The following is a 57,671-nucleotide window of genomic DNA, read 5'->3' on the forward strand; positions in this document are numbered from 1 at the left end:
CTTAGCGTCGCCGATATCGGCTACCTTGCGTTGCTTCTCATACAAGAAGCGTAACACTTCCGAACGGTAGCGGTTATAGATCGGATCATCGGCCAGCGCCAGTCGGTTCCTGGGCCTCTCCAGCTCGATGGTGAGAACTTCGCCGACGGTCGCGGCCGGCCCGTTGGTCATCATCACGATGCGATCGGATAGCAGCACGGCCTCGTCAACATCGTGGGTGATCATAATCACCGTATTGCCCAGTTGCGCTTGGATCTCCATCAAGGAATCTTGTAGATGGGCTCGAGTCAGAGCGTCCAAGGCGCCAAAGGGCTCATCCATCAGCAGGACCTGCGGTTGCATCGACAGGGCGCGAGCGATGCCGACCCGTTGCTTCATGCCGCCAGACAGTTCGCTGGGACGCTTGTGTATGGCATGGCTCATGTGCACCAAGGCCAGATTGTGTTCAATCCACTCTCGCTTCTCCGGCTTGGACATGGTCCGGGTAAAGACCTGATTGACTGCCAGTTCGACATTTTCATAGGCCGTTAGCCAGGGCAGTAGGCTGTGATTTTGGAACACCACAGCGCGTTCCGGGCCTGGCTCATTGACCTCTCGGCCGTCGAGTAGGGCGCCGCCCTCACTGGCCTGATAGAGCCCGGCGACGATATTGAGCACGGTCGACTTACCGCAGCCGGAATGGCCGATCAGGGAAATAAATTCGCCCTGGTTGATTTTTAAATTCACGTTGTCCAGGGCGCGAAAGCTGCCCGTCGGCGTGGCAAACTCAATACCGACGGCCGATAATTCCAAATGGGGTTTAGACATAACGACATTCCTCTGTGCGTGCCCAGCTGCGAGCGACGCTTGATCTAAAAAACTGAAACCCTGTTTGCGTCTTACTCGGTCACAAAAACTTGTTTACAAAACAGGGCCGCAAGACAGGAGATTAAAACGGGTTACCCGGTTAGCGCACCTGGGTGTTCTTATCCCAATTCACTCGCTGCTGAATGAATAGCATGATCCGATCGAGGCAATAGCCGACGAAGCCGATGGTGAGCACGGCGACAATAATGCGCGCCAAGGAGTTGGAGCTGCCATTCTGAAATTCATCCCAGACAAACTTACCCAAACCTGGGTTTTGCGCCAGCATCTCGGCCGCTATCAAGACCATCCAGGCTGTGCCCATCGACAGCCGTAAGCCGGTAAACACCATCGGAATCGAGGCCGGTAGGACGATCTTACGAATATGTGTCAGGGTAGAGAGGCGTAGGACCTTGCTGACATTCATCAGGTCCTGATCGATATTGGCCACGCCGACCGTGGTATTGAGCAAGGTTGGCCAGAGCGAACATAGGCTGACGGTAATTAATGAGGTAATAAAGGATTTTTGAAAATAGGGATCGTCCGAGACATAGACGGCGCTGACCACCATGGTCACCAAGGGTAACCAGGCTAAGGGAGAAACCGGTTTTAAAATCTGTACGATCGGATTCAGGGTTTGGTTAAGCCGTTCCGACAGGCCCATAAAGATACCCAACGGAATGGCGATCGCGCTGGCCAGCAAAAAGCCGGCAATCACCGTAATCAAGCTGGTGCCAATTTGATCGACGAAGGTGGGTTTGCCGGTATAGGGCCGAATTTTTGCGTCGTAATTCGGATCGGTGGCCAAACGGTCGGCATTGCGTTCAGTTTGGCGTTGGTAAAAGCCGACTTCCTTGGCGCGTTCCTGTTGGTGTTCTGCTAGCAGGGTCTGAGCCTGGTCGAGTACTTGCCCGGGGCCCGGAAAGGCACCCAAGGACGTATCGATACGCGGTGCCGCAGCGCTCCAGAGTAACAGAAACAGGCTAATCCCCATGGCGGGGAGGATCAGGGCCAATGCTGAGGATAGGTTCAGACTGGGCAGCGGTATTTTAGACCGCCCGACAGGATTGGGCTGGGCTTGACTGGTCATGCTTATCGACCTCATGGAAGAGTAACACTGCCCGGCCGAGGGCCGGGCAATAAACAGTAGAGCTTGGTTGGGCAACGTGCGAACACCGACCCTCAGAGCTCAGCCCTATAAAATCTCGTCTTTAAGGCCAATACTGAATTTGTTGAGATAGTCATTGGGCAGTAGACCGTTATAGCTGATGCCATCGATAAAGCCGTCTTGAACGGGTTTGAAACCGGTCTCCGTCGCAAAGGCAGGGAACGCATCGGCAGCGATCACGCCTTCATCAATCAAGGCTTGAGCGGCTAGGCGATACAGGTCTGGGCGGTAAACCTGGGCGGCAATCTCTTTATACCAGTCATCGCTCTTGGGTTCGGAAATCTGTCCCCAGCGGCGCATTTGGGTCAAATACCAGATCGCGTCGGAATAGTAGGGATAGGTGGCGTTGTAACGGAAGAACACATTGAAGTCCGGTACATCACGTTTGTCGCCTTTCTCGTACTCGAATGTTCCGGTCATGGAGTTGGCAATGACGTCATAGTCGGCGCCGACATAGTCGGGCTTGGCGAGTATGCGCACGGCTTCTGGACGATTCGCATTGTTATTGGCATCGAGCCATTCGGCGGCCCGTATCAGGGCCTTAACCAGGCGAGTGGTGGTGTTGGGATTCTCTTCGGCAAAGGCCTTGGTAATGCCGAAAACCTTCTCTGGGTTGTTTTTCCAGATCTCGTAATCGGTGATCACCGGAACCCCGATGCCTTTGAACACGGCCTGTTGGTTCCAGGGCTCGCCCACGCAGTAACCATCGATCGTGCCGGCCTCCATGGTCGCGGGCATTTGCGGCGGCGGGGTGACGCTGAGTAACACCTCAGCCTTGATTTGCCCGCTGGTATCGCCCTTGTGGGGGGCATAGTAGCCCGGGTGAATGCCGCCGGAGGCCAACCAATATCTCAGTTCATAGTTGTGGGTCGAGACCGGAAAGACCATGCCCATCTTGAAGGCCTTTCCCTCGTCAGCATAGGACGCGATGATCGGCTTAAGTGTATCGGCCTTAATCGGGTGAACCGGCTTGCCGTCCTGGTGGGGTATGTTTTTCTTCATCTGCGCCCAAACGCTGTTGGAAACAGTGATGCCATTGCCATTCAGATCCATCGAGAAGGGCGTGATGATGTCGGCCTTGGTGCCATAGCCAATGGTGGCGGCTAATGGTTGGCCGGCCAACATGTGCGCGCCATCCAGTTCACCGGTGATTACTCGATCGAGCAGAACTTTCCAGTTTGCCTGCGCTTCGAGGGTAACGTATAGGCCTTCATCCTCAAAAAAACCCTTTTCATAGGCAACCGCCAACGGTGCCATATCGGTCAATTTAATAAAGCCAAACTTGAGCTCTTCTTGTTCCGGCCACCCGACGTCGGCACTGGCCATGGCCGGCCAATGGCTGGCGATAACGAGCCCCAAGATGGTACCGAGTGACTTGGCTTGCTTGCTGAATACTAAGGACATGTCCGTCTCCATTGCTTTTGTTGGCGCAAAAAAAAACGCATACCCGTTGAGGGTATGCGCCATTGCAAATAGTCTGCAAAAATAGGTACTGCGGTATTACGTATCGGGTTCAGTTGGACCCTCATTGGTCGTTTGGTCCTCTGGACCCCGGAATATTTTGGGTCTGCATTGTCTGACTGCATCTTCTCTAAGCGATTGTTGTGCCAACTGTACAAAAAGCCCTATTTTTGGGGCTGTAGGTTAGGTCTTTGATTTTAATGCAACTCGTGGGAAAGGGTCGATGCACTGCAACGGGGCGGAATCGGTCGCCACAGGGGCATGGGGCCTTAAAATGAATCACTGCATGACATTGAGTGCTTAAACCCTGCGCACCACAGACAACCAAGCCAAAGTCACGATCTTGGGTTAGCGACCCGTCGCAAGGGCGCTGGCCATAAGATCGAGCTCAGGCTGGCTCTGTTGCAGCTGGGTCATCAATGCTTCGATTGAATCCGTGTTGATATGCAGGCGTTCATAGACGCTAGCGTCAAACAAATGATGGCGCGGCGGCAGTAAACCGTACTCTTGTAACAGGTGCTGAGCCAGGTAGATCAGTTGCGCCTGGTCACAGTGGGCGCCCAAGTAGTGCGGGTCACCCTGGTAACGGATACCTAAGGTGACTTCGCTGGGCATACTCCAACTGCCCATCAGACCGGAGGCCATCTGTTCGCGCGTGATCCCCAAGATATGTTTTTCAATATGCTGATGTTCAAGGTGACGATTGAGCGCAATCATCAGATGTGTCGCCTCAAAATGGGGTTTGAATGCGTGGGCCATAAGCAGGTAACCAAAGTTGTGCAACAGGCCAGCCAAATAACAGAGGCCAAAACCCGGGCGAAATTCTCGCGGTATGGCCCCGACTAAGGCGCCGACACAGGCGGCGACATAGATCGCCCGGTGCCAGTAGGCGTTGGCACCCTGGTCTGGGTCGGTCGGTAAAGTCAGTGTTTTACCCAGCGACAGGCCCAAGGCCAGGTTCATCACCAGGTCAAAGCCGAGTACCCGGACGATGGCATCCTGGACCGACTTTACCGAACCCGGGGCGGCATAATAGGAGGAACTGGCCCAGCTCACGACCTGCGCCGCCAAGCTTGGATCGCGTTCGACTATACGACTGAGCTTCTCAATATTGGAATAGGGATCGACGCGCAGGCGGATAATGGCCTGTGCCGTGTCGGGCAAGGGCGGCACTTCGAGTGTCTCGGCCAAGCGTTGGCGAATGCGCAGCGCGGTAAACTGGGTCAGGGCAGAATGTATTAGCGTGGGATCGTCATCAAACAAGCCGAGCTGATAGTCGACCTGCCCGAGCGGCAAGGCCGTGGCGACGTCGGCAATCGCGGTGCTGTCTTTGCGCTTCATGGCGGCGCCGTTTTTCAAGGCAATCCGGAATTGGGCATTGCCGCTGTGGACAAAAATTTGTTCACACCGGTAAAGCCCAGAGTCGATCAGGGTGTCGGCCGGAATCAGGTCATCGAAGGCCGGCAAGGTATCCACTTCTAGGCGCAGTTTGAGCGCGCGCACCTGATTGATCGACAGCGGGGTCAAGTCTCGCCCGGTAACGGCGCGCACCTTATCCAGCTCGACCACAGCATGGGATGAGGTGAAGACCTGAACGATGCCCTTGGCGTCGGACAGTAGGCACACCTCGACCTGCTCTGGGGAGGCCTGCGTCGTACCTAAAGCATGGACAATGCTCTGTTGACTTAGGTGTTGACGCACGCTAATGGGGATATTCGCATCCGCATGACTGATCACGGGTACCTTCCTATTTGGCTAATTATTCGGCAGATCCACAGCAGTATAGCGGAGCTTTGAATAATGGCAGGCTGATAGGCCGTTTTTTAGCCATTGGGTCGATCACACCTGGGCATAGCGGTCGGTTTCACTGAGCCAGCGCGCGACTATCGGCTGACAATGGCTGGGGTATTCGGCGCTTAAGCGTTCGGCCAGCTCGGGAATAAGCGCTAACAGGTGCTGATCGCGCGCCATATCGGCGACGCGAAAGCCGATCGCACCGGTCTGGCGAGTGCCCAATACTTCGCCCGGGCCGCGCAACTTGAGGTCTTCTTCGGCGATGACAAAACCGTCACTGGTATTGCGCATCACCTCTAAACGCTGCTTGCCCTGCTCTGAGAGCGGTTGGCCAAACATTAGCAGGCAAAAACTCTCGGCGGTACCTCGGCCTACTCGGCCGCGCAACTGGTGCAACTGGGCGAGCCCGAGCCGTTCCGGATTTTCAATGATCATCACGCTGGCATTGGGCACATCAACGCCGACCTCAATCACCGTGGTGGCCACCAATATATCGAGCGCCCCGGCTTTAAACTCGGCCATCAGGCGGGATTTTTCCGGTGACTTTAACTTGCCATGGATCAGACCAATGCGGCGCTGCGGTAAGGCTTCGGTGAGTCGGTTCGCGCTCGCTTCGGCGGCTTCGGCCTGCAGCTCTTCTGACTCTTCGATCAGGGTGCAAACCCAATAGATCTGTTTGCCCGCCTCACAGGCGACATTGACGCGGCGAATCACCGCGTCGCGCCGATCTTGACTGATCAGGGTGGTGGTCACCGGCGTGCGCCCGGGCGGCAGTTCGTCGATCACCGAGATATCCATATCGGCAAAGGCGGTCATCGCCAGGGTGCGCGGAATTGGCGTTGCCGTCATGGTCAGCTGGTGGGGCGAGCCATTAACGGCCTTCTCTTTGAGCGCCAAGCGCTGCTGCACGCCAAAGCGATGTTGCTCGTCGATGATCACCAGGCCGAGATTATGGTAGTCGACCCCCTTCTGAAACAGGGCATGGGTGCCGATCAGCAGGTCGGTGGTGCCCACCTCGAGCCGATCGAGCAGCCCATCACGCGCTTTCTTGCCGGTTTTACCGAGCAACAACTCAACCTGCACGCCCAGATCGCCACACCACAGACTCATGTTTTGATAATGCTGCTCGGCGAGCAGTTCAGTCGGTGCCATGAGGGCAACCTGCATGCCCGACTCGATCACCTGTAAGGCGGCCATCACCGCGACCAGGGTTTTACCCGAGCCGACATCACCCTGGACCAGGCGCAGCATCGGCATGGGCTTGGCCAAATCTAGGCCGATCTCCTGACAGACTCGATGTTGCGCGCCGGTCAGGGCAAAGGGCAGGGCGGCCAGCAGCTGTGGTGCCAATCGGGTCGACGCGGGAATGGGGTGTGCGCCGCGCGCCTGGGTCATTTGGCGCAGCGCCATCAGGCGCAGATGGTGCGCGAGCAATTCTTCTAACGCTAGGCGCTGCTGGGCAGGGTGTTCACCGGCCAATAGGGCCCGGGTGCTGCTCGCCGAATCGGGATGGTGCAAGGTCTGCACGGCCTCGGTCAGGGAGGGTAAATCCCAGGGCGTGAGCCAGTCTGGTGGGATCCACTCGGCCAAGCCACCCTGGCGCGCTAAGACCGCAAGCGCCTGGTCGATCAGGCTGCGCAAGCGAGTCTGATTGAGCCCTTCCGAGGCCGGATAGAGCGGTGTTAGGCGGTTGTCTAGGGGTGGAAATTGGCCGTCGGCTCGAGCCAGGTATTCTGGATGTATCATTTCCAGTCCGGTCGGCCCGAGCCGCACCTCGCCATAACAGCGAATGCGATGACCACTCTTCAGGCTGGCCTGCTGGGCATGGGAAAAATGAAACAAGCGCACGGTCAGCAGACCGCTGCCGTCCTGAATACGACACAGCAGTGCGCGTCGCTTGCCAAAGATCACCTGAGCGGCCTTGATTTCGCCCTCAATCACCACCGCCATGCCCAGACGCAAACTGGCGATTGGCATCAGGCGCGTGCGGTCCTGATACTTGTAGGGCAGATGAAAGAGCAGATCGGCGATGCTGACCACGCCGAGCAGCTGGAGTTTTTCCGCCAGCTTGGGTCCGGCACCCTTAAGGCGCTCTACCGGGTGGTCTAGGGTTAGTGTGTCTTGCATTGACGAATCGCCGTTTCCAGTGCCTCGATGGCCGACGGGCGCGGAAAGCTGGTGCGCCAAGCCAGGGCCACGGTGCGCGTTGGGCTCTTGCCAGAAAAGGGCCGCACCTGCACCAAATCGTCCTTATAGAGGTGCGAGCCGGTCGCGGAGCGCGGCAAGATGGTCAGCCCCAAGTTGGACGCGACCATATGGCGCAGGGTTTCCAACGACGAGCCGTCGGCCATGGTTTGAATCTTGCCTTGTGGGTTGCGGGTCGCGGCGGCAATGGTCGGGCAGGCACTGAGAATTTGATCGCGGAAACAATGGCCCTCACCGAGCAAGAGCAGCGTCTCATCGTTCAGTGCTTCGGCGGCGATGCTTTCTTGCTGGGTCAGAGGGTGCGATGCCGGTAGCAGAATATCGAAGGGCTCGTCATACAGCGCTTTGGTGAGTACATCCGTTTCGACAAATGGCAGGGCGATAATTACGGCATCGAGCCGGCCATCGCGCAAGCGTTGACGCAACACCCCGGTGAAATTCTCATCGATCATCAGCGGCATGGCCGGGGTATTGCGCCGCAGTTGCGGGATAATATGGGGTAATAGGTAGGGCCCAATGGTAAAGATCACGCCCAATCGCAACGGCGTCGCCAGCTGGTTTTTGCCCGCCAGGGCGATATCGTCAATCTTGGCGCTTTCTTCTAACACTCGGTTGGCCTGGGCCACTATCTGTTCCCCGATCGGAGTCACGGTAACGCCCTGTTTATTGCGCTCGAAGATAGCCACCTTGAGGCGGTCTTCGAGCTTGCGAATCGCCACGCTCAGGGTTGGCTGCGACACCCGGCATTGGCTCGCGGCATGACCAAAATGCTTTTCCTGGGCCAGGGCAACGATATACTTTAGTTCGGTCAAGGTCATGGCTGGGGTCGATGTTGAATAAGAGGGTAAAAGCTATCGAAAATGGCTCCCTGATACAAGCAGTCAATGGTCGAAAACGCAAATAAGTCTGGTTCGGCCCGATTGATAAGCCGATGCAAGGCCGGCGGTGCCTCGATCCGTTGGCCGGTTCTATTGCGCCGATGAATGCGCTAGAGTCTGCAACCATTATAGCGACCGAGTCGAGTATCGAGGCTTAGTCATTGAATCAAGCGGTCCAAGAGGAGTTTTAATGTCGTTATTAGTCTGTGCCGGTGTCGGCTCGCTTAATCGCCGGGTGGCCGGTCTGTGGCAGGCCCATCAGGGCGAGGTTATTGGACTGCGCCGTGGCCCCGTGGATCCGGACTTGGCGTTTGCGCAGCAGTCGCTGGATCTGAGCCAGGCAGCCTGGCCGGATCTGGGTGCCGATGTGCTGGTCGTCGCGCTGTCCGCGCATGAACGCACCGAGGCCGGCTACCGGGCCGCCTATCAGCTGCCATTGCTGCGCTTGGCCGAGTCGATGGCCGGCTGGCATGCGCTGCCCTCGAAGGTGATCGTGGTCAGTTCGACCCGAGTCTTTGGTATTGACGACGGTCGACGCGTAGATGATGACACGCCGATCGACTCGCCCGACCGGTTCGGCGAGATACTCTTGGCGATGGAGTCCAGCGTGCGCCAACTGCCCTGCCCGAGTACCGTGGTGCGGCTGAGTGGCATCTATGGCCCGGGTCGGGATTGGCTGAAACGGACAGCCTTAGCCGTCGACCCGAACCACCTGCCCGCCAATAAGTGGACCAATAGGATTCACGTCGATGATGCCGCCGGCGCAATCATCCACCTGTTAGCACAAGAACAGCTGGCCGAGTCTTATGTGGTCAGCGATCCGGAGCCGATCCCGTTGTTACAGATGTATAACTTCTTTCGCCAGCGCGAAGGCATGCCGCTGCTGCATCCGATGCCTGCAGTCCAGGGCGGGAAATGTTTAATCCCCACGCGCCTGCAGGCATCGGGTTATCAATGGATTTACCCCAATGCGTTCAGTGGCGGTTACTGAGCCACGCCTGAGCTAAGGCTGTCGCCCGGCGGCCTATTTTACCACCCGATAACAGGGCACGTAATCACTGCCTGGCAGCTTCATACGGCCTTGCTCGACGAAGGCGGCAAGCAGTTCATCGAGTGGATCGGTAATCTCCCGGTCGCCATGGATCTCAAAGGGACCGAGTTGCTCAATCATGCTGATGCCCTGTTCCTTAACATTGCCCGCTACGATGCCGCTGAAGGCACGGCGTAAGTTGGCCGCCAACAGATGCACCGGGATGTCCTTGTGGAGATCCAGTGCGGCCATATTTTGATGGTTCGGCACAAAGGGTCGTTGGTAGTCATCGGCAATGGTGAGCTGCCAATTGAAATGGTAGGCGTCATTGTTTTTCTTGCGATAGTCAAACACCTGCTGCATGCCCAAGGCCATCTCACAGGCGGCACTTTCGTGGTCAGCGATAATGATCTTGTATTTTTGCTGGGCTTCGAAGCCGAGGGTCTTGGCAATAAAGCTGTGCAGCTGCTTAAAGTAGGGTTCGGTGCTCTTGGGCCCGGTTAAGACCAGTGGGAAGGGGATGTCCCGATTGGCCGGATGCAACAGAATGCCGAGCAGATAGAGCAGTTCTTCGGCGGTACCGGCCCCGCCGGGAAAGACTAAAATACCATGACCCAAGCGCACGAAGGCTTCTAAGCGTTTTTCAATATCGGGCAGGATGGCCAGTTCGTTAACGATCGGGTTCGGGGCCTCGGCGGCAATAATGCCTGGTTCCGTTAGGCCGATATAACGGGCGTTCAGGATCCGTTGCTTGGCGTGCGAGATGGTCGCACCCTTCATCGGCCCCTTCATCACCCCCGGGCCGCAGCCGGTGCAAACATCGAGACCGCGCAGGCCCAACTCGTGGCCCACCTCCTTGGTGTATTCATACTCCAGTGCACCGATCGAATGGCCACCCCAGCAGACCACGATGCGCGGTTCTTCGCCGGGCCGCATCATCCGCGCGTTGCGCAAGAAGTGAAAGACGTAATCGGTAATGTCCGAGCCACTCTCCAGATCCAATAGCGGACTGGCGCGTTCGCTCTCGGCGTAAACAATATCGCGCAAGGCGGCAAAGACCATCTCCCGGGTCGAGCGAATCATCTCACCATCGACGAAGGCATCGGCCGGGGCGTGGAGCAGATTCAGTCGAATGCCTCGGTCCTGCTGCACGATGTCGATGGCAAAGTTGGGGTAGGCTTGGAGCAGGGTTTTGGCATTGTCGCTATCCGAACCGGTGTTCAGAATGGCCAATACACAGCAGCGAAACAGCTCGTAGAGGCCGTTTTCGCCGGCCTGTTTGAGTCCAGCGACTTCCGCTTGAGACAAGACCTCCAAACTGCCGATGGGCGTAATCGAGGCGTCGATAGTCTTTTTGAAATTCATAAGGGGCTTCTTCTAATAGATCGGCCGCACCGATGCAGGGCAGGCCGGGATATAAAAACAGCTTGTTGAGGCAGCGGCTGTCCTAAGTGTAGCCGATCAATTGCACCAGCAGGGCTTTCATCGGCTCAGGGTCTTTGACGGTGATGTGGGCATCGGATTGGCGATGTTGTGCCTGAGCCATCAGCCGACTCAGCCAGAAGCGGGTCGCGGCCTGTATCTGCAACAGCAGCAGCGCATCCAATTCGATCGGGCTGAGCGGCCGTTGACTCTGGTAAGCCGCGACAAATTCGCTCACCAGGGCGCGATCCAGGCGACCATTCGCGTCGACACACCAATCATTTAAGGCGATGGCAATATCCAATGCATAGGCATCCCGCCCGGCAAAATACCAGTCGATGATGCCCGAGATGTGGCCTTGGTCAAACATGGCATTGTCGTGAAACAGATCGGCGTGGATGATGCCTTGGGGCAGATTGTCGGGCAACTGGTCCAGCAGAGTGAGGCTCTGCTGCAATACCTGGCGATCGGCCGGGGTCAATTGCGCGAGCAAATGATCAGCGCTGCGTTGCACCCAGGCCAGATTATGCGAATGGCCGCGACTCTCGGCAAAGCTTGCCGTGGCGATATGGACCTGACCGAGGGCTCGGGCTATGTCCTGGGCATAGTCTGGGCTCGGGATGACGTGATCGCCGGCGAGCCGTTCAATCAATACCGCCGGCTTGCCCTTGACGGTCTGCAGCAGGAAGCCCTGATCACAGCGAAAGGGTTGCGGCACCTTGCACTGATGCCGAAACAGATGCTCGCCCAGGTTGAGAAAAAAAGGCAGTTCCTCGTGGCTGTGTTTTTCAAACAGGGTCAACACCAAGCGATGAGTGCTGGTATCGACAAAATAGTTGGTATTTTCGACCCCGGCGCTGATGCCTCGGTGCGCGCGATATTCACCCAGCGCATAACGCGCGAGCAGATCCTCGATATCGAGTTGGAGTAATTCGGTGTAGACGGACATAGACGCCAGCATGCCTTGTTAGATGACCAAATAACCGAGGAGTATTCCATACCCGTTGCCGCCATCATAGCCCGGCGAGTGAATGAGTCGTTGGTGCGGCCGTGTCAGGTCGCGTACAGAGGTTCATAAATTGGGCCTAGCGAATACGATCGAGTGAACATTGGATCGGTGCCTGCTGGGTTTTGAGAATAATCGGGCCCGTCGCGTGCGCGTAGAAAGTCCGTTAAGCCGTGTTACACTGGCCGACTGGAACCCCCAAAAAAATTAGCAGCTGGAACCGTCTCTATGGTTAACAATTCAACACCTGTGGTGCTCGTCGATGGCTCGTCCTACCTGTTTCGCGCCTATCATGCACTCCCACCGCTGGCCAACGCCGCTGGCATGCAGACCGGTGCGATCAAGGGTGTTGTCTCGATGTTACGCAAGCTGATCGAAGCCTATCCGTCGAGCCCGGTGGTCGTGGTGTTCGATGCCAAGGGCCCAACCTTCCGCAACGAGATGTACGATCAATACAAGGCCAATCGGCCGCCCATGCCCGAGGAGTTGCGCGCACAGATTGCGCCGATCCACGAGACGGTCCGGGCCATGGGTTTGCCGCTGCTGTGTATCGCCGGCGTCGAGGCCGATGATGTGATCGGCACCCTGGCCGAGCAGGCCACGCAACAGGGTCGCGATTGCGTCATCAGCACCGGCGATAAGGACATGGCACAGCTGGTCAGCGCGCATGTTTCGCTGATCAATACCATGAACAACGAATACCTGGATGTCGCCGGCGTCGGCAAAAAATACGGTTTCGGCCCGGAGCGGATGATCGATTACCTGGCCCTGATGGGTGATAAGGTCGACAACATTCCCGGCGTGCCCGGCGTGGGCGAAAAGACCGCCCTGGCTCTGATTCAAGGCCTGGGTGGGCTTGATGATATCTATGGTCGCTTAGACGAGATCGCTGGCCTGACCTTCCGCGGTGCTAAAAATATGGCCGCCAAGTTAGCCGAGCACCGCGAGTCGGCTTATATGAGTTATCAGCTGGCGACCATTAAACTCGATGTTGCGCTCGATCTAGGGGTGCAGGAATATCAGACCGAGGCCGCGGATAAGGACGCGCTGTTGGCTCTGTTTGAACAGTTTCAGTTTCGCTCCTGGATTCGCGATCTGACCGATGGCGCCAGCCCGACCGCCAGCCCGACTGCGAGCGCTCGGCCGGAACCGGTATCGGCCGTGTTACCTGAGCTCGTCGTGCCCAGCGCATGCGACTATCGGGTGGTGGAACACCTCGACGAGTTGGCGGCCATTATCGCCTCGGCCGAACAGACTCGCCAGCTGGCCTATTTGCCGGTTCTGGCCAAGGGCCACTATCGGGATCCGGTTTGGATTGGTTTGGCGCTGGCCACCGAACCGGGCCGCGCCTGGTATCTGCCGTTCAGTGCCGAAGATCAGCCGGCGCTGCCGGCGGCCGAGGTGCTGGCTCAGTTAGCGCCACTCTGGTCGGCCCATGCAATTGTCAAAACCGGCTTCGACATCAAGGCCGATCATCATTGGTTTCACACCTTGGGCTGGACCCCAGCGCGGCTGGCGAAAGATGTTCAGCTGATGGCCTTTGTCTACGACAGCACGCTCAAACGCGATAAGAGTCTGAGCAACCACTTTGCCAATTTGTCGATCGACAATCTGGCGATCTGTTATTTACAGCAGGCGCCGCAGACTATTGAATATTTCTTGGGCAGCGCCGGCAAACGGCAGTTGGCAGCGAGCGCGGTCAAGGCCGATGTCATCGGCCCCTGGTGGGCCGAACGCTGTGATTTGCTGTTGCGCCTTGGCGCGCGCTTCGAACAGGGCTTGGCCAGTCGCAACCTGACCCGGGTCTATGATCAGATTGAACGCCCGCTGTCGTCGGCTTTGGCGCTAATCGAGCGCAACGGCGTAGTGCTCGATATAGATTTTATCAACGATCTCAGCGTGCAGTTTAAGGCCCGTTTGGCGACCATCGAGCAGCAGGCGCACAATATAGCGGGCACCACCTTTAACGTCGACTCGCCCAAGCAGTTGGCCGAAATCCTGTTCGAAAAGATGGGGTTGCCGGTGTTGGTTAAGACCGCCAATGGCGCGCCGTCGACCAATGAAGAGGTGCTCAGTGATCTGGCCGAAGACTACGAACTGCCCAGGCTGATCTTGCAGTCGCGCCATTTGCGTAAGCTGGTGGGTACCTATACCGACCCGTTACCCATCTTGGCGCAAGCCGATGCTCGGGCAAACTACCGGCTGCACACCACCTATAACCAGACCGGTGCGCAAACCGGGCGATTAAGTTCTAACGATCCCAATTTGCAAAATATTCCCGTGCGCACCGATGAGGGCCGCTCGATTCGTAAGGCCTTTATCGCACCGCTAAATTATCAGATCGTTGCGGCTGACTATTCGCAAATTGAATTACGCATCATGACCCACCTGAGTCAGGATGCGAATCTGATTGCCGCGTTCCAAGAGGGTAAGGATATCCACCGTGCCACCGCGGCCGATGTCATGGGCGTCCCGGAAAGCGAGGTCACCACCGAGCAACGTCGCTCGGCTAAAGCGATCAACTTCGGTTTGATTTATGGCATGTCCGCCTTTGGTTTGGCCAAACAGTTGGGCATCAGTCGCACCGAGGCCAAGGCCTATGTCGATGCCTACTTTGAGCGCTATCCCGGGGTGCGGCGTTATATGGATGAAACCCGTGCCGAAGCTGCCGAAACCGGCTATGTCGAAACGGTCTTTGGCCGTCGGCTCTATTTACCGGGTCTACAGTCGTCCAATCAGATGGTACGCAAGGGCGCTGAACGCACCGCTATTAATGCTCCGATGCAGGGTACCGCAGCCGACATCATCAAGATGGCCATGGTCGATGTCGGTAATTGGTTAGCGGCCAGTCGTTTGCGCGCGAAAATGATTATGCAGGTGCACGATGAATTGGTATTTGAAGTCCACCAAGACGATCAGGCGGCCCTGATAGCCGGGGTGCGGTTTCGCATGCAACACTGTGCCAATCTGGATGTGCCACTGATCGTCGATATTGATAGCGGCCCATCTTGGGAGTCGGCGCACTAAGTCTGGACTTCGCCCGGGTGCTTATTCGCCCGGGTCCCTTGCGGTTAGCACAGCTCCAAATCCCGGTAAAATCTCTCTCCAATCACCCTAGTCGGTCAGTGGCATGTTTTATCAAGTCACTGTTCGTCGTGCCCGGAAAACAGCAGAATCCTCCCCCCTCAAAAGTTGCACAAAGGTGTCCAGTTGTCTTTAGTTAAGAGTAATGACCCATTGGAGTTCACATGTCGTTACCCTTATTAATTGTTGACGACTCCGGTTTTGCGCGCAAGCAGGTGATTCGTGCCTTGCCGAAAGATTGGCCGGTCGAGATCTCTCAGGCCGGCAATGGCATCGAGGCGCTGGAAAAAATAGAGCAGGGCCTAGGCGACGTGGTGTTATTGGATTTAACCATGCCGGTGATGGATGGCTTTGGCGTGTTAGAAGCCATTAAGGCACGCGATCTACCCGCCATGGTGATTGTTATTTCTGGCGATATTCAACCTGAAGCCTCGGCGCGCGTGATGCGTTTGGGTGCCTTGGCTTTTATCAAAAAACCACTCAACCCTGAACAGCTCAGCCAAATATTGAGCGACTTCGGCATCTATTCAGAATAAGGGCTCAGCATTGGACAGCGATGTTTTAGACGAAGATCTGCGCGACAGTTTGCGCGAGCTCAGCAATATCGCAGTGGGCCGCGCCGCCGATCTGTTGGCCCGCCTGCTCGACACCTTTGTGATTATGCCGATCCCGGCGGTCAACTTGCTGGAGCGTTCGGAGCTGAGCATGGCACTGTCATCGGTCCAGGGAACCCATTCGGTCAGCGCGGTGTGTCAGGGCTTTACCGGCTCGAAAATCGCTGGCGAGGCCCTATTGATTTTCAATGATGCCAGCTTTACCGACATGGCCGAATTGACACATTTCGAAGGGGAAATTACCGAACAGATTGAACTGGAGTTGCTGATGGATATTTCCAATATTCTAATTGGTGCGTGCCTAAAGGGCTTAGCCGAGCAACTCGATATTAACTTTTCCCAGGGGCAGCCCTATCTGCTCGGGCAGCATATTAATATCGATGAACTATTGAGTCGCAACCCCTCGGGTTGGCAACGACTGTTGACCATTGAATTACCCTATAAGCTCGAAGGCCGACTCGTAAATTGCGATTTGCTGTTGTTATTTAGCAACGACAGCCTCGCCGTTTTACGCGACAAGGTCGCGTATATGCTGGAGTGATGATGACTCAAAGCCCTCAGGGCCTAACGGAGTTTCATTGGTTGATCGAGGTGTTGCAGACGGTCGATGTCGGTATCTTAGTGCTCGACTTAGAATATCGTATTACCGCTTGGAACGGCTTTATGGAAAATAATTCCGGTATCAATTCGACGCAGGCCTTGGACCAAAGTTTGTTTACGGTGTTTCCTGAGGTGTCGCAGGAATGGTTCAAACATAAGGCCGATACGGTGGTGCAGTTGCGTAATAGAGCGTTCACCACGTGGGAACAACGGCCCTTTGTGTTTAAATTCCGCCACAATCGGCCGATCACGGGCGTGACCGAATTTATGTATCAAAACTGCACCTTTATACCGGTGATCAGCACCAGTGGCGAGGTTGAGAATCTGGCGGTCATTGTCTACGACGTCACCGATATCGCCACCGGCAAAATCGAATTAAATCTGGTCAATCAACGTCTGGCACAACTAAGTCGCACCGATGGTTTGACGCAACTCTATAATCGAGCCTATTGGGAAACGCTCTTTAGCTCCGAATATATGCGCCTGCAGCGCCAAGAGGCTGAGGTCTGCCTAATCATGCTGGATATCGACCACTTTAAACGGGTTAACGATACCTACGGGCACCAAGCCGGCGACGATGTCATTCGCGCGGTGTCCAAGGCGATCCGAGATAATTCGCGCACAACCGACATTGCCGGCCGCTACGGCGGAGAAGAATTTGCACTTCTGTTGCTCGACTCCGATGCCCAGAACAGCTACCAGTTTGCCGAGCGTCTGCGCAAGAAAATTGCCGCCTTGCAAGTGGCAACCGAAGCGGGAATTTTACAGGTTACGGTCAGTCTGGGGGTCGCCCGTTGGCTACCCCAGTTTCAGCATCACGGCCAATGGATCGAGGCGGCCGATCGAGGGCTCTATCGGTCAAAAGATCAGGGCCGGAATCAGACTTCGATCGAGGCGGGTTGACCTGAATCATGGCAAAAAAAAAGTGACCAACTATGCTCAGATTTCACTAAGCGGTTATTTGCAGGTGTTTTTATGAGCACAGCTATTCTCCAGAAGCTCAATGCCGATCACAAAAGCATCGCCAAAGTGCTCTATTGCCTGCGCGCTCAGATCAAGGGCTATGACGACCCGGAGGTTGAACCGAATATCGGTCAAATCATGGATATATTGGATTATATCTGCACCGTGCCGGAACGCTGGCACCACCCGGTCGAAGACATATTGTTCACCCGCTTGCTCGAAAAAAACCCACCCCACCCGGAACAAATTCAAGCCGTAATGAATGAGCACAGCGAGCTGGAACGGCTGACCCAAGAGCTTAGAACGGCGTTCGAGCGAGTCGCCATGGATATTGCCGTTCCGGTATCGCTGCTGTATCGCACGGCAACCCTCTATTTGTCGCGCCAGATGTTGCATTTGGATGCCGAAGAAAGTGTCTTGTTTCCGCTCGCCGAAGAGTGCCTCGACGAAGACGATTGGGCGGATGTTGAAGAGGCCGCCCAGCAGGTGCTCGATTCATTAGATAACAATGCCCAGCGGGAATATGACAACCTGCGCGATGCCATTATTAACTTTGCCGACGCCGATTAAAGCGCCGTGAGTGAACCGGGCCAACGCTGCAATGGACCGCTGTGCACCGTCCAATGCACCGGTAACCAGCCCTGCTGTCCATAGGCGTCAAAACGATCGTCGATCAAGAGGATCTCGCCCTGATCGGTGTCGGTGCGGACACAACGCCCGGCCGCCTGTAACACTTTCTGCAAGCCCGGAAAGGCATAAGCGAAGTCGAACCCCGGCAGTTGTTGCTGGTCCATCTGCAAGCGGATAGCGTTGTTGACGTCATTGACCTGCGGCAAGCCAGGACCGATCACGACCACCTGCTCCAATTGTTCGCCCGGCAAGTCGATGCCCTCACCAAAGACGCCGCCCAATACGGTGAGTAGCGTGAGCCCACGGTGCGCACGGAATTGCGCTAACACCGCGTCGCGTTCGCGTGCAGTCCAATCGGCGCGTTGCACCAACAGCGCCTCGGCGGGGTCCAAGAGACGGGCGGCCTGCTGCAATTGTTGGTAGCTGGAAAAAAACACCAGGGTGTTTTTGCCGTTCCCGACCAGGCTGTTCAGGAGCGGGCGCAGGCGTTCCGGCAAGTGGGTCCGATCGCGAAAGCGGGTCGACACATCGTTGGCCAAGTAGACACTAAACTGGCTGGCTTGAAAGGGTGACGGCAGCTCTTGGGTGATAGCGCCGGCCAGGCCGTTGAGTTGCTGGCTATAGGGCCAAGGCTTAAGGGTAGCACTGAAGGCGACGACATTATTGACCAGCTGATGTTTGCTCATCAAGAGCCGGGCGGGATTCAAACAGATCAGTTCAATACCACGCAGCTCTGGGCTGCCGGTGCCGTAGCGCCAGCAGAAGTCGCCGGCGTCGGCCAAGTCATGCAAGCGAATAAAACGCGTACAACTGAACAAAAAAGGCTGCCAGAGCGCATCCGGTTCAAACTGGGGGTTGTCTCTTAGCAGCGCGGCGCTGTCGGCCATAAAGTCGCGCAGACTGTGCAGCAGAGTCTGGGGCGACTCATAACACAGACCGGGGCCAAACTTAGTGCAGACCTCGCGCAAGCGCGTCTGGATTTTGCGCAAGCGGTTCTGGATTTTCTTGGGACATTGCTGCAGCAACTGCTGCAGCGCAAAGCCGGAAAACTCGGCGCTGAACATCATCCGGCCGCGGTCGATCAGGTTGTGGCATTCATCGATCAGTACCGTGGCCCGGTTGTTGATCTCGCGCAACAGATAAGGCTGCACCGCGGTGGTGTCGTAGATATAGTTCAGATCGCCAATGACCACATCCGACCAAATAGCCCAGTCCTGGCTCAGGTAATAGGGGCAAATTTGTTCCTTCTCGGCCAATTCAATCAGCGCATCGGGATCCCAGCGGATGGGCTCGAACAACTGCTCGCGTAGCCGGTCCCGTTTGGCAAAATAGTCCCGTGCATAGGGGCAGAATTGGCCATCGCAGGGTGTGTCGGGCGAACGGCAGAGGCGGGTTTTGGCGGTCAGGGCGACGACGCTAAGCCGATGCGCCGGGTCCAGTCGTTGCAATGCATCGTGCGCGGCCACCTGGCCGGTGGTTTTCATGGTGAGGAAAAACAGGCTGCGCACCTCGACCTCGGTCATCGCCTTCAGGGCCGGAAACAGCGCCGCCAAGGTTTTACCGGTGCCGGTCGGGGCTTCGACGCACAGGTCTTTGCCGACCCGACAAGCCTTGTAAACACTTTCGGCCATCAGGCGTTGGGCTGGCCGCATGGTTGCAAAGGGGAATGACAGCTGCGCCAAGAAGGGTTGCCGATCCCGTTGATGGCGATCGACCCGCATCAGCCAGGCATCATAGCGCAGGCAACAGTCGAGCAGATAATCGAGCAGTTGTTCGACCGGATAAGCACGCTCCAGCGGCCACTCTTCCAATGTTTGCGGATGCACGTAGGTGTTGCATACCCGCAGCATGGGCCCGGCGTCGAACTGCAAGGCGTAGATTGCGGCATAGAGCTTGGCCTGGCTGTGATGCAGGTCGCGCAGGCCGCTGGGAATATCGTGCGGCGGCACGCGCGTGGTTTTGATTTCCTCGACCCCATCGGGGAAGGTGCCATCGGCCCGGCCGCTGACTACCAGTTCAAACGCCGGGTTTTGCCAACGAAAGCTGAGCGGCGTTTCCGCCTGATAGGGTTTGGCGCGCTTGCTCTGCAGTGCATTGTGCGTCTGTTGGCCCTCGAACGCGCTCGGGCCGGGCCGATAGACGCTGATCAGATCGCCTTGGATCTGGCAGAAATCGGCCAGCGCACGCACCGAGACCCTATAACGTCGGCTGGGCATCGTAGCTTACATAGCAGACCTGGGCGTGAATCCCGAGGCGGGCAAATTGGTTTAGCCAGTGAATCTGATTGTCTTGCAACTTGTCGCCCGGACCCTTTATTTCGATAAAGCAGTAACTGTCCTCGTGGTATTGGAAGAGGTCGGGAAAGCCGGCCCGATGACGGCGCAGATCGGCGAGCAGATGCGTGCTTAAGCCAAGCCATTGTGCCTGAGTCAAGGCGTCAAAGCAGGCCAAGACCACCTCTAGGCGCAGTGCCGACCAGTGCACGAAGGGATTGGCCAGGCCGTGTTTGGTGTGCCAGCGCTCAATCAGTGCAGCGCGCCATTGAGCCTTTGTCTGGGTGGCCAAGAGCTTGAACCCAGCCTGGCGTTTGGCGCAGAAATCTTCATCGTATAGATCGCTGGGCCCAGACTGAAAAGGATGTTGCCAAACGCCGGGCACGTCGGCAAACACCAGCGGCCAATAGAGGAGGCCAAAGACCCCGAGCGGCAGGGCATTCTCGAGCCAAACGGCGTGGCCTAACTGCTCGCACGCCTGAGTCTCCACGCTGCCCGGGGTGCGCTGCCAGTGCGCTTGGCGCACGGTTAGGGCAGGCAGCGGAAAGGTCAACTTGGCTAGACCCAGCTTAGTCCGAACCCGATTAACAAAACGGCGATAGAAGGCTGTCTCGTCGGCACAGATCGGCTGCTCGGCGAGGGTCTCCAATTGGCTTAGGCAATCATCATATTGGCCGCGCTTAAAGGCGATGCGCGCCAATCGCTCCCGCGCTGGTGGTTGAGCGTTGGTCGAGAAGCACGCCTGGGCCCGGTCGAGGTCGCCGAGTTGTTCCAGACGGTAGCCGATTCGATTGAGCAGGCGATGGCAGCGCCGAGCCAGGCGTTCGGACGGCGCCAGCGCTAGGACCTGTGTCGCCAAATCGGGCAGCGCCGGCCAGTCTTTGGCATCGCAGAGTCGGTAAAAGTCATCGGCCAGGTCGTTCAATACCAGCGTAGTGGTGATATCGTCCGCATCCTGAAATAACCGATTGCTGCGGTCTAAGGGGTAGGTTTCGTATTGAAATAGACCCAGATCTTCGAGCACAAACTCAGTCAGGTTTTGGCGTTCATTGCCAAAATAGAGCAGTTGCAAACGGCGGTAACTGTCTGCGCCGGTAGGCTGGATAATGGCTTCGGTCACGCCCCAGGCCGAACAGGGCTGCACGGTGGCATCGTTTAGCCAACGTGCCAGCAGATCGCTCTTGCGACAGCTTGGCTCATCGGCACTGAACAGTTGCCGGCTTTGTGCAATGGGCAGCAGATCGATCAACTGCCAGGCATAGACCATCGGATCGGCCTCGATCAGTCCCTGTTCGAGCAGCCTGTTCAGCGCCGCGGGGCCGTCGGGTACTTCGCGGTAGTGCAGTTTGGCGCTGACAAAGCAGGGCCCCTTGCGCAGAAAGAGTCGGATCAGTAAGCGCAGGGCAACCGGATCGGTCTGGTCGATAGCGCGCAAAAACTCGCTGTCGGTGGCCGACAGCAGATCATCATAGCGCTGCCTAACCAGCTCGGTCAGGCGTAAGAAGTAATCCAGATAATAATTATCTGGCAGAATCACTGGCGTCATGGTTCGAGCCGAGGGACCAGCAGTTGCCGTTCGTTAAGCCAGCTCTGCAGAATGATTTGCGCGGCCAGGCTGTCGATTTGGGCCGACTTGGCCCTGTGCAGAGAGTGGCCCTGGGCGCCGAGTAAATCAAAGGCCTCACGTGTCGAGAGGCGTTCGTCGATGCCCTCAGCTGGTTTACCAAAACGGCCATAGAGGCGCTTGCGGAACTTATGCGCCCGCACCGTCATCTCCGATTCACTGCCGTCCATATTGAACGGAATGCCGACCACAAAGCCTGCTGGTTGCCATTCGGCGACCAGGCGCTCAACCTCGTCCCAATTGGGGATGCCATCGCGTGCGCGTAACGGTTTTAAGGCCGAGGCAGTGAAGGTTTGGGTTTGCCCGCTGGCGACCCCAATCCAACCCAGTCCCCAGTCAAAGCCGAGCCAGATATTAGCGGTCATTTGTTACTCCAAAACGATTATCGATGCGGAACTGCCAGGTGCGAATCACTTCTAACACGTCGTATTGCTCGACCATGGTTGCGCTGAATGCTGGATAGGGTGCCGCCAAATAGACTATTTGCTTGGCCGCCTGGTCGAGCAAGGAGTGGCCGGATGAACTGGTCACCAGTACCGAGCGCAAGCTGCCATCGGCATTGATTGATACCGCTAAACGCACCGAGCCGCTGATACGCTGATTGCGTGCCGATTCCGGATAATTTTGATTGCCGATGCGCTCCACCTTTTGCAGCCAGTCAAATATATAGTTGGCATCGACGGCGCGCTTGGTGGATACCGCGGTCAAGGTGCGCACCCGTGGTCGCTTGGCATAGGCCTGACGGCTGTCATCGAGCAGAGCCTTGAGGGTTGCTACATCGGTGATGTTGTTGATCACCACGGCCTGGTCAGTCTGCACCGGGATATCCAGGTCGCCCTGCTCGGCATCGTTGCTGACCGCACGATCTGTGCCGGGACTGGTTGTGGTGATAATCCGATCATTGGTCAGGCTCAGCTCGGAATAGGCCAGCTGGGTGAGGGTCGGGATGGTATGAAAGATCTGGTTATCCTCAATATCGGCCTGTTCGGTCGACTTGAGTAACGCTTTCTCGGTCAAGGTGCCACTGCCTTGCTGGTTGCTGTCGGCCAAAAAATCGGCATCGGCGTCGGCAACCAGATCGTCACTCTGGTGCATGCTCAGGGTAACATCAAGCGTCGGGCTCTTACTCGACACCGGTCGAGAACTGAAACTGATGCCGAATATGACTATAGCGTGCAGCGCCAAGGCCAGAAACAGCGTAAAGCTAAGTCGGTCTGAAGCCCCGACCCGCAGTCCTTCTTGGGTCATCGATTACCTCTGAGCCAGTTTTTCGGCGATCGCGTCCATCAATTGACCGCCAATATCGGTGCCATAGGCGTTGTCAATTTCGCGAATGCAGGTCGGACTGGTGATGTTGATTTCGGTCAAATAGTCGCCGATAACATCTAGGCCGGCAAACAGCAGACCCCGGCGAACCAACTCCGGTGCCACCTGATCGGCGATCCAGCGGTCGCGGTCGGTCAGTGGCTGGGCCCGCCCGGTGCCGCCGGCAGCGAGGTTGCCACGGGTCTCGCCCTTGGCGGGCAGACGCGCCAGGCAGTAGTCGACGGGCTTGCCAGCAATCATCAGAATGCGCTTATCGCCCTCTTTAATTTCGGGCAGATACTTTTGCGCCATAATCTGTTGCTGACCATATCGGGTTAGGGTCTCGATGATCACGCTGACATTCGGATCGTCTGCTTTAAGCCGAAAGATCGCGCTGCCGCCCATGCCGTCGAGCGGCTTGAAAATCACATCGCCGTGGGTTTGATGGAAGGCGCGTAGCAGGGTGCTGTCGCGACTCACCAGATGAGCTGGGGCGCACTGGGGGAACTCGGTGGCAAAGACTTTCTCGTTGCAATCACGCAGGCTCTGTGGCCGATTGACGACCAGGGTACCGCTGGCTTCGGCCCGTTCCAGGATATAAGTTGCGTAAATATATTCGGTGTCAAAGGGTGGGTCTTTGCGCATCAGGATGACGTCAAAGTCGCTCAGTTTCATGGCCACAGCTTGTTCCAACTGATAGAACTGGCTCGGGTCACGAAAGACCGTCAGCGGCGCGGCCTGGCCCATGGCCACGCCGTCTGCCAAATAGAGATCGGCCAAGGTCAGGTAGTAGAGCTCCCAGCCCCTATCGGCCGCAGCCCATAACATGGCTAGAGAACTGTCTTTTTTGTAATTTACTTGTTCGATGGGGTCCATGACGATTGCGACTTTAATGCTCATGCAGAATCCTGATCCTAGTGTCGATGGTGTGGGCTTTAGTTTAAAGGAAACCCGCCTGAGTCAATATAACTTTCTTTGACATCGATAATGGCGACGTCTGAAAAACTGTGCTAAAAATTATGGACCTAGACTCGCTCGAATTGGGTAAAAAAACCTATAGAGAAACATAGTAGTCTCTTTCCTTACGCTATTCGTGTTTTTTCAACTAACATTAGATTATGAGCGCAACATTAAGCAGCCTTACCCCTGGGAAGACCTATGGATACGAGTTTTGAAAATCTGAAAGTCATGGTGATTGACGACTCCAAGACAATTCGACGCACGGCAGAGACACTCCTCAAAAAGGTCGGCTGTGATGTTATTACCGCCACGGATGGTTTTGATGCCCTCGCCAAAATCGCCGATTCAAAGCCAGATATAATCTTTGTGGATATTATGATGCCCCGCTTAGACGGTTATCAAACCTGCGCCCTAATTAAGAACAACAGCGCCTTTAAAGAGACGCCGGTCATTATGCTGTCCAGTAAAGACGGACTGTTCGATAAGGCCAAAGGACGCATCGTCGGTAGTGACCAATATCTTACCAAGCCATTTGGTAAAGAAGAATTATTGGGTGCCATCCGCGACTATGTTAAGTAATGCGATTTAATTAAACAGCCTGTATTGCTGAAGTGAAGGGTTCTATATGCCTCGTGTATTAATTGTTGATGACTCACCGACCGAAACCTATGCTTTTCAGGGCATGCTGGAGAAGCATGCCTTTGAAGTGTTTACCGCCGACAATGGCGCCGACGGGGTCGCCTTGGCGCGTCAAGAGCTGCCGGATGTGGTCTTGATGGACATCGTAATGCCCGGTTTAAATGGCTTTCAAGCCACCCGCCAACTGACCAAGGGCGCCGATACCGCGCATATACCGGTGGTTATTGTCACTACCAAGGATCAAGAGACGGATCGCGTCTGGGGTCGGCGTCAAGGGGCTTCCGGTTATCTGGTCAAGCCCGTCTCCGAAGAAGAGCTGCTCAGAACCATAGAAGCCGTGATGTCCGGCCAAACCCTAGGATAATGGTAATGTCCGATCGATCACCCATTTTGATCCTGCGCGAACTCGAAGCCCGCATCCGAGCTAAGGTGGTTGGGCTGCCGGAGCAGGAAAAGATATCGGAAACCTGGAGTGGCATCGGATTCCGCATGGGACAGCATTATTTTGTCTCCTCCATGGCGGAGGTCACCGAATTGCTGCGTGTCCCCGCGCACACCCGTCTACCCAATGTAAAGCCTTGGGTTTTGGGGGTATCCAATATCCGCGGCCGGTTAATTCCGATCATCGATTTAAACAGTTTTTTTGCCTATGACAGTACCGAGCCAATTCGCAGTCGGCGGATCCTAGTAATAGACCACCAGGGCCAGCCCGACGGCTTGGTAGTCGATGGTGTCGAAGGCATGCAGTACTTTGTGGCCGACTCCTTTAACGAGGTGGTGCCCGAATTACCGGATGAACTAAAGCCCTTCATTGTGGGGCATTTTGTTAAGGATCGAAAAGTATGGTCACGCTTCAGTATGAAAACGCTGGGCGACCATGAACAGTTTCAAGAAGTGGCAGTCTAGGTCCCCTTTTATTGAAATACACCATTAGATAAGCAGATGGCAGCCTGAGGCCAAACTGGAGCGAAATATGAAGCAAAGAGCCGGAAACCTTTTAACGATTTTGGGTACTAACCGACTTCTCAGCACGCTGCTGATCGGTTTGGGTTTGGTGATTGTGGCCTCTGTTGCGGTCTTTATTGAGGTCAGCGAACTGACCAAAAATGACCAGGAGTTTTTGGAAAATGCCGGCGAACTGAGAGTTCTGTCGCAGGAAATAGCCAAGAATGCCTCGGAAGCCTCGGCCGGTAAGGACGAAGCCTTTGCCTTATTGCAGCGCGCCAGTTCGGAATTTGAGATTCGCTGGAACTATATATTAGAGGGTGACAGAGCCAGCAAGCTGCCAGCCATTGGCGCGCATGCGCCGAGGGTGAACGTCAATGACCTGGGCAACGTCTGGTTGCAAGTCCGTGACGCCTCTGGCCTGATTGTCGCATCGCGTGAGACCATCTTGGCACTGCACGATACGGCCAATACCCTGGCCGAGCGCATCCCTGAATTGCAGGTTGAATACGACGGGGTGGTCGAAATCCTCTTAGAAGACGGCGCCGGTGCGACACAGGTGGCCGTTGCTCAGCGCCAATCCTGGCTGGCCGAGCGCATCATTCGCTCTATCAACAAGGTCCTAGTGGGTGGCGAGGGCGCGGTCATGGCGGCAGATTCCTTCGAGCGGGATGCGATTCTGTTCGAACGGGTGCTCGATGGTATGCGTTTCGGCAATACCAATATGGACATAGCCAAGTTAGACGATCCCGAAGCTGCGGTCTCGTTGGAGCGTATTGCGAGCATCTTCGATGTGGTGTCTGGTTCAGTCAAGCAGATCATGGCGACGTCGCCAGAGTTGTTTCGGGTGCGCGAAGCCTCGGGTAATATTTTTTCCGATTCGCAAGTGTTACTGGAGCTGTCCTCGGCGCTGGCCGACGAGATTCAGGACGCCAGCGATACCCGCTTTGTCAGCCAAAGCTGGGTTGAGGTCTTGGGTCTATTAGCCCTGGTGTTGATCGCCGGCGCGGTATTCGTGATTATTCGGGATACTCAGAGCGACTTACAGCAAACGGCTGAAACCAATGAACAAAACCAAAATGCGATCTTGCGTCTACTCGATGAATTGGCCGACTTGGCTGATGGCGATCTGACCACCCAGGCCACGGTAACGGAAGACTTTACCGGAGCGATCGCCGACTCGATCAACTTCGCGATCGATCAGATGCGCTCGCTGGTCTCGTCTATTAACACCACGGCCGTGCAGGTTTCCTCCGCGGCGCAGGAAACCCAGGCAACGGCCATGCATTTGGCCGAAGCCTCTGAACATCAGGCGCAAGAGATAGCCGGTGCTTCGGCGGCGGTCAACGAGATGGCCGTGTCCATCGACCAGGTGTCCGCCAACGCGGCGGAATCGGCGGCGGTTGCCGAGCGCTCGGTGGCGATCGCTAAGAAAGGCTCCGACGTGGTGCAAGCCACGATCAACGGCATGGATAATATTCGCGAACAGATTCAGGAGACCTCAAAGCGGATCAAACGCTTGGGTGAGTCCTCACAGGAAATTGGCGACATCGTTTCGTTGATTAACGACATCGCCGACCAAACCAACATTCTCGCCTTGAACGCCGCGATTCAGGCATCGATGGCCGGTGATGCCGGTCGGGGTTTTGCGGTGGTCGCCGATGAAGTACAGCGCTTGGCGGAACGATCGTCAGCGGCAACGAAACAGATTGGTGCCTTGGTCAAGACGATTCAGAACGATACCAATGAAGCCGTTATCTCGATGGAACAAACGGTCGCCGAAGTGGTGCGCGGTGCTCGTCTGGCGCAAGACGCCGGTGTGGCATTGGAAGAAATCGAAAGCGTCTCGAAAAACCTCGCCGACCTAATCCAAAATATTTCCAACGCGGCACGCCAGCAGGCCTCCTCGGCCGGTCATATTTCCAATACGATGAACGTAATTCAGGAAATCACCTCGCAAACATCAGCCGGAACCACCGCAACCGCACGCTCCATTGGTAACCTAGCGCAACTGGCCAATGATCTGCAGTCCTCCGTAGCCGGCTTTAAGTTGCCCGAAAACGATGATGATTTGGAGAACTTCACCATGCCTGGCCTCGACGAGGGCAGGGTGTCGGTCGGTTAGGGCGATAACCGCAGCAATAAGGTTGGGTTATGGTTAGGTTGGTTAAACAAGCGCCGGCGTTGTCGGATGTTGCCTTTGCCACATGGCAAGACATCATTGAGGACCGTCTGGGTTTGCAATTGCCTGAGCAGCGCCGCAGTTTCCTGAAAACCTGCTTAGCAATGCGGATGCGGGAGATCGGCTTCAGCGACTATTTGACTTACTTTAACTACGTTCGCAGTGGCGATGCCGGCCTAATTGAATGGAACTGCCTGATCGATCGCTTAACGGTCCAGGAAACACGGTTCTTTCGCGATCCAGAGGCCTTTGCCCTGGTGCGCGATCACCTTCAAAGGTGCTGCGACGCCGGAAGAGGGCCGCTGAGCTTGTGGAGTGTGGGTTGTTCTAGTGGCGAAGAAACCTACAGTTTGGCCATGTTAACGGCCGAGGTGCTGGAACAGACCGATCGTCGACCACGCTTGCGCTTCGGTGTGACCGGTACCGACGTGAGTCGCAATGCCTTGGATCAGGCGCGCGCCGGTGTCTATGGTCGACGCCGGGTTGAGCTGGTCGATGAACGCTTGGAACAACGGTATTTTGAACAGAGTGAAGACCATTATCAAGTTGTGCAGGCCGTCCGAGATAGGGTGTGTTTTGTTCGACTAAACCTTTTGGAGTTGGCGCGTTCACCACTGCGAAATCTGGATCTGATCTATTGTCAGAATGTTCTGATCTATTTTCGCAAATGGCGTAGAAAAGACATTGTTACTGAGTTGGCAGATCGATTGGCGCCCGGGGGTATGTTGGTACTCGGGCTTGGAGAGATGGGCGATTGGTCTCATCCGGCTCTGACCCGAGTTCCAAGTGAACGCGCGTTAGCTTATTTAAAACGTAAATAGACACGGGGAAATCGGCATGGCAGATCGCCGAGATTATGTGGCCCTTGAATGGGTCAAAGGTGAGATTTTCGAAACGTTAAAGCAGACGCGCTTTGCGCTTGAGGCGTTCGTTGCAGCACCGGATGATACTAATCGCCTGGAGTTCAGCTTGTCATACATTCATCAGGTGTATGGCACATTACAGATGGTTGAATTCAGCGGTGCTGCGTTGCTGGCTCATGAGATGGAACAGCTCAATCAAGCTATGATCGACGCTACCGTGCCGAGCAGCAGCGACAATCTAGCGCTGTTAATGCAAGCGATTATTCAGCTGCCCAACTATCTGGATCAATTGAAACAAGGTCAGCACGATTTGCCGATTGTCTTGCTACCGCTGCTGAATGACTTACGGGCTGCGCGCGGCGCCGCCTTGTTAACGGAAACCTCCCTGTTTGCCCCTGATTTGGCCGCCGCTCGGCGTCTCGCGGGCGAGCCCGAGGTATCCCGATTTGGCAAGACGCAGACCGCCCAGTTAGTGCGTAAATTGCGACAGATGTATCAATTGGCACTGTTAGGCTGGCTAAAAGGCGAAGACTTGGACAACAGTCTCGATTTTTTGGCCAAGGCCGTTGGTCGCGTTGCCGCCTTGACTGAGCGCGCGCCGATAGGCTCGCTATGGCAGGTTGTGGATGCCTTTGTGACCGGTTTGAAGACCGGTAAAATCGATCGCTCCTCGGCCACTGTGCAGGTGCTGCGCGACGTCGATGGTCAGCTTAAGGGCCTGTCACAAGACCCTTTGACAGTGGCCCAGAGTTTCCCCTCGGATCGCATCCTGAAAAATCTATTGTTCTACATCGCCAAGATTGGGCCCTCGAACATTGATCGCATTGATCAGGTCCAGCGTCGCTATCGCCTAGTAGATGCCTTACCGCCGAGCCATGAGGTTGAGTCGCAACGGGCCCGATTAGCCGGACCGGATCGGACCGCGGTCGACAATGTCATGACCGCTCTGCTGGAAGAGCTCGCTCGGCTCAAGGATACGCTCGATCTGATGGTGCGCGGCCAGAGCAAAGATCCCAATCGTCTCAGTGACCTTAAGCTTCCCATTGTGCATCTATGCGATACCCTAGCGCTGGTTGGACTGACGAATCCGCGCCGGGTCTTGAGCGAACAGTTGGCTATTATCGGTCAGGCTGAGGGCCAGCCGACGCTGATCAACGACGCCATGCTGATGGATATAGCCGGTGCCTTTTTGTACGTTGAAGCGACCCTGAATGGTATCGGGGTCGACTCCGATCTCAACAGCGCGTCGGATCAGGCCGATGATATTAGCGATGCCCATCGAGCGGTGTTGCGTGAAGCCCGGACCGGCATCGAGCAGGTTAAGAGCGCTGTGGTCGAATATATCGCCGGCCACTTTAACCCAACGCTCTTGGCCGATGTACCTGCCATCCTAGGGGCCGTGCGCGGGGGCTTGGCCATAGTGCCGCTGATCGATGCAGCCCAAGTGCTGACGTCGGTGCACACCTATGTGCAGAACCGGTTAATTGCCGAGAACTATCAACCGACCTGGCAAGAGATGGACGCACTGGCCGATGCGCTGGTGGGCGTGGAATATTATCTGGAGCGAATCTCCCAAGACGGACCGGGCACCAATCTCGAGATTTTAACGCGCGCGATCCACTCTCTTGCCAGCTTAGGCTTAACGGTGGATTTGAACCGGATTGCGCAGGATCAAGACGCGCCAATCAGCTCCGAGAGCCAGGTCCCGAACGGGCTGGAAACCGACGCGTCGGTCGACGATAACGACGTTTTGACCGTGATCGATGAGTGGCAGAGCGTCGAGCCTGTCCTCAACACGCCCGACCTCTCTGAACCTGAGCCCCTGCAAGAGCTGTCTTGGGACACGGTGATTGAGTTGGATGAAGCCGAGGTGGCCGAATTTACGCTCGAGCACGAAGATGCGAATGATCTGCAGAGCGAATTTGATGAAGTTGAATTTGAACGTGACCTAACCTTAGATTCGGCCGACATTCTGCCCGAAGCGGCAGCCGCTATCGCCGAACTCGACGCCGACAGCCCAATAATAGTCGAACCGACGCCCCTGGTGGAGCCTGCCGAGTCGAATGAGCTAAATGAGGCAGATCAAGCAGATGAAGGAGACGACGATGACCTAATCGATGACGAAATTCTCGAGATCTTCGTTGAGGAAGCCGAAGAGGTCATGGCCGTCATCAATGAATTTGTCCCTCAATATAAGGCCGACCGTAGCAATCAGGCAGCCCTGACCGAATTCCGTCGTGCTTTTCATACGCTCAAAGGCAGCGGTCGAATGGTCCGTGCGACCGTGGTCGGTGAAACCGCGTGGGCCGTGGAAAACATGCTCAACCGCATGATCGACGGATCCATCCCCTACAGTGCCGATCTGATTCGCGTCGTGGAGGAAGTAGCGGCCGCGGTGCCGGCCTTGGTCAAGGCATTTGAGACCAAGCAGTCACCCGATGTTGCAGGCGCGGACCAGTTAGCACAACGCGCCCATGCCATCGCCAAGGGTGAACCGGTGTCCTGGCCCGATCAGACGCTATTGGCTCCGGAGCCCGATCCGCTGGATGTGCCCGACCCGACTCTAGCGCTGGATTCGGAGCTCGATCTCGACTTGGATCTGGACGCGAATGCGCAGGATAGCTACCTTATCGAGCTGACCGACACTGAAGCAGCCGAAGTGGATGCAGATATCACCCCGTTCGAGGGCGACCCCTTCGGTATCATGGATACCGAGTTGGAGGACCTATACGAACGTGAGGCCCTCGACGGCCCACTCGACGCCGAGCAGAGCCAGGACGAAGCCAATGGGCCGGCGCAGCGCGATGCCGACAAGTCGGACGATAACGACACCAACCTGCTGCGCATCTTTAAAAATGAACTCGACTCCCATTTGGAATTTGTCGATAACTATCTAGCCGACAGTCCCTTAGGCCGCAAATTACCCGACGCCCTCCAGCGCGCCTTACACACCATGAAGGGCTCTGCGCATATGGCGAGCATGGACCGCATTGCCGAGGCGGTTACGCCGCTGGAACTGTTGGTCAAGGATCTGCAAGAACGCGGTGATTTGGCGACGCCGGCGTTTCTGTCCGTGCTCAGCGCCATGGTGGTGTTGGTAAAAGAGTCGGCCGGTATAGATCCGGCGGGACCGGCCGCGGCGTCGATCGAGGGTTATATTGAACAGGTCAACACCCTGCGCCGTAACCTACTGGCAGCGGATGACGCCAGCGAAGACGACGATGTTAGCCTGTTGTCGATCTTTTTATCCGAGAGTATGGATATCGTCATGGATGCCGAGGGCATCCTCGATCAATGGCGCCAGAGCGGGGATCCCGGCAAGGCGCCTGAGACCTTGGTGCGCGAACTCGATACCCTAGCCAATGCCGCGCTTGCGGTCGACCTCCTGCCCCTCTCGCAGTTAAGTACGCAACTGCGCGCGCTCTATTTAGCCGCAGACGCCAATGCCTTCATGCTCGGTGAGAAGTTCTTCAGCCTGGCTCATGATGGCCATGAATCGTTGATTTCGATGATGGATCGCCTGGCAGCCGGGCAGTCCATTCGCACCGATGCGCTCTTTTCGGAACGTCTGCAACAGCTCTATGAGGTGTTTGCCATGCCTTACGAGGTTATTGAGCCGCCTCGTTCGCGCGCGCCAGCCGCGGCACCGATCGAACCGCCCCAGGCAGCGTATAGCGCGCCGCCGAGTCTTGAACACGTTCCGGCGCAGCGTTATGCGGTTGAGGGTGACGCCGAATTGGTGGAAATCTTCTTGGAAGAGGCCAATGACATACTGGAAAGTATTCAGCAATCGTTGGAAGCCTGGGTTCAGGATCCGCAAAACACCATCGAGGTCGAGGCCTTACAGCGCGATTTACATACCCTCAAGGGGGGCGCGCGCATGGCCGAGATACTCCCGCTCGGCGACCTAGCCCACGAACTGGAATTTCTCTATGAGGGTTTGGCCCAGGGGCAATACCAAAGTTCTGCCGGCCTAATCAGTCTGTTGCAGCAGTGCCACGATCGACTGGCCACCATGGTCGGCGATATCGAGTCGAGCATGAGTTGCTTGTCCGCACCGGACCTGGTCGCAGCCATCGGTCATTTCCGTAAACATCCAGGCGCGCCCGCCCAGCCAGTGATCCTAACGCCGGCAATAGAGCAGAGCGTCGAACCTGAACCCGAATTCGAACCCGAACCCAAACCTGAATCGGCACCGGAACCGCCGCTCGAGTCATCGACCCCGACCGCGTCGCAGATGGCTGTCGTAGAGCCGCTTTCGGCGGATCTGGATTTCGATATATTGGCAATATTTATCGAGGAGGCGGGTGAGCTGTTAAATGAATTGGAAAATGCCATCGAAGAGTGGCGCTCCGATACCCTGAATGAAGCCCATGCCGATGAGATGAAACGGGTGCTGCACACCCTAAAAGGTGGCTCGCGTCTGGCGCGTTTGAAAGACTTGGGCGATAAGAGTCACGATTTTGAGAGTCATATTACGCGCGCCCAACAACAAAAAATCCCATTGGATGATGCCTTTTTTATCGGCATCTTGGCACGTCAAGATGAGATGGTACGCAATATCGAGCAGCTACAGGCACTCATTGACCAGCAGGAAAACGACGGCGAGGGCGGTTTTGGGCCCAGCGTGATTCAGATGGCGTCCGCGCAGGATCCTGACGAACCGCCCGTACCTAATTTCGCACCACCACCGGTCACTGAGCGAGCGCCGGCCTCGGACGAGGAGCCCGTTTCGGCCCAGGTTTTGCCCTTCAAAGCCAATTCGCCAGTCATCCCAAAAGCCGCGCAGGATGGCGTCGCGGTGCGCCGTGCCCAGCCACAAGAGACGGTCAAGGTGGCCGCCAACCTACTCGAAGGTCTGGTCAACCTAGCCGGTGAAACGTCGATTTCTCGGGCTCGGCTGGAGCAGGAAGTCAGCGATTTCTCCTATACCCTGGTCGATATGGATCAAACCATCGATCGACTGCGCGACCATGTTCGCCGGCTCGATATGGAAACCGAAGCGCAGATAGTATTTCGTCAAGAACGCGCCGAAGAAACCAACTATGAAGATTTCGATCCGCTGGAGATGGACCGATATTCGCAAATACAGCAACTGTCCCGGTCGCTGATGGAAGCCACCTATGACTTGCAGGATATTAAAACCACGCTGACCGATAAGACGCGCGACGCTGAGACCATTCTGTTGCAACAGAGTCGCATTAATACCGAATTACAAGAAGGCCTGATGCGCACGCGCATGGTGCCGTTTAATCGGTTAGTCCCTCGATTGCGGCGTATCGTCCGACAGGTGGCTGGCGATCTCGCCAAGGACGTCGACTTTATTGTCGGTAACGCCGAAGGGGAGGTTGATCGGACCGTCTTGGAACGGATGATTGCACCGCTCGAACACCTGCTGCGCAACGCCGTTGACCACGGCATCGAGCGCCCCGACGATCGGCTCGCGGCCAATAAAAATCGCCTGGGTAAGGTGGTTCTGGAGCTGTCTCGCGAAGGCAGTGATATCGTCCTGAGCTTGGCAGATGACGGTCAGGGTATCGATGTTGAACGCATTCGAGCCAAGGCGATTGAACGGGGTTTGATGAAGGCCGAATCGGATCTGAACGAAGCCGAGATCATGCAGTTTATTTTGGAGGCCGGTTTTAGTACCGCCGATAAGGTGACCCAAATTTCCGGTCGTGGCGTCGGCATGGACGTGGTCAACTCTGAGGTCAAACAATTGGGGGGCTCGATCTTTATCGACTCCCAACTGGGCCGTGGCACCGCCTTTGTTATCAGGCTGCCCTTTACCGTATCGGTCAATCGGGCGTTGATGGTCAATACGCTTGACGATCTGTATGCCCTGCCGCTGACCTCGATTGAGGGCATCGTACGGGTAACCCCCAAGCAGTTGGCCGAATACTATCAGCCCAATGCGCCTTTGTTCGAATACAACGGTAAGCGTTATCGACTGGAATATATGGGTTCCTTGCTGCACACCGGCGCGCGACCCAATGTCGCCGCGATGGAAAGCTCGGCCCCTCTGGTCTTGGTTAAGGGCAGTGATGAGCGCCATTCCATGGCATTGCATGTCGATCGTTTGATGGGCTCGAAAGAGATCGTGGTGAAGACACTCGGTGCTCAATTCAGCAAGCTGCAGGGCGTGTCCGGTGCCACCATTCTCGGTGATGGCTCGGTGGTGGTTATTCTCGATCTGGCGGCCCTAATTCGATCTGAGTTGGTGATTGAACATCAGAACGCCATGTCCTTGATGCAGATGAGCGCAGAGCTGGAACGCAAGAAAGAAGGCCCGCCACGCATAATGGTGTGCGACGATTCAGTCACCGTGCGCAAGGTGACCAGTCGCTTACTGGAGCGCAATGGCATGGAGGTGCTGTTGGCCAAGCACGGAGCTGATGCGATCAACCAAATGATTGACGAGATACCGGATCTGATCCTACTCGATATCGAGATGCCCTATATGGATGGCTTTGAGGTAGCCTCACGGGTGCGTCATGATGACCGTCTGCGCCATATCCCAATTATCATGATCACCTCGCGCACCGGCAGTAAGCATCGCGAGCGGGCCCTGTCGATCGGAGTGAACGATTATATGGGTAAGCCGTTCCAGGAAGGCCCACTGTTGGACGCCATTGAACGGTTGTTAAAGGGGTAATGGGCCTAAGGTGATGAAGGGCAAGCACAACCGCGTTGGCATCATTGCCTCGACCGCCTTAGCTCAGCATCAGTTGGAATGGGTCATTGCCGATGCCGGTTACGAAGTGGCGGTGAATACCTCGCCAGAGCGTCTCAATAAGCTTTTCTTGGCCAATGAAACGATCCGTTTATGGGTGGTCGAGTTAGCCGAGGACGGACAATGGAGCGAGCTATTACAGGATATTCTCGATCTAACCCAGGCCCCTATCTTGTTTGGTGACGGCCAGATACCGGCCAAAAATCATCAAGATTACCCCCGCTGGTGCAAACGCATGCAAAAAAAAATGCATGCCTTTGCACCGGTTTTGCAAGCGGCGGTCAGCGCGCCCCAATTTGACCTCGATGTACTGATGCGCTGCGTTGAAAAACCGCGCTTCGAATTGCCGGAGTCATTAAAGAATGCACCCAATCCGGACTTAGGCCCGATCTGGGTGTTGTGCGCGTCCTTGGGCGGTCCGCAAGCGGTTAAGGATTTTCTCGATCTGTTGCCGCTCGACATACCGGCCACCTTTTTGTATGCCCAGCATATAGATGCCGGCTGTTTAGCGGCCTTGGTGCAGTCGGTTGGTCGTCACGCCGCGCTGACTATGACCTATGCCGAACACGGCCTGTCATTGGTCAATGGCCAGGTGGCTGTGGTGCCAGTAGATCACGAGATTCTGTTTGCCAACCATCCAGCGGTACTCTGGCAGGACCGAGAATGGAGCGGCCCCTACGGTCCCAGTCACGATCAGTTATTGAAAAACGCTGCCGAGCATTTCGGTCGTCAATGCAACGCGATTATCTTCAGCGGTATGGGCAGCGATGGCACCCTGGGTTCGGCCCTGGTTAAGGAGATGGGTGGCACCGTATGGGCCCAGGCCACCGAGAGTTGTGTGCAAAGTTCAATGCCCGATGCCGCTGACCAAGCCGGCAGCGTCGATTGGCGCGGTTCGCCGGCTCAATTGGCCGAAAAATTAATCGTCTGGCTGGCGCAGCGACAAACGCAAACGGCCTAGCTTAAGGAAAAATCCTATGAAAACGCCATCACAACTCAAGGCACAGTCCATAACGGATTTGGTCGCCAGTCTCTTGATTCCGGTGCACAATAAAAGTCTGCTGGTGCCCAATATTGTTATCGCCGAGGTGGTCGCCCTGCAGATGATCAGCCCATTGCCCGAGGCGCCGTCGTGGGCGCTCGGTTCAATCCTGTGGCGTGGTGAGCAGGTTCCGGTGATGAGTTTTGAAATTGCCAACAGCGAAATCCATGGCCGCGATTCCGAACAGGCCCGCCTCGCGGTGCTCAATGCGGCCAGCGGTCAGTCGCGCTTTAAATATTTTGCTATTTTGGTGCAGGGCATTCCGCGCATGATCAAGTTAACCGCGGCAGACGTGCAAGAGGACAAACTGGCCAGTTTGGGGCAGGGCGAAAGGATGGCTGTTATCACGCAACTAGGTAAGGCGGTTATTCCAGACATGGATTACCTCGAAGCGCTCTTGGACAAGCTCTAAACGTTCGCGGCCGTCCGGTCGGCGCAACAGGATCGGGGCGTCGCTAGAGGTCTGCTTGGGCGGCATGAATGCGCCGTTCGAGTTTCAATTTAAACTGCAGGTAATGCATCGTTTGGTCCCGGCCCAGGGGTAGGTGGTCAATTACCGCAGACGTTAAGGCCAGGTCGATGATGTAGATCTCCGGGTTCGCTCGCGAGGGGTCCAAACCGAGCCCATAGGACGCGATTGCGCGGTAAAATAAGTCGCCCCAGGCCGGGCTGTGAAATTCTTGCTCACCACAGACCACTCGATAGTCATAACCACCCTGTGCAGACAGTGTGACAGTCACCCCGATGCCGATAAAGTGCGCAGCCTGGGCCCAATCATTGAGCCCTGTTTTCTTCAGATCAAAGCGCCCCGGGCTGCGCTCAATTTGCACGAAATGGTTGTCCGCCTTGGGTTTGCGGTCATCTATGCCGGAGCGGCGCTGATCGGTGGCGTGCAAAAACTGCAACAACGGCGCCCACAGGGTTGCCAGATTGCGCACTGGCTGTTTGAAAACCAGCAACGAGCCTTGCTCATCGATTAGATACAGGGTCGCCTGCTGGTGGCGTTTTTCACAGGCCAACAGAACGGCATGCGGGCGGTGTAAACGGTAGAGTTTGGCCCAGAGGGGGTGATCCAGAGCAAACTGGCGATCGAAGATAAGCCGGCTATAGTCCGCCTGTTCAAGCGCCAGTTGCATTCGAAGCTCGTCCAGACTGTCGGTCGGAACATAGCCAATCGTTCGGTTATGGGCCTGATAGAGCAAATAGCGATTGCCAATACGACAGATGAATCGGTTATTTGGTGGCTGTCCGATGCTGCACAATGCCGCCAAAGCAGCTTGCATAAGGGCGTCAACGCGCAGCGCCAATACTGAAGGCTCGACCTGACTGGGACACAGGGTGACCAACGCCGGAAGGTCATCGGGTGCCTGCGCATGGATTCGATTCAGGAGCGATTTCAGCCCCTTGGCCAGCGCATCCTGCGTGGCAAACCGTTCGACCTCGACCTCGCCCCAACTGTTCACCAGTACCTGATCGAGACTGTGCACCGAGCTGTCCGAACGAGACTGGCGCGGATCGCATCCGAGATTAATAATCAGCAAGACCCGAGTCACCCGCGCCGGCCGATCAAAGCAGTGCGCTTCGGTGTGCGGTCTTGGGTTGGGTACCTGGTTTCGAAGCGCAGTCAACGCCGTGCGAACCTCATCGTCGTTGACCTCATGCCGGGCGGGAAAGATGGGAACCTGCAGCGCAGCCGTGAGCAGGCCATTTAGATGGCACCAGAGCAATGCTTCCACCAAACCATTGGCCGATTTGAGTGCTGGGGTACGCGACTGTTGGCTCATCGGCCGATCGTACACGCCCCATTGGTAGACGCCCGGATCTTCTCGGCTGGCGCGTTCATAGAGGTGAACTCGTTGGTTACTGAGGTCGACATCCAAGCCGATGTGGATAAAGTTGATCTTACCCTGACGCCGATCGAATGCGGCGTGTAATTTGCGATTGAGGCTCAGTCGGTCCGCTCGAGATAGGCCGTCACTGGGCGGCTGACTGGGCGAATATTGACACAGGGCCCTATAGCTTTGGGTCAGCTCAGCAATTAATAGCCGGCGTTCCGTCAACATATCTTCGATGGTCCACGCTCGGACGGCGTCCAGATGTTTGAGCGCGGCCGCCGACCAACCCCAGGACTGCACCAAGTTGTCCATTAATTTATGGCGCCACCCGAGCGCGTGCGTGCGTTGCGACAGCTTGAGGCCAACCTTGAAATAAAAGCAGCGTCGAATCAACTCCAGCCGCTTAGTTTGGTCATGTGCCAACAGATAGGATTCTATTTTCTGGTACAGCATGACATAGGGATCGAGATCATCGAGCGAGAGCTGCATGCGATAAATTCTGTTTTTATAAGCCTGTGCCAGGCAGTCGATATGGGGCAACTGGCGCGCATAGATTTCCAGTAAAATTAGCATTAATACCGATTGATAGGGCGAGTCGATCGCTTGATAAATTTGCCGAAGGCCGGCGCCGGCAAAATCGTCGCTGGCCAATGCGCCGAGCCCGCCAAAATCGATGCACTGAGATTTATCGACCGCCCCAGTGTGATAAAGCGCCTGCAATGTTGCCGCATAATCGCCTTCATAAGCCGTCGGTACCAACCACCAGGCGGGGTATACACCCGCCAAGACCTGTGCCGTTTGGTAGAATTCATCGAGCCGCCGGCCATCGCTGCCAGATCTTGGGCCTCCGACTGCCGATGAGGGATGTGAGCTCACTTGCCAATGGCGCGCATCCACTAGCACGAAGCGCAGCATCAGATGAAATCCTTGCGCCCACTGGGTGAGTTGGTCGGTCTTTTCCCGCAACAAAGCCAGCTGTCGGGCCGATAGCGGGGTCTCGAAACAGACCCATATCATCAGCTCGGTGCCAATTGCTTGGCCAATACTGCCACCGGTACCGATCAAATAGAGGCCCGAGATAGCGGCTTTGTGGAGCGCTGGACCCTGGCTCATCAAGCCCCCGGTGAGTCGTTGGGCCGCCTTGAGCAGGCTCTTCGCAGGCTGGTACTGGGCAATGCCGGTTGGACAATGGGGGTCGCCTGAATAGCCCGGTAGGCTCTGATGGCTCAGGTGAAACAACAGCGGTAATAGATCAAAGGCCTGCTGTTGCTTGGGCTTCAAGTCGTCCCGACAACGCGCCAGACGGCCGTCATTTGCCTGCGTAAATCGGCTCAAAACATGTCGAATATGGTCTGCCGAGGCAGCACCACTGTGGATGAAACCAGTCGTGTCTGGGTGGGGCCAGGTATCAGTCATGCGGCAAAGGCCTTTATCCTGAGTCAGGGCACCGGGTTAGGAGACCCGAGCGCATACACTAGCACCCAGCGTAGTTGAGTATTTCCGTTCGGATCTGTTAAAGTTGCCCGTCTCATAAAATAATTAGGCCCAATAGGCTTCTGGCACTAAGATGGGTTAGGCATTTATATGGGCCGTGAACGAGGCCGGGCGGTTATGGCATACCGTCCACCGACTGAAAGTGGGTAATATGACTTCAGAGCATCCAAAAAAACTGCTGGTGGTTGATGATGACCAGGAAATTCGCGAGCTACTCGCCGTTTATCTGCAAAAAAATGGCTTTACCGTCGCCGTGGCCGCAGAAGGTAACGCGATGCGTCACCTTATGGCTGCCGAACAGTTCGATTTAATCGTCCTCGACATCATGCTACCCGGTGACGATGGCTTCGTTCTGTGCCAGGAAATTCGTGCCCAATCTAGCATCCCCATCATTATGCTCACCGCCGGATCCGATGAGACCGATCGCATCATCGGTTTGGAGCTCGGTGCCGATGACTACGTCGGCAAACCCTTCAATCCGCGCGAACTGTTGGCGCGAATCAAAGCGGTCCTGCGCCGTTTTGACGAGACCAAAAGCAAGGTTCAGCCGCTGGATACGCTGCGTTTCGGCGCGTTCACGCTGCACGCCGCGAATCGAGAATTGCAGTATGCTGACGAGCCCCCCGAGTCCTTGAATGGGGCCGATTTCAATCTGTTGCGGTTATTCCTGTCGCGACCGGGCCAGGTATTGAGCCGGGACGATCTGTCCTTGCATCTGCGCGGGCGTGATTCGTCGCCCTTCGACCGTTCCATTGATGTGCAGATCAGTCGGCTGCGTAGCCGCTTGCGCGACGACGGCAAGTCGCCCCAGATGATCAAAACCGTGCGCGGTGCCGGTTATATATTAACCACACCCGTCGAACCGGCTAAGTAGGCCGCCCTTGTTTATGATTTCGTCACTCTATGCCCGCTTCTTGGTCCTGATGGTAGGCGGCCTGATATCGTCCTTTCTGCTCAGCAACTACCTTTGGTATACCGTGCTGGAGTCCAAACGACTGGCACAGGGGCGTGAGATGGCCCGGGACATGGCATTTTCAGTGGGTTCGACGATGGAATTTATTCGTGCCTACCCGACCGAGTATCGCCATATTATTCTCAACCAATTCCGCGATATGGGCGGCTCCCGTTATCTGGTCTCCATTAACAAAAAATTTATCAACATTGACCCCTTCATCGATTCCGATCTAAAGCGAGAGTTTATCGATAACTTCCTCGCGGCCATCGAGGAAAAATTGGGTCAGAGGCTGGAGGGTCTGAGCGTCGAGTTTGCTGATCCGACCGAGTTGCGGGTCTACAAAAAAGACATTCGCTTGGTCGATTTGCCGCCCCGTTGGGCGCAAAATACCCTGATCCGTGAGCCTGAATCGGCACCGGTTCTGGTGGCCCAGGTACTGGTCGGTGAGGGTGAATGGCTTTACTTGGCCGGCCTCTTGTCCGACCCCTATTACCTCAATGAGAGTCGCTACTTGGGTGCCGATCAATTGCTGTTCTTATCCATTATGCTCGTCGTCCTGCTGGCAATTAGCTGGGTGCTGGTGCGTTGGTTGACCCGGCCGCTGGTCAAGTTATCGCGCGCGGCACGGCGCTTAGGCACCGATATAGAGTACGATATCCGCTCGCTCCAGATTGAAGGCACCCGAGAGGTGCGCGAAACGGCGATGGCCTTTAACTTTATGCAGGAACGGGTGGTGCGTTTTATTGAGGATCGGGAGCGGATGTTCTCGGCCATTTCCCACGACTTAAAAACCCCCATTACCCGGCTGCGCTTGCGCTCCGAACTGATGGACGACTCCGACACCAAACGCAAGATGATTGGCGATTTGGAGGAACTGGAATCGATGGCGCGCGGCGCACTGGATCTGGGTAAAAGCACCGATATCCACGAAGGGATGCACGCCATCAATATCAATCAACTGATGCGCACTTTTAAAGATGAGTACAAGCTGATGGGTGCCGAGATCGAAATTCGCGGCATCGCAAAACGGCCCTATTTTGGCAAGCCATTGGCGCTCAAACGTTGCATTTCTAACCTGATTAACAATGCTGTTTTCTATGGTAAAAGTTTGCGCCTTGATGTGGTCGACAGTCGCGCTGAAATGAAGATCTACATAGTTGATCAGGGCCCGGGCATTCCCGAGGAGCAGCTCGACAAGGTCTTTGAACCTTACGTGCGGCTCGAAGGATCGCGCAATCGCAACACCGGTGGCGCCGGTTTGGGCTTGAGTATTGCGCGCAACATTGCCCATGCCCATGGCGGGCGTCTAACCTTACGCAATAGGATTGGCTCGGGCCTGGAAGCCGCGGTTATATTGCCGCGCATATGAGCGCGCGTTCTAATTCCTAATTAACAATTAACCCTTAATGGACATTCAACAGCCTTGGCCTTTTCGGCGATCTTGGGTATAGTACCAAGTTGTTCAATCGGTCAGGTTTTTATAAGAGGCAATAATGGCTACTCCACATATTAAAGCAGAACTCGGTGACTTCGCAGAAACAGTGCTAATGCCCGGAGACCCTTTACGGGCGCAACATATAGCGGAAACCTTCTTATCCAACGTGGTGCGTGTCAACGATGTACGCAATATGTTTGCCTATACCGGCGAATACAAGGGCAAGCGCCTGTCAGTGATGGGCTCGGGTATGGGAATTCCCTCGATCTCTATCTATGCCAAGGAATTGATCACCGAATTGGGTGTGAAGAACATTATCCGAGTCGGCACCTGCGGCGCCCTGGCAGACGATATTCAACTGCGTGATGTTATCGTTGCCATGGGGGCCAGTACCGACTCCGGTGTCAACCGAGCCCGCTTGCAGGGCTATGATTTTTCCGCCATCGCCAGTTACCCCTTGCTGGAAGCAACCGTCAATGCCGCTCGGGACGCCAAGATAGAGGTGCGGGTCGGTAATGTGTTTTCGGCCGATCTGTTCTACACCCCGGTCGATTGCATTATGACTACCTTAGCCGGGATGGGCATCTTAGCCGTCGAAATGGAAACAGCCGGCCTCTACGGCGTAGCCGCCGAATACGGCGCCAACGCCTTGGCGGTGATGACCGTGAGCGATCACATATTGCGCGGTGAAGCGGCCAGCGCCGATGAACGGCAAAATACCTTCAATGATATGATCGAAATCACCCTGAATGCGGCCATCACGCTCTAAACCATAGGGAACAGCTTATGACGGATAACTTTACCACCCTATATGATCTGGCCAAAGCGGGAGCGGCCCTGGCCTATGCACCTTACAGTCAGTTTCAGGTCGGCGCGGCCTTGGCCACCGTCGACGGTGCCCTGTTCAGCGGCTGCAATGTGGAAAACGCTTCCTATGGGCTGGGCTTGTGTGCCGAACGCAATGCTATCACCACCGCCGTCGCGGCCGGGGTCAAGCCGGGGCAAATCGACCGATTGGTGCTCTTCATTGACCGCGCCGAGTTGTTTTCACCGTGCGGCGGCTGCCGTCAGGTAATGAGCGAATTTATGAAGCCCACCGCTATCATTAGCGCCACCAATGGACAGGGTCAGCGAAAAGATTGGACCGTGGCCGAGCTATTGCCGGACGGCTTTCAGTTGCCCGGCTAGGCGAACTGCGCTAGCAGCGCAACTATGTTGGCCACCCTAAGATTCCTTATTGGCACTGTGCCGCCTTAGATCCTTGTGAAAATGGCGACCTAAGCTCACCAATCCGCTACACTCGGTTTAAAACTGGGCGGCACGGCAGCCGAATTAAGGTTTCAACCTGTGGTGATGGTCAATGGCGCAACGATTGTATTATTTTCTGTTAGCAGCCTTAGCTTACGGTTTGTTCAGTTGGGTCGGCCTCTTGCTGGTGATTCCACCCGGTTTTTCGTCAGCCATCTGGCCCGCGGCCGGTCTGGCATTGGGCCTCTATATCCTGATGCCCACGCGCGCGATAGTGGGAGGTATCTGGCTCGGTGCCTTTATCGTCAATCTCGGTATTGCGACCCAAGGTTTCAGCCAGTTCAGTTTGCCAGCCGTGTTGATGGCCGTCACGACCGGTACCGGTGCCACGCTGCAGATGCTGTTTGGCAGCTGGCTATTCGGTCGCCTGTTAAGCACTGATCAATACATAGCAACGCCGCACGATATTTTCAAGTTCGTGCTCTTGATCAGTCCGTTGAGCTGTCTGATTGGCTCAACGATTGGTGTGGTGCCGCTTTATGTAAACGGCTTTGTCAGTCTCGCCAACCTCCCCTTCAGCTGGCTAACCTGGTGGGTAGGCGATGCCATTGGCCTCATGCTGTTCACCCCGCTCATTCTGACCCTGCTGTCCACCAATCAGCGGCTGAGCAACGCTCGTAAACTGCTCTCGCTGGTGCCAATGACGGTCATTTTCAGCGCAATCCTAGTGCTTTTTTTCGGGTCGTTGCAACACCATCGGCAGAATCAAAGCACCGAAATGAGCGAACTTGCCCAGCGATTGCATCTGAATGTAGAACGGCGTTTAAGGGATTCTGCCAATAAATTACTGGCCTACTCGGCCTTTTTTCAAGCCTCCAGCTATGTATCGGCCGACGACTTCGCCGCTTTTTCGGCCACCATCAATACCGGTGACCCCACCTTTCAAGTTGTTGGTTGGACCCCGATTGTCCACCGCATTGAGCGGGCGTCCGTCGAGGCGGACGTGCGCGCCCAAGGTTTTCCGGACTTTACCTTTACCGAGCCGAGTCCGAATGGGACGGTGCCTGCTGGGCCACAAGACATTTACTACCCGGTGGTCTATATCTATCCATTTGCGCTTAATAAAAGGGCCTTCGGTTTGAACTTGGGGGCCATTCCGTCGCGCTTGCTGGCCCTGACTCAGGCATTTGAGCAGAATCAGAGCGTGGCCACGGCACCCATTCAGTTGGTCCAAGAGCTGGATGGCACGTTGGGTTTTATCCTTTATCTACCGGTGTTTCGATCTACACAATTGGCCTTCTTGAGTGGACCTGAAAAGGAACTGCTAGGTTATGTGGGCGGTGGTTTTCGGATTGGCGCCGTGCTGCGGGGAGCGCAACGCGAAGCCGAGAAGATTGGCATCGGTATCGATCTCCACGATATCACCGACGGCCGGCAGCCATTACAGGAATCGACTTTGATTGCCGTCGAGGGGTTTGAGCCAGTTACCTATAGCCTTTTCTTCGGCCAACGGCACTATCAGCTCACCTTCTTTGTGAGTGAAAAATTCGGTCTCTATCATAAGGATTGGACCAGTTGGATTATCCTCACCGCGGGCTTTCTGATTGCGGCCCTATTGAATTCAGTAATTCTAATGTTAGCGGCCACCACCGAAAATATTCGCCATGAGGTTGCCCGAAAAACTGACGATCTAATGCAGGCGACCCAGGCTGCGATAGAGGCCAATGCCGCCAAATCCAATTTTTTGGCCAACATGAGTCATGAGTTCCGCACTCCGCTCAACGCTATTATTGGGCTCAATGAACTGTGCCTGATGACCCCATTAACGGCCCAACAAAGCGATTATCTGGGTAAGTCGCAAATGGCGTCGAACACCCTATTGGGACTGATCAATCATACCCTCGATTATGAAAAAATTGCTTTGGGTAAGTTGGAGGTCGAAACCACCCCTTTCTCCCTCAATAACATCCTGGACAAGATGCATGCGATCTTTGCCATTCAGGCTGTTCAGAAAGGGCTGTATTTTGTGGTAACGGTTCCGACGGCCCTGCCTGAAACCGTGCTTGGCGATGCGCTGCGTGTGGAGCAGGTTCTGCTGAACTTGTGCAGCAACGCCGTTAAATTCACCGACCAGGGCGGGGTTACTGTCGAGCTGGTTGTTATCACCCGGACACTGGAACACATCGCCCTAGAATTAACGGTGAGCGATACCGGCATCGGCATTTCTCCCGATGAACAGGGCCATTTGTTTGAATCATTTCGTCAGGCCGATGCCTCGACCGCACGAAAATACGGCGGCACGGGATTGGGTCTGAATATCAGCCGTCAGCTCGTCGATTTAATGGGAGGGGAGATCGATGTGCACAGCGACCTGGACGTGGGCAGTCAATTTGTCGTCCGGCTGATGTTTCAAATAACCACCGCAGATGGCCGTCAGATAGACGCGGTCAGCCAAAACGGATTGAACGTTCAGCAGTCCTCTGCCCAAAATACGTCGGCTGTGCGAGTTTATGGTGCGGCCATCCCATCGGCGTCACCTCCGGACATGACCAAAGAGGCGCTCAAGGGGCTGGCATTGTTGGTCGTGGAAGACAATATTATCAACCGGGTGGTGGCCGAAGGGCTGTTGCGATCGATGGGCGCGGAGATCACCTTAGCCGTTGACGGCTTTCACGCCCTAGAGATCCTGCAGTCGGGTGCCGACTTCGACCTGATCCTGTTGGATATACAGATGCCTGGCATGGACGGTTGCGAGTTGGCTCGTAAAATTCGTCTGTTGCCCGGCGCTGTCAACGAACTGCCGCTAATAGCCATGACGGCCAATGTGATGGACGATGATATCGCCCGCTGCTTAGCCGCCGGAATGGACGATCATATCGGCAAGCCGCTCAATATTCGGACCATGGTCGACAAAATTCTAGCGCGCATTGGTTGAAAATTGGGCGCTCACGCAGCCCAAGGCCTCAGACGTCACGACCTAGACATTGGTCTTAATTGTCAACAATATGTTGATATCTACGCATTTCTAGCGCATAAATTCCCTATAAGTCCGATGTATTGTAGACAAAATAATAAAAAACGACCTGCTACAGGAAAGATAGCCTATGAGTACTTACGCAACAGAGCATCAGTTAGCCCGCGTTCAGGCGGATCAATTTTGGTTAACCCAAGCACGTCAGCTGGCGTGGCATACGCTGCCCAGTTTGGGGTTAACCACTCAGGCTGATGGCCAGCAGCGCTGGTTTGCCGACGGTCAACTCAACACCGCCTATCTGGCTGTAGATGCCCATGTCGACGCGGGTCGAGGCGAGCAGCTTGCCCTGATTTACGATTCACCCTTGGCCGGTCGGGTGCAAAAATTCACCTATAACGACTTGCTGGAAGAGGTACGTCGGTGCGCCGGCCTGTTGCGTCAGCTCGGGGTTGAGAAGGGCGATCGGGTGGTGATCTATATGCCGATGATTCCCCAGGCTACCATTGCGATGCTGGCCTGTGCCCGCCTCGGTGCAATCCACTCGGTAGTCTTCGGCGGCTTTGCCGCTAATGAGCTCGCTGTGCGCATCGACGATGCCCAACCGAAAGTGGTGCTGGCAGCGACCTGTGGCCTTGAGGTTAACAAGATCGTGCAGTATCAACCCTTGCTGCGCAGCGCCTTACAGTTGGCCGAACACCAGCCCGAGCAGGTGGTGGTTTGGGAGCGACCCGAGCAACCGATCACCGAAGCCGACTTTGTCCGCTGGCAGGATCTGCTTGTCGTAGCCGAGCCGGCCGACTGCGTTGTGCTCCAGGCAACCGATCCGCTCTATATCCTTTATACCTCCGGCACCACTGGCCAGCCCAAGGGGGTTGTGCGCGATCACGGCGGACACGCCGTTGCGCTGCACTATTCGATGGCGGCGCTCTATGATACGGCGCCTGGCGAGGTCTTTTGGGCGGCATCGGATGTCGGCTGGGTGGTCGGTCATTCCTATATTGTCTATGCCCCCCTATTGCGCGGTTGTACCACCCTGATGTACGAGGGCAAACCGGTCGGTACGCCCGACGCCGGTGCATTCTGGCGGGTGGTGCAAGACCACCGGGTCAAGGTGCTGTTTGCCGCACCGACGGCGTTTCGGGCCATCCGCAAGACCGATCCGGACGGCGTCCTGATCAAGGACTACGATCTGTCCTCCTTGGCGACCATCTTTATGGCCGGTGAACGACTCGACCCGCCGACGCTGGCCTGGACTGAACAGCACAGCCAAAAGCCAGTCATCGACCATTGGTGGCAAACCGAAACCGGCTGGGCGATCACCGGTAATCCGCTCGGCTTAGAACGCTTCCCGACCAAGGCCGGCAGTTCCTGCAAGCCGATGCCGGGCTTCAATGTTGAAATTCTCGATGGCGAAGGACGCATCTGCGCACCCGGTGTACAGGGCTATATCGCCTTGCAACTGCCGTTGCCGCCCGGGTGTCTGACCACCATCTGGCGCAATCAGGCGCGCTTCGAATCGGCCTACCTAAAGCAGTTTACCGGCTTCTATGCCTCCGGTGATGGCGGTTACAAAGACGAGGACGGCTACATCTTCGTGATGGGGCGGATTGACGATGTGATCAATGTGGCCGGCCATCGCCTGTCGACCGGCGAACTGGAGGCGGTCCTGGGCGGTCATGAGATGGTCGCCGAGTGCGCCGTGATCGGTGTGGCAGACGATCTCAAGGGGCAGATACCGCTCGGATTTGCCGTCCTCAAGGATGGTGTCTACCCAGACTTGGATGACTTGGAGCGGGCCCTGGTCGCCAAGGTGCGCAATGAGGTAGGTGCCATCGCCTGCCTCAAGCAAGTGATGATCGTCGATCGATTGCCGAAGACCCGCTCGGGTAAAATTTTGCGCGCGACCATGCGTAAGATGGCCGATGGGGAAGACTACCAGATTCCGTCAACCATTGAAGATCCGGCGGCACTGGATGAAATTCAGCAGCACTTCCGCTAGGCAATTCGCGCCGGTATCCTGTGTCGATGAGGTCGGGCTCTAAGGGCCCCAGTCAATCGAATATCGCACCCGGGTTGAACAGGTTGTCGGGGTCGAAGGTCTTTTTCAGCTGACGCATCAGATCTATTTCCAGCGGCGTGCGGCTATATTGCAAGTAGGCTTTTTTCTGGAAGCCGATGCCATGCTCGGCGGACACAGAACCCTGACAGGAGGCCAACGGCTGGTAGACCAGTTCGTTAATGGTGCTGCGCTGCCGATCCGATAAATCTGGCCCTATATGAATAAAGAGGTGCAGGTTGCCATCACCGAGATGGCCAAAGACAATCACCTTAGCCTCGGGCCAGTGGGCGCGGATCGCCTCCGTTAGGTTGTCGACATAGGCCTCCATAGCATCAATCGGCAGGCTGACATCATAGCCTATATAGGGCGCCAGCCCGGTGGTTAAACACTCTATATCATCGCGAATGGCCCACAGGGCCTGTTGCTGAGCCATCGAGCTGGCGATCACGGCATCGATAATCAGCTCTTGTTCCAGTAAGGTTTCCAAAGCCGAGAGGAAAATGTCCTTTTCCAGATCGTGATAATTTGCCGCCTGAATCAACACATAATAAGGATAGTCCAGGCTCAGCGGTGCTTTGTGTGTCTGTTCTTGGTCGATGACAAAGCGCAAATGTTCTTGCCACATCACTTCGAAGGCCGACAGACGCCCACCCAGTTGGGCATCGAGGTTGCGCAACAAGGCCGTGAGTGATTGAAAGTCGGGCACCGCGACCAGCGCCGTGGAATAGCTGCTGTGTTGAGCGCGCAAGCGCAAGGATAGGCGGGTGATGATGCCCAGGGTGCCTTCACTGCCGATAAACAGCTGCTTGAGATCATAGCCGGTATTGTTCTTCAACAAGGGCCGCAGATTGCTAACTATCTCGCCCGTGGCCAGCACCACTTCCAGACCGAGAATTTGCTCACGCGACATGCCATAACGCAGCACCTCGTTACCACCTGCATTGGTCGCGGCCATGCCGCCGAGAGTGCAGCTGCCGCGGGCGCCTAAGTCGACCGGGTAATGCAGGTCATTACTTTCGGCAAAGGCCTGCAGCGCCTGTAAGGGCACACCGGCTTGAACGATGACGGTGCGGTTATCGACATTGATAGCCTCGATCTGGTTTAAGCGCTCCAATGAAAGCCCAATCTGTTCGGCCGAGGGCACCGCCCCTTCAACGAACCCGGTCATGCCGCCCAAGGGCACGATGCTGATTCCGGCCGCGCAACAGAGTTTGACCACCGCAGCGACCTCCTCGGTTGAACCGGGCCGCACGATGGCACCGGCGCGCATCGGAGCCGGATCAAACCAGCTGATCGGCCGAGCAGAGACATCGGCACCGGTTAACACCTGGCGGGCTCCGAGTAATTCTATAAGTTGGTTTAACAGTGTTTGCATACGGTATTCAGTGTATGGAGGCGGACAAACACTATGCCACAGGAGTAGTCGGAATTCATCTCGGACCCTAGCCGTTTTATGGCTCGACAAGGTTTACCTAATTGTCTTCTAACGGGTCTAATACTAATGGATGAACGCACACAGATGTTTATTTAGGGTGTATGCTTGTCAAATGAAAAAGGTAACTAGTAGACAATTGATTGGCATCTTAGTCGGGGCAGCCTTGGGCGAGAGCGACGCCAAGGCAATCGGTGCTTCTTTAGCAGCACCGTGCCCTTGGCGACGAGCGCAAGCTCGATGGATGTGCAGATGCCCGTGATGGATGATTTTGACGCGATGCGTCGGATTCGCCAGGAGCCTGCCGCTGTGGCTATTGCCCAGATCGCGGCCGATGCGGGCGTGGATCTGAACGCAGCGCTGGAGCGACTCGGTGGTTTGCAAGATGTATATCGCAATGCGCTCGCAGCCTTTGTCGTCGATCTGCTTGTCATGCCTAGCCAGTTGAGCGCTTATGCGCAAAATCTGCAGCACAATAACAGCCGGGATGACGCCCGTCGCTTGATGCATACGGTGAAGGGGTTGGCGGCAACCATCGGCGCAACGGCCTTGTCGACGGCTGCCGCCAGTGGCGAACAGGCCATGGGTAACAGCCCAGATGAACAACAGGTGGTGCTTATCTGCGATCAGGTTGGCACCGTCATTACGCGTGCCTTGCCCGGTCTACAGGCCCTCTCGGCAGTGGTCTGACAATTTTGAATCCCAGGCGTTAAGCAGCACCTATCGAGCCCTGCAAAGCCGTCAATCGAGATTGGTGCACATCAGTAATGCGCACCTTCAGTACGCCCCGACTTGTTCCGCCAGGACAACAATCCGTGCCTACAACGACCCCCACAGGGTATTAAAAATCACCTGATGGGTATTGGCGATGGTCGGCGACTTAATCACCACTGCGGTCGGCAGATCACCATCGCTGAGCGAAATCAGCGCGACCTTGGGCGGATAGATGGCGATATAGGAGCCGGCGTTGTCCGAGGATTTTTCATCGATCCATTTCCGATCGGCCAACGGGGCCTCCTCGCCGCCTTCCCCGATGGCGATCACGCGCACCTTGATATCGAGCTTAACCCGTTGACGGGTATAGTTGGGAAAGGGTCGGTACAGGTGTTTACGGATCGCCTTGGCCGAATAAACGCAGTAGGTGCGGTCTTTGTGCTCACTGACCGTGGAGAGAATGTCTTTCAGCACCAATTCAATGCCGTCATCCCCCTCGTAATAGTGCACATCAGCATTACCGGTGACCGGCTGTAGGTGCGACAGCTGGGGAATGACCTTGTCCTCCAGAGCTTCCATGGCCTCGGTCACCTGGGCCTGATGCTTTAGCGCCAGTTCACGCAATCGAGACGGTGGCTCGGCGCTGAAATGATGCCGCTTACCCTTGGGGAAAAAGCTCACCACGCCCTTCGGTTGCATGCGTTTAAGCAATTCATGGGTGGTGCCGCGATTAATGCCGGCACGATCGGCGATATCGCGTATCGAGGCCGGGCCCGACTCGAGCAGGGCCAGATAGATCCGCGTTTCGCGCGGCTCTAAACCGAAGACACGCAGCACTTCGGCGGTATTCACGCTGGCTCCTGCCCTGGGGTCGGCTTAGGAATCGCGGCGCGCGGCGCAAAGGCGAACACATCGCTGATCATCTGATCGGCCCGGAAGCCATGTTCGCTCAGGGTATCCAAGAGGTTGTAGACCATTTCCGGCGAACCGCAGGTCAGTGCCTGGCATTGGCCAACATCGGCGTGGTCGGCCAGGATGCTCTGGACCAGCATCTGGTGTTTATCGTCCCAATGACTGTGTTCGGAGATAAGCGCGGCGATGTGCACATGGGGGTATTGGTCGGCCCATTGCTCAGCCTTATCCAGCATATAGAGTTGATTGAGCCGGTAACTGGTCCAATAGATAAAGATCGGTCGCTTGGCCTGACGCTGCAACTGGTCTTCCACCACCGCCTTGACTTGACTGAAGCCGGTACCGGAGGCGACTAGTAATAAGGGCGCCGATGAAGCGGGCAGAGCACTCAGAACACAGCTGCCGGCTGCGGCCGCCAATTGCACCGAGCCCTGTTGGCGCAAGTGGTTGATAAGCCGCGTATTGGTCTCGGAGTCACCCTGGACATGCAATTCCACACACGCCATATGGGGTGCCGAACCGATGGTGAAATACAGATGCTCGAAACCCGGAATTCGTAACTCGGTATATTGGCCGGCCTCGAACGGATAGGGTTCGATCGGCTTGAGCAGAACTTGCCAGACGTCGCCACTCAGGGCCTTGATATCGTGAACCGTGGCGAGGGTTAGGGGGGCGGTCAAAAGCATTATCTCCAATTTTAAGGGTTAGGGTTGGGCCAGTATACGCATCGGTTGTGTTAGAACCAAAGCGCGCCAGGCCGATCTATTTCGTGTCGCTCCGCCTGGCCGGTGGTGAAGCCGCGCTAGAGGTTCAGTTCCGCCAGTAGGGCGGTCATTTTCGCGCTGATCAGCGGATCTTTGACGATCGGCCGGCCCCATTCCCGATTGGTTTCACCGGGCCACTTGTTGGTCGCATCGAGTCCCATCTTAGATCCCAGACCCGAGATGGGGCTGGCAAAGTCGAGATAGTCGATCGGGGTGTGCTCGATCAGGGTAGTGTCGCGCACCGGATCCATGCGGGTACTGATCGCCCACATCACATCTTGCCAGTCGCGTGGATTAACGTCTTCATCGACTACGATGAGAATCTTGGTGTACATGAATTGGCGCAAGAACGACCAAGTACCCATCATGACGCGCTTCGCATGGCCAGCATATTGCTTCTTCATACTTATTACGGCAATACGATAGGAACAGCCTTCCGGGGGCAGATAAAAATCGATAATTTCCGGGAACTGCTTCTGCAGAATCGGGATGAACACCTCATTTAGGGCGACGCCGAGGATCGCCGGCTCATCGGGCGGCCGGCCGGTATAGGTACTGTGATAAATAGGGTTATTCCGATGGGTCATGGTTTCCACAGTAAAGACTGGGAACTCACTGACCTCATTGTAATAGCCGGTGTGGTCACCATAAGGGCCCTCGGGGGCCGTTTCGCCCGGATAGATAAAGCCCTCCAAGATGATCTCGGCAGTCGCCGGCACCAGCAGATCGTGGCTGCGACACTTGACCAATTGGCTGCGGCTGTCGCGCAGCAGACCGGCGAAGGCATATTCCGATAGGGTGTCGGGCACCGGGGTCACTGCCGCGAGGATGGTGGCCGGGTCGGCCCCCAAGGCCACGGCAATCGGAAAAGGCTGGCCGGGATGCTTCTGCTGCCACGCTTGATAATCGAGTGCACCGCCGCGATGGGAGAGCCAGCGCATAATAAGTTTGTTCTTACCGATCACCTGTTGCCGATAGATACCCAGATTGGTGCGGCCACCATCCGGGCCCTGGGTGATAACCAATGGCCAGGTGATCAGCGGCGCGGCATCTTCGGGCCAGCAGGTCCACACCGGTAGCGTGCCCAGATCGACTTGGTCACCGGTCAGAATATTCTCTTGGCAGGGCCCGCTGCGCAGGGTTTTGGGGGCCATGCTGAGCACTTTTTTCAGCAGCGGCGCCTTCGACCAGGCATCCTTTAAGCCCTTGGGCGGTTCCGGCTCTTTCAGATAGGCCAATAGTTTGCCGATTTCGCGCAGATCTGCCAGGTTGTTAGCACCCATGCCCATCGCGACCCGTTCCGGTGTGCCGAAGAGGTTGCCGAGCACCGGCATGTCATAACCGATGGGGTTCTCAAACAGCAGCGCCGGACCTTTTTTGCGCAAGACCTGATCACACAACTCAGTCATTTCCAGATGCGGATCGACTGGATGGCTGATTCGAATCAGTTCGCCCCGCTGCTCGAGGCCGGCGATAAAGTCGCGTAAATCGGTGTATTTCATGAACGGGTTCTTATGGTTAGGGGTTCGGGCAGCATGGCCAGGCGACGAGCCATTGGCTAGAGCTGTTTGAGGCTGATAAAGAGCGACTCTCGGCTGGCGTTTTGGGCCTTCAGCCGGTCCAGGTAGCTCTGCCACAGCAGCTCTTGCTGATCGCCAAGATGGCGCAAATAGGTCCAATCGTACAGGCCGCTGTCGTGGCCGTCATCGAAAATAATCTTGATGGCGTAACGGCCGGTGGCTTCAATGCCGGAGATGGCAACGGCCTTTTTGCCTACCTGCAGTACCTGCTGACCCACGCCATGGCCGCGTACCTCGGCCGAGGGCGAATGCACTCGTAAAAATTCGGCCGACAGGCGATGCTCGACCCGGTCGGGCCACTGTAGATTTAGGGTTTGGCTGGCGCGGTGATAATCGATTTTGAGCGGCGCAGTGTGCATAGCAGTACTTTTTGAACGAATACGATAGCCATTATCAGCAATCGGCCGCGGAAGTCTAATCTTTCCCCTGCTTTTTCGTCCTGCTTGCTAATCGGGAATTTGATTGCGCAGCAGCACCAGTTCGTCGATGTTGAGCCGGAGAATATCGACCAGGTCGGGATCGAACTTAATGCCACTCTGATTAACGATATAGGCCAAGATCGCCTCGTTATGCCACGGCTCCTTATAGCTGCGTTGTGACCCTAGGGCATCAAAGACATCGGCCATGGCCATAATCCGAGCCTCCATGGGGATCTTATCGCCGACCAGGCCATCAGGGTAACCACTGCCATCCCAATTTTCATGATGCCAGCGCGCCAGGCGGGCGCCTAAGCAGGCTACCGGCAGCTTGGATTGCTCCAAAATCTGGCCCCCGATGGCGGCATGAGTTTGCATAATAGCCCATTCATCCGAGGTGAACTTGCCCGGTTTGTGCAGGATGGCTTCGGAAATGGCTATTTTGCCGATGTCGTGCAGGGGTGCGGCAATCTTAATGGCTTCAATAAACTCTCTGGGCAGCGCCAACTGCTGGGCAAAAAACTCACAGATCAGCGCGACCCGTTTGACATGACTGCCGGTCTCCAGGCTACGCGCCTCGATGGCATCACCGACTATATACATTAGCTCCTTCTGATTGCTGGCGAGCTGGTTTTGGCGCATCAGGTTTTCAAAGATTAGCACCAGTTGGCTGGCATAGAGCTCGATCAAGCCGGCTCGAAAATGACTCTCATCAGCCGGATATTCGACCCATAAGACCACCGCGGCATCCTGACCGGTGGCGAAATAACCGACAAAGTCTTGTGCGCTAGCGACGGTGCTTTGATCGCTAAAGGTTTGTTCAATGCGTGCGCGAATCGCCTCAGGGAGACCCTCTAGGCCGCTGCTCACGCATTGTTGCGCGCCATTGCCACAACTGAGCAGGGTGTCGATTGATTCGGCAAATAAGCTGTGCTGACGTCGTGCCAGATAGAGCGTTGAACGCTCCAGTTGTAAAATGCTCAATAACCCTTGCAGGGCGGAGCTGGCCATGAGATCCAAACTATCGAGTTTGAGCAGACCGGCGGAGGTATCGATCAATTGTCGAAACGCGGCCAATTGGCTACCGATGGTGGTGATATCCTTATAACCGCGCACAGCATTGAATACGCAGGTAGCCAAGCCTTGAGCGGTCAGCTCGGTCTTGGATTTGTAGTCATTGATATCATAGTTGCGGATAACGTCCGACTCTGGTGCCATACCGGCTTGGCCGGTACGCAGAATGAGACGGATAGCGCCGTTCATCCGGTCGTTGCGAATCCACTCGACTAACTCCAGACCGGCATGGGGGGTCTCCATCACGACATCGACAAAGGCTAAACAGTATTGGGTGTCCGACTCCAGCATGAGCCGGGCTTCGGCTGCTGAAAAAGCCGAGTGCAGCTTGACCGGCTGGCCGAACAGTTCCAGTCGGTTCAGGGTCAGCCGGGTGACATCGTGAACACTGGGTTCGTCGTCGACTATTAGAATGTGCCAAGGTTCGCAGGGCGGCTCACTGGTTAAGGGCGGTAGGGTATCGGCACTGAAAATCATGCGGGTCATCGGCTTGGGCATCGACTTATGGCGAGCCCTAACTAAAGCACAGATATGCGGTATTGCCAGCGCCAATTTGACTTAATGGTGCGCAGCACGGCGGGTTAAATCGACCGTGCTTCGCGCTGGTCGCTAGAGAATAAAGCGACTGAGATCTTCGTTTTGAGCCAGTTCACCGAGCGCGGCCTCGACAAAGGCGGCATCGATAGACTGCTTTTCGCCCGAGCGTTCACTGGCATCAAAGGATATGCCTTCAAACAACCGTTCCATGATGGTGTGTAGGCGTCGAGCTCCGATGTTCTCGGTGTTCTCATTGACCTGGTACGCCGTCCGGGCGATGGCTTCGATGGCATCGTCACTGAAATCCACCAAGAGATTTTCGGCCTGCATCAACGCGCTATACTGCTCGGTAATGCTGTAGTCCGGCTCGGTTAAAATACGCTTGAAGTCGTCCGGTGTCAGTGCCTGCAGATTCACTCGTATTGGTAATCGGCCCTGTAATTCGGGGATCAGATCGCTCGGTTTGGAAAAGTGAAAGGCACCACTGGCTATAAAGAGGATATGGTCGGTCTTTACCATGCCGTACTTGGTATTGACCGTACAGCCCTCTATGAGCGGTAACAGGTCGCGCTGCACGCCATCCCGGCTGACGTCACCGCCACCGCGATTGTCACTCTTGGCAATCTTGTCGATCTCATCGAGAAACACGATACCGTTTTGCTCCACCGCGTGCAGGGCCCGTTGGCGCAGCGTGTCCTCGTTGATCATCCGGCCGGCTTCTTCCTCGGTCAGCAGCTTAAGGGCTTCTTTGATCGGTACCTTGCGGGTCTTAGTTTTTTCCTTGCCCATATTGGAAAACATATTCTGCAACTGGCTGGTCATTTCTTCCATACCCGGTGGCGCCATAATTTCGACCCCCACCTTGGCTTCGGCCAGTTCTATCTCAATTTCCTTAGCGTCCAGTTCGCCTTCGCGTAGGCGTTTACGGAAGGTCTGTCGGGTCGCCGACGGTTGCGCTTTAGAGTCGTCATCGGTCGAACCGGTGCGCGCCGATGGTAAGAGTATATCGAGGATTCGGTCTTCGGCCGCATCCTCGGCACGCGGCCGGACGGCATGCAATTCATGGTCGCGAAACAGCTTGATGCCGGTTTCGACCAGGTCACGAATAATCGACTCGACATCGCGCCCGACATAGCCGACTTCGGTAAACTTGGTCGCCTCGACCTTGATAAAAGGCGCATTGGACAGCTTTGCCAAGCGCCGTGCAATTTCTGTTTTACCAACTCCGGTCGGGCCAATCATGAGAATGTTTTTCGGTGTGATTTCGTCGCGCATCCGCTCATCGAGTTGCATGCGCCGCCAGCGATTACGCAGCGCAATGGCCACGGCGCGTTTGGCGTCGTCCTGACCAATAATGTGTTTGTCCAGCTCATGGACGATTTCTCTGGGTGTCATTGTCGACATGCTAACCTCTTACCTAATAGGGCCCGCCGCGAGTGATGTGCCGCGTCGGGCGTGGTCCTTGCCGCGTTGGCAGGGGCCGGTGAACTGTTTTACAGCGTTTCGACAACCACCGAGTGGTTGGTGAAGACGCAAATATCTGCGGCTAAGGCCATGGACTTTTCGGCGATAGTTTTAGCGTCCAGATCGGTGTTTTCATAGAGCGCGCGGGCCGCCGCGAAGGCGTAGTTGCCGCCTGAACCGATGGCGATCACGCCATATTCCGGTTCCACCACATCGCCGGTGCCCGAAATAAGCAGAGACGTCTCGCCATCGGCGACCAACAGCAGGGCTTCCAGGCGCCGCAACGCCCGATCGGAACGCCATTCTTTGGCCAGCTCAACCGCCGCGCGGGTGAGATGGCCGCTGTGCTGCTGCAGGTGGGCCTCGAATTTTTCAAATAACGTAAAGGCATCGGCGGTGCCACCGGCAAAGCCGGCGATCACCTTGTTTTGATACAGGCGGCGCACCTTGCGGGCATTGCTTTTTAATACGGTATTTCCAAGAGATACTTGACCATCGCCGGCGATAACGACCT

The 57,671-nt window shown here is 56.0% G+C and carries 43 protein-coding genes (1 of these 43 running past the window's edge); 21 read left to right on the forward strand and 22 right to left on the reverse strand.

The annotated features are described in order from the left end of the window. The 6 genes from AC4FIC_RS01985 to AC4FIC_RS02010 all read right to left on the reverse strand — a co-directional run. Positions 1–807 (reverse strand): ABC transporter ATP-binding protein (locus AC4FIC_RS01985; protein WP_490359368.1); only part of this gene is annotated, 807 nt, incomplete at its 3' end. A 139-nt stretch (positions 808–946) separates the two neighbouring features. Beyond that, positions 947–1,933, reverse strand: a complete 987-nt coding sequence (locus AC4FIC_RS01990; RefSeq protein ID WP_100258229.1) for an ABC transporter permease — start codon at positions 1,931–1,933, stop codon at positions 947–949. A 105-nt stretch (positions 1,934–2,038) separates the two neighbouring features. Beyond that, a complete protein-coding gene (locus AC4FIC_RS01995) occupies positions 2,039–3,337 on the reverse strand; it encodes a CmpA/NrtA family ABC transporter substrate-binding protein (RefSeq protein WP_227003842.1) in 1,299 nt (432 codons plus the stop codon). 483 nt (positions 3,338–3,820) lie between these two features. Next, positions 3,821–5,209, reverse strand: a complete 1,389-nt coding sequence (locus AC4FIC_RS02000; RefSeq protein WP_100258227.1) for an HDOD domain-containing protein — start codon at positions 5,207–5,209, stop codon at positions 3,821–3,823. Positions 5,210–5,311: 102 nt separating this feature from the next. Further along, the gene (recG, locus tag AC4FIC_RS02005; protein WP_273284775.1) at positions 5,312–7,393 is read right to left on the reverse strand and encodes an ATP-dependent DNA helicase RecG; all 2,082 of its coding nucleotides are present in this window, start codon (positions 7,391–7,393) and stop codon (positions 5,312–5,314) included. Continuing rightward, complete coding sequence (locus AC4FIC_RS02010) at positions 7,378–8,289, reverse strand: hydrogen peroxide-inducible genes activator (protein WP_476194812.1); 912 nt, start codon at positions 8,287–8,289, stop codon at positions 7,378–7,380. The genes recG and AC4FIC_RS02010 overlap by 16 nt, the downstream gene beginning before the upstream one ends. Before the next feature lie 250 nt (positions 8,290–8,539). On the opposite strand from AC4FIC_RS02010, the gene AC4FIC_RS02015 reads away from it, so the two are divergent. Further along, entirely contained in the window at positions 8,540–9,340 is an 801-nt protein-coding gene (locus AC4FIC_RS02015) for a Rossmann-fold NAD(P)-binding domain-containing protein (protein WP_100258224.1), read from the forward strand. Between the two features lie 33 nt (positions 9,341–9,373). Here the strand turns inward: AC4FIC_RS02015 and ppnN are convergent, their stop codons facing one another. Next, positions 9,374–10,744, reverse strand: a complete 1,371-nt coding sequence (ppnN, locus tag AC4FIC_RS02020; RefSeq protein ID WP_476194815.1) for a nucleotide 5'-monophosphate nucleosidase PpnN — start codon at positions 10,742–10,744, stop codon at positions 9,374–9,376. Positions 10,745–10,826: 82 nt separating this feature from the next. Further along, on the reverse strand, positions 10,827–11,750 hold the full coding sequence (locus tag AC4FIC_RS02025) for a homoserine kinase (protein ID WP_158524399.1): 924 nt from the start codon (positions 11,748–11,750) through the stop codon (positions 10,827–10,829). 285 nt (positions 11,751–12,035) lie between these two features. Between AC4FIC_RS02025 and polA the strand changes: the two genes are divergently transcribed. The 5 genes from polA (at position 12,036) to AC4FIC_RS02050 (ending at position 17,638) form a co-directional block, all read left to right on the forward strand. Further along, positions 12,036–14,834, forward strand: coding sequence for a DNA polymerase I (polA, locus tag AC4FIC_RS02030; protein WP_100258221.1), 2,799 nt, complete (start codon positions 12,036–12,038; stop codon positions 14,832–14,834). 221 nt (positions 14,835–15,055) lie between these two features. After that, positions 15,056–15,427, forward strand: coding sequence for a response regulator (locus AC4FIC_RS02035; RefSeq protein WP_193437308.1), 372 nt, complete (start codon positions 15,056–15,058; stop codon positions 15,425–15,427). Between the two features lie 10 nt (positions 15,428–15,437). Continuing rightward, positions 15,438–16,046 carry a histidine kinase gene (locus AC4FIC_RS02040; RefSeq protein WP_193437307.1) on the forward strand — a complete coding sequence of 203 codons (609 nt, stop codon included), beginning with the start codon at positions 15,438–15,440 and terminating at the stop codon, positions 16,044–16,046. Positions 16,047–16,048: 2 nt separating this feature from the next. Next, on the forward strand, positions 16,049–17,008 hold the full coding sequence (locus AC4FIC_RS02045; RefSeq protein WP_100258220.1) for a GGDEF domain-containing protein: 960 nt from the start codon (positions 16,049–16,051) through the stop codon (positions 17,006–17,008). Between the two features lie 72 nt (positions 17,009–17,080). After that, entirely contained in the window at positions 17,081–17,638 is a 558-nt protein-coding gene (locus AC4FIC_RS02050; RefSeq protein ID WP_100258219.1) for a hemerythrin domain-containing protein, read from the forward strand. Here the strand turns inward: AC4FIC_RS02050 and AC4FIC_RS02055 are convergent. From AC4FIC_RS02055 to gshB, 5 genes are read right to left on the reverse strand one after another with little or no spacing between them, the layout of a single operon-like run. Further along, the gene (locus tag AC4FIC_RS02055; protein WP_490359369.1) at positions 17,635–19,914 is read right to left on the reverse strand and encodes an ATP-dependent DNA helicase; all 2,280 of its coding nucleotides are present in this window, start codon (positions 19,912–19,914) and stop codon (positions 17,635–17,637) included. The genes AC4FIC_RS02050 and AC4FIC_RS02055 overlap by 4 nt on opposite strands. After that, positions 19,895–21,517, reverse strand: coding sequence for a VRR-NUC domain-containing protein (locus AC4FIC_RS02060; protein ID WP_100258217.1), 1,623 nt, complete (start codon positions 21,515–21,517; stop codon positions 19,895–19,897). The genes AC4FIC_RS02055 and AC4FIC_RS02060 overlap by 20 nt, the downstream gene beginning before the upstream one ends. Next, entirely contained in the window at positions 21,514–21,960 is a 447-nt protein-coding gene (gene ruvX, locus AC4FIC_RS02065; RefSeq protein WP_100258216.1) for a Holliday junction resolvase RuvX, read from the reverse strand. The genes AC4FIC_RS02060 and ruvX overlap by 4 nt, the downstream gene beginning before the upstream one ends. Beyond that, entirely contained in the window at positions 21,950–22,843 is an 894-nt protein-coding gene (locus tag AC4FIC_RS02070; protein ID WP_100258215.1) for an energy transducer TonB, read from the reverse strand. Before AC4FIC_RS02070 ends, ruvX begins: the two co-directional genes overlap by 11 nt. Before the next feature lie 3 nt (positions 22,844–22,846). Then, entirely contained in the window at positions 22,847–23,800 is a 954-nt protein-coding gene (gene gshB / locus AC4FIC_RS02075) for a glutathione synthase (protein WP_273284792.1), read from the reverse strand. Between the two features lie 258 nt (positions 23,801–24,058). On the opposite strand from gshB, the gene pilG reads away from it, so the two are divergent. From pilG to AC4FIC_RS02115, 8 genes are all read left to right on the forward strand, one after another. After that, on the forward strand, positions 24,059–24,439 hold the full coding sequence (pilG, locus tag AC4FIC_RS02080; protein WP_100258213.1) for a twitching motility response regulator PilG: 381 nt from the start codon (positions 24,059–24,061) through the stop codon (positions 24,437–24,439). 46 nt (positions 24,440–24,485) lie between these two features. Next, positions 24,486–24,863, forward strand: coding sequence for a twitching motility response regulator PilH (pilH, locus tag AC4FIC_RS02085; protein WP_100258212.1), 378 nt, complete (start codon positions 24,486–24,488; stop codon positions 24,861–24,863). 5 nt (positions 24,864–24,868) lie between these two features. Further along, a complete protein-coding gene (locus tag AC4FIC_RS02090; RefSeq protein WP_227003697.1) occupies positions 24,869–25,405 on the forward strand; it encodes a chemotaxis protein CheW in 537 nt (178 codons plus the stop codon). A 67-nt stretch (positions 25,406–25,472) separates the two neighbouring features. Continuing rightward, positions 25,473–27,569 (forward strand): methyl-accepting chemotaxis protein, encoded by a 2,097-nt coding sequence (locus tag AC4FIC_RS02095; RefSeq protein WP_100258210.1) that lies wholly within the window; start codon positions 25,473–25,475, stop codon positions 27,567–27,569. A gap of 29 nt (positions 27,570–27,598) precedes the next feature. Beyond that, entirely contained in the window at positions 27,599–28,447 is an 849-nt protein-coding gene (locus AC4FIC_RS02100) for a CheR family methyltransferase (RefSeq protein ID WP_273284797.1), read from the forward strand. Positions 28,448–28,463: 16 nt separating this feature from the next. Beyond that, complete coding sequence (locus AC4FIC_RS02105) at positions 28,464–35,144, forward strand: Hpt domain-containing protein (RefSeq protein ID WP_476194265.1); 6,681 nt, start codon at positions 28,464–28,466, stop codon at positions 35,142–35,144. Between the two features lie 13 nt (positions 35,145–35,157). Then, positions 35,158–36,183, forward strand: coding sequence for a chemotaxis protein CheB (locus tag AC4FIC_RS02110; protein WP_100258207.1), 1,026 nt, complete (start codon positions 35,158–35,160; stop codon positions 36,181–36,183). Between the two features lie 16 nt (positions 36,184–36,199). Further along, the gene (locus AC4FIC_RS02115) at positions 36,200–36,676 is read left to right on the forward strand and encodes a chemotaxis protein CheW (protein ID WP_100258206.1); all 477 of its coding nucleotides are present in this window, start codon (positions 36,200–36,202) and stop codon (positions 36,674–36,676) included. Between the two features lie 43 nt (positions 36,677–36,719). On the opposite strand, the gene AC4FIC_RS02120 is transcribed toward AC4FIC_RS02115, so the two are convergent. After that, positions 36,720–39,515: a class I adenylate cyclase domain-containing protein gene (locus AC4FIC_RS02120; RefSeq protein WP_490359370.1), complete on the reverse strand. Its 2,796-nt coding sequence runs from the start codon at positions 39,513–39,515 to the stop codon at positions 36,720–36,722. 229 nt (positions 39,516–39,744) lie between these two features. On the opposite strand from AC4FIC_RS02120, the gene AC4FIC_RS02125 reads away from it, so the two are divergent. The 6 genes from AC4FIC_RS02125 (at position 39,745) to AC4FIC_RS02150 (ending at position 48,204) form a co-directional block, all read left to right on the forward strand. After that, positions 39,745–40,467 carry a response regulator gene (locus AC4FIC_RS02125; protein ID WP_100258204.1) on the forward strand — a complete coding sequence of 241 codons (723 nt, stop codon included), beginning with the start codon at positions 39,745–39,747 and terminating at the stop codon, positions 40,465–40,467. A gap of 13 nt (positions 40,468–40,480) precedes the next feature. Next, on the forward strand, positions 40,481–41,917 hold the full coding sequence (locus AC4FIC_RS02130) for an ATP-binding protein (protein WP_476194266.1): 1,437 nt from the start codon (positions 40,481–40,483) through the stop codon (positions 41,915–41,917). A 124-nt stretch (positions 41,918–42,041) separates the two neighbouring features. Further along, positions 42,042–42,752, forward strand: coding sequence for a purine-nucleoside phosphorylase (gene deoD, locus AC4FIC_RS02135; protein WP_100258202.1), 711 nt, complete (start codon positions 42,042–42,044; stop codon positions 42,750–42,752). A 17-nt stretch (positions 42,753–42,769) separates the two neighbouring features. Next, positions 42,770–43,171 carry a cytidine deaminase gene (cdd, locus tag AC4FIC_RS02140; RefSeq protein WP_100258201.1) on the forward strand — a complete coding sequence of 134 codons (402 nt, stop codon included), beginning with the start codon at positions 42,770–42,772 and terminating at the stop codon, positions 43,169–43,171. Positions 43,172–43,343: 172 nt separating this feature from the next. After that, the gene (locus AC4FIC_RS02145) at positions 43,344–46,166 is read left to right on the forward strand and encodes a CHASE domain-containing protein (protein ID WP_100258200.1); all 2,823 of its coding nucleotides are present in this window, start codon (positions 43,344–43,346) and stop codon (positions 46,164–46,166) included. 169 nt (positions 46,167–46,335) lie between these two features. Next, complete coding sequence (locus AC4FIC_RS02150; protein WP_100258199.1) at positions 46,336–48,204, forward strand: AMP-binding protein; 1,869 nt, start codon at positions 46,336–46,338, stop codon at positions 48,202–48,204. A gap of 52 nt (positions 48,205–48,256) precedes the next feature. Here the strand turns inward: AC4FIC_RS02150 and AC4FIC_RS02155 are convergent, their stop codons facing one another. Further along, on the reverse strand, positions 48,257–49,639 hold the full coding sequence (locus AC4FIC_RS02155) for an FAD-binding oxidoreductase (protein WP_100258198.1): 1,383 nt from the start codon (positions 49,637–49,639) through the stop codon (positions 48,257–48,259). A 309-nt stretch (positions 49,640–49,948) separates the two neighbouring features. Here AC4FIC_RS02155 and AC4FIC_RS02160 point away from each other — a divergent pair, with 309 nt between their 5' ends. Next, positions 49,949–50,386 (forward strand): Hpt domain-containing protein, encoded by a 438-nt coding sequence (locus AC4FIC_RS02160; RefSeq protein ID WP_476194267.1) that lies wholly within the window; start codon positions 49,949–49,951, stop codon positions 50,384–50,386. Between the two features lie 129 nt (positions 50,387–50,515). On the opposite strand, the gene AC4FIC_RS02165 is transcribed toward AC4FIC_RS02160, so the two are convergent. The 7 genes from AC4FIC_RS02165 to hslV form a co-directional block, all read right to left on the reverse strand. Then, positions 50,516–51,262 (reverse strand): TrmB family transcriptional regulator, encoded by a 747-nt coding sequence (locus AC4FIC_RS02165; RefSeq protein ID WP_100258196.1) that lies wholly within the window; start codon positions 51,260–51,262, stop codon positions 50,516–50,518. Then, on the reverse strand, positions 51,259–52,002 hold the full coding sequence (locus AC4FIC_RS02170; protein WP_158524397.1) for a ferredoxin reductase domain-containing protein: 744 nt from the start codon (positions 52,000–52,002) through the stop codon (positions 51,259–51,261). Before AC4FIC_RS02170 ends, AC4FIC_RS02165 begins: the two co-directional genes overlap by 4 nt. Before the next feature lie 122 nt (positions 52,003–52,124). Beyond that, positions 52,125–53,588: a 4-hydroxy-3-polyprenylbenzoate decarboxylase gene (gene ubiD / locus AC4FIC_RS02175; protein WP_100258194.1), complete on the reverse strand. Its 1,464-nt coding sequence runs from the start codon at positions 53,586–53,588 to the stop codon at positions 52,125–52,127. Positions 53,589–53,644: 56 nt separating this feature from the next. Further along, positions 53,645–54,025 (reverse strand): gamma-butyrobetaine hydroxylase family protein, encoded by a 381-nt coding sequence (locus AC4FIC_RS02180; protein ID WP_100258193.1) that lies wholly within the window; start codon positions 54,023–54,025, stop codon positions 53,645–53,647. Positions 54,026–54,112: 87 nt separating this feature from the next. Beyond that, positions 54,113–55,642, reverse strand: a complete 1,530-nt coding sequence (locus AC4FIC_RS02185) for an HD domain-containing phosphohydrolase (protein WP_100258800.1) — start codon at positions 55,640–55,642, stop codon at positions 54,113–54,115. A gap of 123 nt (positions 55,643–55,765) precedes the next feature. Beyond that, positions 55,766–57,097, reverse strand: coding sequence for an ATP-dependent protease ATPase subunit HslU (gene hslU / locus AC4FIC_RS02190; protein WP_100258192.1), 1,332 nt, complete (start codon positions 57,095–57,097; stop codon positions 55,766–55,768). 89 nt (positions 57,098–57,186) lie between these two features. Beyond that, a protein-coding gene (gene hslV, locus AC4FIC_RS02195) for an ATP-dependent protease subunit HslV (protein WP_100258191.1) crosses the window boundary here: on the reverse strand, positions 57,187–57,671 show its 3' portion. Its footprint extends 34 nt past the window's final position; 485 of the gene's 519 nt are visible here — the last part of the coding sequence; its start codon lies beyond the right edge, outside the window; the stop codon is at positions 57,187–57,189.

This window comes from Reinekea sp., assembly GCF_982785585.1.

Bases quoted from the DNA above. Each gene is read 5' to 3' on its own strand.
- AC4FIC_RS01990 (WP_100258229.1), bottom strand. From the start codon at position 1,933: ATGACCAGTCAAGCCCAGCCCAATCCTGTCGGGCGGTCTAAAATACCG.
- AC4FIC_RS01995 (WP_227003842.1), bottom strand. From the start codon at position 3,337: ATGGCCAGTGCCGACGTCGGGTGGCCGGAACAAGAAGAGCTCAAGTTT.
- recG (WP_273284775.1), bottom strand. From the start codon at position 7,393: ATGCAAGACACACTAACCCTAGACCACCCGGTAGAGCGCCTTAAGGGT.
- AC4FIC_RS02010 (WP_476194812.1), bottom strand. From the start codon at position 8,289: ATGACCTTGACCGAACTAAAGTATATCGTTGCCCTGGCCCAGGAAAAG.
- AC4FIC_RS02015 (WP_100258224.1), top strand. From the start codon at position 8,540: ATGTCGTTATTAGTCTGTGCCGGTGTCGGCTCGCTTAATCGCCGGGTG.
- ppnN (WP_476194815.1), bottom strand. From the start codon at position 10,744: ATGAATTTCAAAAAGACTATCGACGCCTCGATTACGCCCATCGGCAGT.
- AC4FIC_RS02025 (WP_158524399.1), bottom strand. From the start codon at position 11,750: ATGTCCGTCTACACCGAATTACTCCAACTCGATATCGAGGATCTGCTC.
- polA (WP_100258221.1), top strand. From the start codon at position 12,036: ATGGTTAACAATTCAACACCTGTGGTGCTCGTCGATGGCTCGTCCTAC.
- AC4FIC_RS02035 (WP_193437308.1), top strand. From the start codon at position 15,056: ATGTCGTTACCCTTATTAATTGTTGACGACTCCGGTTTTGCGCGCAAG.
- AC4FIC_RS02045 (WP_100258220.1), top strand. From the start codon at position 16,049: ATGACTCAAAGCCCTCAGGGCCTAACGGAGTTTCATTGGTTGATCGAG.
- AC4FIC_RS02050 (WP_100258219.1), top strand. From the start codon at position 17,081: ATGAGCACAGCTATTCTCCAGAAGCTCAATGCCGATCACAAAAGCATC.
- AC4FIC_RS02055 (WP_490359369.1), bottom strand. From the start codon at position 19,914: ATGCCCAGCCGACGTTATAGGGTCTCGGTGCGTGCGCTGGCCGATTTC.
- AC4FIC_RS02060 (WP_100258217.1), bottom strand. From the start codon at position 21,517: ATGACGCCAGTGATTCTGCCAGATAATTATTATCTGGATTACTTCTTA.
- ruvX (WP_100258216.1), bottom strand. From the start codon at position 21,960: ATGACCGCTAATATCTGGCTCGGCTTTGACTGGGGACTGGGTTGGATT.
- AC4FIC_RS02070 (WP_100258215.1), bottom strand. From the start codon at position 22,843: ATGACCCAAGAAGGACTGCGGGTCGGGGCTTCAGACCGACTTAGCTTT.
- gshB (WP_273284792.1), bottom strand. From the start codon at position 23,800: ATGAGCATTAAAGTCGCAATCGTCATGGACCCCATCGAACAAGTAAAT.
- pilG (WP_100258213.1), top strand. From the start codon at position 24,059: ATGGATACGAGTTTTGAAAATCTGAAAGTCATGGTGATTGACGACTCC.
- pilH (WP_100258212.1), top strand. From the start codon at position 24,486: ATGCCTCGTGTATTAATTGTTGATGACTCACCGACCGAAACCTATGCT.
- AC4FIC_RS02090 (WP_227003697.1), top strand. From the start codon at position 24,869: ATGTCCGATCGATCACCCATTTTGATCCTGCGCGAACTCGAAGCCCGC.
- AC4FIC_RS02095 (WP_100258210.1), top strand. From the start codon at position 25,473: ATGAAGCAAAGAGCCGGAAACCTTTTAACGATTTTGGGTACTAACCGA.
- AC4FIC_RS02100 (WP_273284797.1), top strand. From the start codon at position 27,599: ATGGTTAGGTTGGTTAAACAAGCGCCGGCGTTGTCGGATGTTGCCTTT.
- AC4FIC_RS02105 (WP_476194265.1), top strand. From the start codon at position 28,464: ATGGCAGATCGCCGAGATTATGTGGCCCTTGAATGGGTCAAAGGTGAG.
- AC4FIC_RS02110 (WP_100258207.1), top strand. From the start codon at position 35,158: ATGAAGGGCAAGCACAACCGCGTTGGCATCATTGCCTCGACCGCCTTA.
- AC4FIC_RS02115 (WP_100258206.1), top strand. From the start codon at position 36,200: ATGAAAACGCCATCACAACTCAAGGCACAGTCCATAACGGATTTGGTC.
- AC4FIC_RS02120 (WP_490359370.1), bottom strand. From the start codon at position 39,515: ATGACTGATACCTGGCCCCACCCAGACACGACTGGTTTCATCCACAGT.
- AC4FIC_RS02125 (WP_100258204.1), top strand. From the start codon at position 39,745: ATGACTTCAGAGCATCCAAAAAAACTGCTGGTGGTTGATGATGACCAG.
- AC4FIC_RS02130 (WP_476194266.1), top strand. From the start codon at position 40,481: ATGATTTCGTCACTCTATGCCCGCTTCTTGGTCCTGATGGTAGGCGGC.
- deoD (WP_100258202.1), top strand. From the start codon at position 42,042: ATGGCTACTCCACATATTAAAGCAGAACTCGGTGACTTCGCAGAAACA.
- cdd (WP_100258201.1), top strand. From the start codon at position 42,770: ATGACGGATAACTTTACCACCCTATATGATCTGGCCAAAGCGGGAGCG.
- AC4FIC_RS02145 (WP_100258200.1), top strand. From the start codon at position 43,344: ATGGCGCAACGATTGTATTATTTTCTGTTAGCAGCCTTAGCTTACGGT.
- AC4FIC_RS02150 (WP_100258199.1), top strand. From the start codon at position 46,336: ATGAGTACTTACGCAACAGAGCATCAGTTAGCCCGCGTTCAGGCGGAT.
- AC4FIC_RS02155 (WP_100258198.1), bottom strand. From the start codon at position 49,639: ATGCAAACACTGTTAAACCAACTTATAGAATTACTCGGAGCCCGCCAG.
- AC4FIC_RS02160 (WP_476194267.1), top strand. From the start codon at position 49,949: ATGCCCGTGATGGATGATTTTGACGCGATGCGTCGGATTCGCCAGGAG.
- ubiD (WP_100258194.1), bottom strand. From the start codon at position 53,588: ATGAAATACACCGATTTACGCGACTTTATCGCCGGCCTCGAGCAGCGG.
- AC4FIC_RS02180 (WP_100258193.1), bottom strand. From the start codon at position 54,025: ATGCACACTGCGCCGCTCAAAATCGATTATCACCGCGCCAGCCAAACC.
- AC4FIC_RS02185 (WP_100258800.1), bottom strand. From the start codon at position 55,642: ATGACCCGCATGATTTTCAGTGCCGATACCCTACCGCCCTTAACCAGT.
- hslU (WP_100258192.1), bottom strand. From the start codon at position 57,097: ATGTCGACAATGACACCCAGAGAAATCGTCCATGAGCTGGACAAACAC.